The organism is Nonomuraea sp. NPDC048892, from assembly GCF_040649735.1.
Lineage (GTDB): Bacteria > Actinomycetota > Actinomycetes > Streptosporangiales > Streptosporangiaceae > Nonomuraea > Nonomuraea maheshkhaliensis.
This window is the reverse complement of the sequence record NZ_JBEZFZ010000007.1, coordinates 169,902-225,936: the sequence shown is the minus strand read 5'-3', so window position 1 is coordinate 225,936 and position 56,035 is coordinate 169,902. Positions and strand designations below refer to the sequence as shown.

The following is a 56,035-nucleotide window of genomic DNA, read 5'->3' as shown; positions in this document are numbered from 1 at the left end:
GACGTGCCCCGCCCGATCCGGTACGAGCGTCTCGGCCACTGGGGCGACCGCCTGGCCATCGATCTGACCATCGCCTCCCCCGACACGGCGCTGCTGCCGCCGCTGGAGGCCGCGCTGGCGGCGGCGGCCGGCGCGCAGGGCCTCAACGACTACGCCCGCGAGACGATCACGCCCCGCCTGCGCGCCGCCGTCGAGCCGGACTGGCCCTTCCCCGCGCGCGGCTGGCTGGCCGTCGGCGGCGGGTACGAGGGCGTCCAGCTGCTCTGCCAGACCACGGCCCTGCCGGGCGACCGGATCGCGATCGAGGAGCCCACCGGGGCCAGGCTCCTGGACATCCTGGAGCGGACCGGCGCGCAGATCATCCCGGTCGCCTGCGACGAGCACGGCCCGATCCCCGCCGCGCTGGCGCAGGCGCTGCGGGCCAGGCCGGTGGCGTTCGTCTACCAGCCGCGCGGCCAGTCGCCCTGCGGCCACGCGGTGACGCGGGAGCGCTCGGCGGAGCTGGCGGCGCTGCTGGAGCCGGCCAAGACGCTCATCGTCGAGGACGACGGGATGGGCGAGCTGTCGGTCTCGCCGATGGTGAGCCTGGGCGCCCGCTTCCCCGACCGTACGGTGCTGGTCCGCTCGTACTCCAAGTCGCACGGCCCCGACCTGCGCATCGCCGTCATCGGTGGGGCGGCGGACGCGGTGGAGCGGGTTCGCGTGCTGCGCAGCTTCGGCACCGGCTGGACCAGCAGGATCCTGCAGGACACGCTGGCCCACCTGCTCGGCGACGCGGACGTGCGCTCACGGGTGGCGCACGCCCGCGAGGTGTACGCGCGCCGCCGCGCCCGCCTGGCCGCCGAGCTGGCCGCACGCGGCGTCCGGACCGGCGGCGGGGACGGACTGGCGCTGTGGGTGCCGGTACGCGACGAACCGGCGGCCCTGGTCACGCTGGCCGCCCACGGGATCTCGGTCGCGCCGGGCAGCCGCTACGTGATCGGCCCCCCGCAACGCCACCACCTGCGGCTGGCCACGGCCCGGCTCACCGACGACCCGGACGATCTGTCCGCGCTGGCCGACGTGATCGCCCTGGCCGCCACGGGCGGCGACCGGGTCAGCCCGTCGCCATGAACGCCCGGCTCATGAGCGCTTGGTCTTGATCCCCGTGATGCGCCGGAACACATCCCACCAGAACGGCGCCCCGAACAGCAGCGCCACGTACGTCAGCAGGAACCCGGGCCAGTGGCTCGGCGTGCTGACCCGCTCCCACCAGACGGCGAAGTTCGCGTGCACGCTCGGGGCGCCCTCGGCCGGGATCGACACGCTGACCATCGCCTGCCCCACCAGCTTGACCAGGGCCGGCTCGCTGAGCACCTCGGTGACGCACGGCACCGGATCGCCCCCCTGACACTTCGCCTGCAACTGGTCGTACGCCTCAGGCCCGGCCACCGCCGTCACCGAGGCGCGGTAGGCGTTGTCGCGCAGCAGCGTCTTGGCGTACTCCAGCCCGTCCATGCTGAACAGCAGCGTCACCACGATGCCGAGCGCCGCCACCACCCACTTGACGTAGCGCTTGTACAGCATGGACAGCCGCTGCATCTCCCCGTCGAACCAGCTCTCCACGCCCTGCCTGAACCGGTCGAGGTCGCCCTGGGCACTCTCCCACACGCCCTTGAGGTGCCCGTACAGGGGGCTGTCGATCTTCCGCAGACCGTCCAGGAACTGCCGCATGTCGCCGTCTCCGGCGGCGGCCAGCTCCATGACGGCCATCGCGAAGCGCGCGGGCGGGATGTCGGCGATGCTGGTCTTGCCGCGCTTGGCGTGGTCGATCTCGCGGACCCGCTCGTAGAGCAGGTTCATCATGGCGCGTCCGGTTCCGGCCTCGGGCACCTCCCCGGCCTTGGCCGGTGACGGGTCGCTGCTGTGCGTGGGGCGCGGGTCGCGCAGGAACGGCAGCACGCTGAACACGCCGGCCGCACCGGCCGGCAGCCACGACCCGGTCTTCTTGTCGGCGCCGTCCATGGTGTCCCTGAGGTAGGCCCACAGGAACTTGCTGCGGATGGCGAACACCCGCACGAAAGCCTCGTTGAGCCCGCTCACCAGCAGTGACAGCAGCAGGAACGCCACCACCAGCCCGAGGGCAAGGTCCACATATACGGATAACACCGCGCATTCATACACCCACGCGGCGTGGTGCCGCAATGCTCAGGCGCCGTAGAACACCCTGTCCACGACCTTCCTGGCCCGCCGCGTCACCCGGCGGTAGTCGTCGAGGAAGTCCTCGGAGCCGTCGGGCGGGTAGCCGAGCGCCTGGGCGATGCGCCTGCGCTCTCCCGAGTCGGCCGGCACGCTGTCGCCGGGGCGCCCCTTGACCAGCATGATCGCGTCACGTACGCGGGAGGCGAAGGTCCAGGCCTCGGCCAGCACCGTCTCGTCGGCCGGGTCGAGCAGTTCCTCCGCCACCGCCGCGCGCAGCGCCTCCAGCGTACGGGTGGTGCGCAGGGACGGCCGCGCGCCGGCGTGACACAGTTGCAGCAGCTGGGCCACCCATTCCACGTCGGACAGCCCGCCGGGGCCGAGCTTGGTGTGCAGCGCGGGGTCGGCGCCGCGCGGCAGGCGCTCGGCCTCCATCCGGGCCTTCAGCCGCCTGATCTCCCTGATCGCGTCGCCGCGCAGCCCGTCGCGGGGGTAACGCAGCTCGTCGATCATGGACATGAACTCCGCCCCCAGCCGCGCGTCACCCGCCGAGAACCTGGCCCGCAGCAGCGCCTGCGCCTCCCACGGCGACGACCAGCGCGCGTAGTAGGCGCGGTAGGAGGCCAGCGTGCGCACCAGCGGGCCCTGCCGGCCCTCGGGTCGCAGGTCGGGGTCGATGATCAGGGGCGGGTCGGGCGCGGGCAGCGACAGCAGCCGGCGCACCTCGTTGGCCACGGCGTGGGCGGCGTCGGTGGCCTCGCGCTCGTCCACGCCGGGCAGCGGCGAGTGCACGAACATGACGTCGGCGTCGCTGGCGTAGGAGCTCTCCATGCCGCCGAGCCGGCCCATGGCGATGATCGCGAACGAGGTGAGACCGGCCGCCCGGCCGAGGGCGGCGTCCAGTGCGGCCTGCAGCGTCACGTCGGCGATCTCCGAGAGCGCGCAGCCGACCGTCTCGATGTCGATGAGGCCGGAGATGTCGGCCACCGCCGTGCGGAACAGCTCCCTGCGGCGCAGCGCCCGCACCGCGGCGACGGCGGTCTCCGGGGCGCCCTCGTGCCGGGAGACCGCGGCCGACGCCTCGCCGAGCAGCGCCTCCTTGCCGCGTACGGCCAGCTCCTCGTCGGAGCCCAGGATCGCGACCGCCTCGGGCGCGTGCATGAGCAGGCCGGTGGCGTAGCGGCTGGTGCCGAGCACGCGGGCCATCCTGGCGGCCACGGCCGTCTCGTCGCGCAGCAGCCGCAGATACCACGGAGTGGTGCCGAGCTTGTCGCTGACCTGCCGGAACCCCAGCAGCGCGGCGTCCGGGTCGGGCGTGTCGGCGAACCAGCCGAGCATGACGGGCAGCAGCGTGCGCTGGATCGCGGCCCGCCTGGAGACCCCGGAGGCGAGACCGGCGATGTGGCGCAGCGCGCCGTTGGGATCGACGTAGCCGAGCGCCTCCAGCCGGGCCGCCGCCGCCGTGGTGGACAGCCGCGCCTCCGACTCCGGCAGCCGCGCCACGGCCTGCAGCAGCGGCCGGTAGAACAGCTTCTCGTGCAGCCGCCGCGCCTCCATCGCGTGCCGCCGCCACCGGGCCGTGAACTCCCCCACCGGGTCGGCCTGCATGCCGAGCGCCCGGCCGAGCCGGCGCAGGTCGTCGGTGTCGGTGGGCACGATGTGGGTGCGCCGCAGCCGGTGCAGCTGGAGCAGGTGCTCGACCTGGCGCAGGAACGTGTAAGCCTCCGCCAGCCCCTTGGAGTCCTCGCGCCCCACATAGCCGCCCCGCGACAGCGCGGCCAGCGCGGGAAGCGTGGCCCTGCGGCGCAGCAGCGGATCGAGCCTGCCGTGCACGAGCTGCAGCAGCTGCACCGCGAACTCGATGTCACGCAGCCCGCCGGGGCCCAGCTTGAGCTGGCGTTCGCCCTCGGCGCGCACGTGGGCCTCGACCCGGCGGCGCATCGCCTGCACGTCCTCGACGAAGTGCTCGCGGGTGGCCGCCGTCCACACCATCTCGTTGACCGCCTCGACGTAGGCGGCGCCCAGCTCCAGATCGCCCGCCACCGGCCGGGCCTTGAGCAGCGCCTGGAACTCCCAGGTCTTGGCCCAGCGCCGGTAGTAGGCGAGATGGCTGGCCAGCGTGCGCACCAGCGGCCCCGCTCGGCCCTCGGGGCGCAGCCCGGCGTCCACCTCCCACAGCGAGCCCTCGGGGGTGGTCGCGGTGCAGGCCCGCATCATCGCCTGGGCCAGGCGGGTGGCGGCACGCAGCGCCTTGGCCTCGTCGGCGCCTTCCTTCGGCTCGGCCACGAAGATCACGTCGACGTCGCTGATGTAGTTGAGCTCCCTGGCGCCGCACTTGCCCATGCCGACGACGGCGAGGCGGACGTCGTCGGTCTCGACCTCGGCCCGCGCGATGGCCAGCGCGGCCTCCAGGGCGGCGCCGGCCAGGTCGGACAGCTCGGAGGTGACCTCCGCCAGCGTCGCCTCGCCGGTGAGGTCGCGGGCGGCCAGGTGCGCCAGCCTGCCCCGGTACGCCACCCGCAACGCCACCAGCGCGTCCGCCGCCGAGGCCCGCGGCTCGCCCGCATCTGCGGCAGCTCCTTGGGGGGCGGCCGCTTCCCGGGTGCCTCCGTCCGGTACGGCGCCGACGGCGCGGAGCAGCTCGGGGCCGGGGCCGCCGAGTCGCGGCTCGGTCAGGAGCGCGACCTGGGCGGGGTGGCGTACGAGATGCTCGCCGAGCGCGGCGCTGACACCGAGCACGGCCAGCAGCCTGCGCCTGAGCCCTTCGTCGGCGCGCAGGGCGTCGAGCACGCCGGGGTCGCGCTCGGCGAGCCGGGTCAGGGAGGCCAGCGCCAGATCGGGATCGGCGACGTCCACCAGCTGGTCGAGGACGTCGTCGAGATCGACCGCGGACTGGCGGACGAGCTGGGCGGCCCTGGCGCCGTCGGCGAAGCCGAGCTTGGCGAGCCGCGCGGCGGTGGATTCGATCCTGGGCACCTCTCCATCTTGACAGCTCTCTCCCGCGCGGCCGTAGCATGAGAACGCAACGTTGCGTTGCGTTTCGCGAAGGGCGGGATCGATGACGGAGCGGGAAACAGCCGGCCGGGTGCCGGCGGCAGGGCGGGAGGCGGGCGGCCGGGTGCCGGCGGCGGTCGCGTGGGGGCTGCTGGCCGCATGGACGGTGCACGACGCCGAGGAACTGGCCACGATGGCGCGCTGGACCCGCACGGCCCGGCCCCGCCTGGAGGAACGCCTCCCCGGCGTGCCGTGGGAACGGCTGGAGGTCTCGCAGCGGCACGTGAACGTGGCCATCGGGCTGATGGGTGGGGTGATGGCGGGGGCGGCGGCACTCGGGGCGCGCACGGGCGGACGCAGTGCGGTGTTCCAGGCGGCACTGGCCGGCTTCGGCGCGCACGGGGTGCTGCACCTGGCTCAGGCGGCACTGTTCCGCGGCTACACGCCCGGGGCGGCGACCGCGCCCGTCGTCGTGCTCCCGTACACGGTGTGGGCGTGGCGGCGACTGCGGGCGTCAGGGGTGCCGATGCGGCCGGGGTACGGCGGTGTGGTGGCGCTCCCGCTGATCATGGCCGGCGTGCACATCCTGGCCCACGCCCTCGCCGGCCGCCACCGGAAGAACGGCCACGAACGGGGGCGCGGGGCCTGGCTCCCGCGCGGACGCCGGACCGAAGCCGGGAGCGGGCTCCGGTGAGGCGTCAGGCGCGGGCGGAGGTTCTGACGACGTCGGCGAAGGCTCGTGCGACCGGCCGCCAGGTCGACACCAGCGCGCCCTCGGCGGCCTTGACCTCGGCGTTCAGCTCCTCGGCCGTGTCCAGGGGCGGCTCTGCCGTCCACGAGGCGAAGATCTCGGGCGTGGCCTCGGGGTGGAACTGCACCGCCCAGGCCGCAGGGCCGAGCCGATAAGCCTGGTTCCGGTACGGGTCGCCGGTCATCAGCGGCACCGCGCCTTCGGGCAGCCGGGTGATGGCGTCCTGGTGGTACTGGATCGCCACGGCCCGGCCGACGCCCGACAGCAGCCGGTCGGAGGCGGCGGCGGGCAGGGCGACGACCTCGCGCGCGCCCACCTCCACGCCGTGCGCCCCGCGCTCCACCGTGCCGCCGCAGGCCATGGTGAGCAGTTGCGCGCCCAGGCAGACGGCGAGCGTGGGCGTGGCGTCGTCCACGGCCCGGCGCAGCAGGTCGCGGGTGGCCGGCTGCCAGGGGCTGCGCTCGTCCTCCCAGGCCGCGGCGGCGCCCCCGAGCACGATCAGCCCGTCCGCCGCCCGTTCGGGCACCTCCTCCCCCAGGTACGGCCGCACGACCTCGCAGGCCAGTCCCAGCCAGCCGGCCAGGTACCCCAGCCCGGCCTCGGCCTCGTGTTCGATGACGGTGATCCGCATATCACCCATTATCCGGCTATTCGTCCCAGCTGAGCTGCGCCTAAGCTCCGACCATGAGCGTCGAATTCGATGAGGCCGGCGGCCTGCGGATCGCCACCTTCGGCACCGGGCCACGCAAGATCATCGCCGTGCACGGGATCACCGCCTCGCTGATGGCCTGGGGCGCGGTCGGCCGGCGGCTGCCCGACGGCTGGTCCCTGGTCGCGATGGACCTGCGCGGGCGCGGCCACAGCGCCTCCCTGCCCGGCCCGTACGGGCTCGACCGGCACGCCGAGGACGTGCTGCGGGTGGCCGAGCACGTCAAGGCGGGCCCCGACGCGGTGCTGACCGGGCACTCCATGGGGGCGTACGTGGCGGCGCTGGCCGGTGCACGGCGCGACTTCGCCCGGATCGTGCTGGTGGACGGCGGCCTGCCACTGCCGCCGTTGCCCGAGGGGATGGACGCCGACGCGGCCACGGAGGCCACGCTGGGCCCGGCGCTGGAGCGGCTGCGGCGGACGTATCCGTCGGCGGAGGCGTACGTGGACTTCTTCAAGGCGCATCCGGCCTTCGCCGGGAACTGGAACGCCGACGTGGAGGCGTACGTACGCTACGACCTGACCGGGCCGGACGGAGCCCTGCGCTCGCGCGCGGTCGGGGAGGCGGTGCTGGAGGACGGGCGCTGGCTGCGCCTGGAGCCGGACCGGATCGCCGCCGCGCTGGAGGCGATCACCTCGCCGCTGCGCCTGCTGCGGGCCCCGCGCGGGCTGCTCGACCAGGACACCGGCCTGCTGCCCGACGACCTGGCCCTGCCGTGGGCCGCCCGGCTGCCCGGGCTGCGCGACGAGCTGGTGCCGGACTGCAACCACTACACGATCCTGTTCGACGAACGCTGCGTCGCGACCGTCGTGAACCACCTCACCGCCCCCGAGTGACCCCCTCACGGAACGGCGAAGGCCCCGGACCAACGTTCGGTCGGGGGCCTTCGGAAGTCCGGGCTAGCGTGGAGCGATCCAGGTGGCGCGCGCGGCGGCGACCAGGGTGCCGTCAGCCTCGTAGATGGCGCTCTGGCCGAACATCTTGCGGCCGTCGCGGCCGGTCGGGCGGGCGACCACCGAGTAGCGCCCGCCGGGCAGGACCGTGCGGTGGATCTGCACGACCAGCCGGCCGAGCAGGGCGCTCTCGCCCGGGCCGAAGTGGGCCCAGCCGGAGATGCAGTCGAGCACCGCGCCGACGATCGAGGCGGGCACGCCGTCCTCGCCCGCCACCGTGTGCGGCACCACCCAGCCGGCCGCGACCAGGTCCGTGCCCTCCACGGGGCCGGGGAAGATGCGCAGGCCGTCGCCCGGCTCGCGCAGACCGCAGGCGAAGCACTCGGCGAACGGGTGGGCCTTCAGCCCCGCGAACCCGGCCTCGGCGCGGGCGGCGTCGTTGAACGGCACGAACGCCGGCCCCTCCAGGTCCTCGGCCACCGGGATGGCCTCGACCAGCAGCTTGTCGCCGTGGGACAGGGACACGGTGTTGGCCACGTGTTCCAGCCGCAGCTCGGTCTCCAGCGGCGTGGGGGCGTGGAGGGTGACCTCGACGGCTGATCGACCACCGTTCAGCGCCTCGGCCATGGTGCCCGCGATCCACCCGCCGTTGGCGAGACCCACGGGACCACGGTAGCGCTCGGGAACGGTCAACACGGTCTGCAGGGCAGCCGTCGTCATGCCACACCCTCCTATATCGCCACACACGGCGAAAAGTCCGGAAATATCATAAAGAGCAGACCGATTTTACTGGACGCCCGGTTTCCCGGAGGCGTGGGGGTCCGGCGGTTGCTCCGTACAGCTCCATAACGCCTCGAAGGGGCTCGGAACTTCCCTCACCCGGGCATCACGACGCTAGGCGTCCCACATCGCTGGGATGTGACTCGGGGGTCAGAAGCAACGAAAATCGGCCTCACTCCGAAGTGCTCGGGGAGTGAGGCCGATCAAGGCGTTGGCAGTACCTTAACGGGGTTTCCCACGTCTCGCGACCAATCCCCCGATACTCCCGTCCCGATCGCCACGGCACCCGGCGCAGGGAGGCCGTGACCGGAACGGAACGGTCGAATATCGGCTTCCGCGCGCGTTCGCGGCCCGCCTCGGGGAGGCTGGAACCGCACACGCCTTATGCTGACGCGGCTGGGCGGACGAGAAGGCGAGTTGCGGGGGTGAGTCTGTGCCGGGGGCGAGGTTGCGGTTCCCGCCCGGATCCCTGGTCATCCTGACCGGGCTGCCGGGCGCGGGGAAGACGACGCTGCTGCGCCGCCTGTACGGGCTGCACGGCGCCGAGAGCGTCCCCCTCATGGCCGGCGCGGTCGCGGTGATCGACTCCGCGCAGTCGAAGCACCACTGGCACGGCCGGCTCGTCTGGGCCCCCTATCCGCTGCGCCGCGCCGTGGTGTTCGTCACCCATGTCGGCCGCATCAGGCGGGCCCTGCTCGCGGGTCACTCGGTCGTCGCCCACAACCGGGGCTGCGGGGCGTACGTGCTGCGGGGCTTCGCCTGGCTGGCGCGCAGGCACGGCGCGGACTTCCACCTGCTGCTGCTGGACGCGCCGCCGGAGGCGGCGCTCGCGGGCCAGCGGGAGCGGGGCCGGGTGGTGGCGCCGCGCACGTTCGCACGCCACCGGCGCAGCTGGGAGCTGCTGATGACCCGGGTCAGAAGCGGCGACCCGGCGCCCGCGTCGGGGGCCCGTGTCGTCGACCGGGCGCAGGCCGCCCAGCTGCGGGCCATCGTCTTCGAGCCGGCCCCGGCCGAGCCCGCGCGGCCCCCGATCGCGCCCTCGGTCAGGCCCCCGATCAGACCTCAGAGCACCGGCAGGTAGCGGCCCAGCTCGAACTCGGTCACGTGGCGGCGGTATTCGCGCCACTCGCTGCGCTTGTTGCGCAGGAAGAAGTCGAAGACGTGCTCGCCCAGCGTCTCGGCCACGAGTTCGCTGCGCTCCATGACCTCGATCGCGTCGTTGAGCGAGCCGGGCAGCGGCTGGATGCCGAGCGCCCGGCGTTCGGCGCTGGTCAGGGTCCAGACGTTGTCCTCGGCGGCGGCGGGCAGCTCGTAGCTCTCCTCGATGCCCTTGAGCCCGGCCGCCAGGATCAGCGCGAAGGCCAGGTAGGGGTTGCAGGCCGAGTCGAGCGAGCGGAACTCGATGCGGGTCGAGCCACCCTTGTGCGGCTTGTACATCGGCACCCTGACCAGCGCGGAGCGGTTGTTGTGGCCCCAGCACACGTAGGAGGGGGCCTCGCCGCCCTGGCCCGCGATGGCCTCGGCGCCGCCCCAGAGCCGCTTGTAGGAGTTGACCCACTGGTTGGTGATGGCCGTGATCTCGGCGGCGTGCCTGAGCAGGCCGGCGATGAAGGAACGCCCGATCTTGGACAGCCGGTAGTCGGAGCCGGCCTCGTAGAAGGCGTTTCTGTCGCCCTCGAACAGCGACATGTGCGTGTGCATGCCGGAGCCGGGGTGCTCGGTGAACGGCTTGGGCATGAACGAGGCCCAGATGCCCTGCTCCAGCGCGACCTCCTTCATGACCAGGCGGAAGGTCATGATGTTGTCGGCCGTGGTGAGCGCGTCGGCGTAACGCAGGTCGATCTCCTGCTGGCCGGGCGCGCCCTCGTGGTGGCTGAACTCGACGGAGATGCCCATCGACTCCAGCATCATGATCGCCTGGCGGCGGAAGTCGTGGCCGGAGCTGTGGGGCGTGTGGTCGAAGTAGCCGCCGGAGTCGATCGGCTCGGGCCGCTCACCGGGCTCGGGCCGGTTCTTCAGCAGGAAGAACTCGATCTCGGGGTGGGTGTAGAAGGTGAAGCCCATGTCGGCGCACTTGGCGAGGGTGCGTTTGAGCACCCAGCGCGGGTCGGCGTGCGACGGTGAGCCGTCGGGCATGAGGATGTCGCAGAAGATGCGCGCCGCGCCCGGCGTCTCGCTGCGCCAGGGCAGGATCTGGAACGTGGCCGGATCGGGCTTGGCCAGCATGTCGGACTCGTAGACCCGGGCGAAGCCCTCGATCGCGGAGCCGTCGAACCCGATGCCCTCGGCGAAGGCCCCTTCGAGCTCGGCCGGCGCGATGGCCACGGACTTGAGGAAGCCGAGCACGTCTGTGAACCACAGCCGGATGAACCGGATGTCGCGTTCCTCGAGCGTGCGGAGCACGAACTCCTGCTGGCGGTCCACAGCATCCCCTCGTTTGAACTGACAGTACAGGCTATATACCAGCATGCCGTGCCCGTGTTTCGCACACGTTACGGGGGGTGCCGGTGCGAGCCTCGCTGACAAAGCCCCCCGCCCCGACTTACTGTGATCACGCAGTCAGTCTCGGGGGAGGCATTGGTGGCTATCGACCTGCTCAATCACAAGCTCGATCGGGCGTTCGACCACATCGACGCGACCGGAAACGGCGTCGTCGAGCGTGAGGACCTGCTGGGGCTGGGCGCGCGCATCCTGGTGGGCTTCGGGGAGTCCCCCACTTCGGTCACCGGGGCGAGCCTCGTGGACAGCTTCGACGGCATCTGGTCCACCCTGTCGGAGGAGCTGGAGCGCGACGGCGACTCCGGCATCACGCGCCCGGACTTCCTGCGGGGGATGACGGCGGCGTTCGTCACAGGCGACCGGTACGACCCGGTGTTCAAGCCGGCCACGCTGGCGGTGGCCGAGCTGTGCGACGCCGACGGCGACGGGCGGATCGGGCCGGCCGAGTTCCGGACGATGCTGTGCGCGTTCGGCGTGGCCTACGACGACGTGGACGAGGCGTTCGACCGGCTCGACCGGGAGGGCAGGGGCGCGCTCACCGTGGACGAGCTGGTCCTGGCCGCCGCCGACTACTACCGCAGCGACGACCCCAACGCCGCGGGCAACTGGCTCTACGGGCCCCTGTGAAGCACCCAGTGAAGAGCCGAGCGCAGAGCCCGGAGCAGAGCCGGGAGCACGACCGGGAGCAGGACCCGGCGAAGAGCCAGGGCGAGAGCCCGGGGACGAGTCCGGCGGAAAGTCCGGTGAAGGCGGCTGTGAACACGACGATGATCAGTACGACGAGCACCACTACTGGCACCACCACGGGCAGCACTACTGGCAGCACGACGGGCACGATGACCACCACCGTGCTGGCCACCGTGCGCACCGCCCTGCGCTCCGCCCTGGCGTCGATGCTGCCGCTGCCGCGCAGGGGCGGCCCGGCCGCGCAGGCGCTGCTGCCGCTCACCGAGCGGGTGCCCGCCATGGCGGCGCCGTGCCGGATGCATCCGGCCGTGTACGCGATCGAGGCCGCGGTGATCGACTGGGCCAGGCGGACCGGCCTGCGCGCCGACCCCGACGTGGGCTACCACCGCATGGCGGGCCGGGCGTTCGCCGAGTTCGACGCGGCCGCGGCGGCGCTGTTCGCGCAGTGGCTGACCTGGCTGTTCCACCTGGACGACGAGCTCGACGAACGCTCGGGCCCGCTCGAGGTCTTCCACGGCATGCTCAAGGGCGCCTCGCGCCATCCACTGGAGGCGGCCTTCGCCGACCTGTGGCGGGTGACGAGCGCGCGGATGAGCGACCGGTGGCGGGCCAGGTTCGCGGTGGGGCTGCAGCGCCAGTACGACGCCTGCCGAACGGAGGCCGAGAACCGCGCGGCCGGGCGGATGCCGACGCTGGAGGAGTACCCGGCGCTGCGCAGGGGCACGGTGGGCCCCTACCTGTACGACCTGGTGGAGCCGTGCCTGCGGGTGGAGGTGCCGGGCTGGCTGCACGAGTCGGAGCCGTGGCAGCGGCTGGTGAACGCCTGCAGCGACGTCACCGCGTGGTGCAACGACGTGGCCTCGCGGCCGAAGGAGCACGGCGACGTGCACAACTTCGTCGTGCTGGCGATGCGCCAGCTCGGGCTGGGCGAGCGGGCGGCGACGGCGTGGGTGCTCGACCGCATCGCGGCGCGCTGCCAGGACATGAGCGAGGCGGCCAGGCGGCTGCCGCTGGACGACCTGGAGCCGAAGGCGGCGAGAGACGTCAGCAAGGTGGCCTGCGCCTACCTGGCGGCGCCGCGCGCCCACCTCGACTGGCTGCTGGAGTCGAAGCGTTACGCCTGACCGGCGAGCGCGTCACCGGTGGGGGTGCGACGGTAGACGACCTGCTTGCCGAGCCGCATCCCCACCGCGAGCCCGCCTCCGCTCAGCACGCTGAGGTGCTGGCTGATCGCGCCCGGCGTGAGGGACATGCGCCCGGCGAGCGCGGTGGTGGTGGCGGGCTCGGCGAGTGCGAGCAGGATCTGGGCCCGGCTCTTGCCGATCAGCGCGGCCAGCGCGCCCGGCGCGGGCGGCGGGCCCTGCTCCCACAGCGTGCCGACGCCGTGCACCGGGTAGACGAGCATCGACTGGTACGGCGCCGTCATCACCGCCACGGCCGGCCAGTAGAAGGCGCTGGGCACCAGCACGAGCCCGTCGCCGTGCGTCTCGCCCGACTCGCACCAGGGCCGGTCGATGATCAGCCGCTCCCCCGTCCACGTCACGGCCGGGCCGAGCCCGGCGAACAGCTCGCGCGCCCCGCCCTGCGCCAGTTGCCGCGAGCGGCGCAGCACGTCGCGTTCGAGCAGGGCGTACACGCGGGGCCAGAACTCCGCGAAACATTCGTCCCAGTACGTCCGCAGCGTGTCGGCGACCCTGGCCACGCCCGCCTCGGGGTCGGCCGTGAACCGCGCGATGACGGCGGCGTCGGTGCCGCGCACCTTCGCGGCCTCCTCCGCGGCCCGTGCCGGGTCCGTCCTCCTGACCCGGTCGAGCTCGGCGGCGAAGTCGGGCATCGGCGTGTCGGGCGGCGGGGTGACGAAGTCGGCCAGGTATCCGGACGGCGGCACGAGCGCGAACAGCTCCGCCAGGTCGAGCGCGCGTGCCTTGGAGCGCACGGCCTTGAGCCAGGGCAGGTGGATGGACTGCCTGGCCGGCTGCTGGAGGGTGCGCAGGCTGGTCACGAGCTCCCACATCGGCGAGAAGGCGAACCTGATGCGCGCCACGTCCTCCGGCTTCATCACCCAGGTAACGGTCATCCTTTTAGTGTGCACTAAATCGTTCGCCCGCCGAATGCCGACATATCACGCTTGCTTCCGTGTCGAGAGCAACTGTGGAGCGGCCGTCTTTCCTGCGGTCGCAATTAGGCGGTCTGCCGCGTCCGTTCTGGGCCCTGTGGAGCGGCACCCTGGTGAACCGGCTGGGCACCATGGTCGTGCCGTTCACCGGCGTCTATTTGACGCAGAGCCGCGGCCTGTCCGTCGTCGCGGCGGGCCTGGTGATGGGCGTGTTCGGGGCGGGGTCGCTGCTGTCGCAGGTCGTCGCGGGCGTGCTCGCCGACCGGATCGGGCGGCGGGCCACGCTGTCCGGCGGCATGCTGGCCACGTCCGCGGCCATGCTGGCGCTGGGCTACAGCACGTCGCTGCCGGCGATCCTGGCCTCGATGTTCGCGCTCGGCCTGGTGATCGACGCCTACCGGCCCGCCTCGAACGCGCTGGTCGCCGACCTGGTCCCGCCCGAGGAGCGGCCCAAGGCGTACGGGCTGCTGTTCTGGGGCGTCAACCTCGGCTACTCGGTCGGCATGACGACCGGCGGCTGGCTGGCCGGGATCGGGTTCATCTGGCTGTTCTGGATCGACGCACTGTCGGGCGTGGTCTTCGCCGTGCTGGTGTGGCGGGCGGTGCCCGAGACCAGGCCCGAGGGCGGCCACTCGGCGGGCGGGTTCCTGGTGGTGCTGCGCGACCGGGTCATGGTCGGGTTCACGCTGGTGGTGCTGGGCAACGCGCTGGTCTACGCGCAGACGATGTCCATGCTGCCGGTGGCGATGACCGGCGTGGTGAAGCTGACGCCCGGCCAGTTCGGCACGGCCATGGCGCTCAACGGGGTGCTCATCGTGATCGTGCAGCCGCTGGTGTCGGGGTGGCTCGGGCGCATGGACCCGGCCAGGACGCTCGCGCTGGGGCTGGCGGTGATGGGGGCCGGGTTCGCGATGACCGCGTACGTGACCACCACGCTGGGCCTGGTGGTGACGATCGCGGTGTGGACGGCCGGCGAGATCATGACGGCGGGCATCGCCGGCGCCGTGGTGGCCCGGCTGGCGCCGCCCGAGTTGCGGGGGCGGTACGCGGGGCTGTTCGGGTTCGCCTGGTCGCTGGCGGGGATGCTGGCGCCGCTGCTCGGCGCGCCGCTGCTGGAGCTGGGGTCGCGGGCGCTGTGGTTCACGATCGGCGGGGTCGGCTTCGCTTCGGCGATCGGCATGCTCCTGCTCGGCCCGGCCATCAGACGCCGCTGACCGACCCCGGCGGGGCGGCGTCCGGCGCCCCGCCGGGCCGGGACCGGCGCTCGGCGGCGCTCGGCGGCGGCCGGGGGGCGCCCGGCGGGCGCCCGGCGGGCCCGGGCACGGTTGCGGCGCGGGACCGATGGCGAAATTTCGCCATGTACCCGGACCCGCCGCCCCCTCTACAGTTACGCCTGACATGCTGACCTTCACCGCTCTCGGACCGTTCCAGGCCTGGGCCGACGGAACCCCCCTCGACCTCGGCGGCCAGCGGCAGCGGGCGGTGCTCGCGCGCCTGCTCGTGGCCGGTGGCCGCGCCGTCCCCGTCAACACCCTCATCGACGAGCTCTGGCCGGGCAGCCCGCCGGCGCAGGCGCTCTCCACGATCCAGGGGTACGTCTCCCGCCTGCGCCGCGCGCTCGAACCCGGCCGCGCGCCCCGCGAGGAGGCCGGCGTGCTGGTCTCCGCCTCTCCCGGGTACGCCCTACGTGCCCGTACCGAGGAGGTGGACGCCTGGCACTTCGAGGCGCTGATGCGGACCGACGGCACGCCCGCGCAGGTGTGGGCCGCCATGGAGAGCGCGCTGGGACTGTGGCGCGGGCCGGCGCTGGCCGAGTTCGGGGAGCTGAGCTGGGCCGCGACCGAGGCGAGCCGGCTGGAGGAGCTGCGGCTGATCGCCGTCGAGCGGCGGGCGGGCGCCGGGCTCACGCTGGGGCGGGCGACGTCGCTGGTCGCGGACCTGGAGGCGCACGCGTCGGCGTACCCGCTGCGTGAGGAGGCCTGGCGGCTGCTGTCCGTGGCGCTCTACCGGATGGGCCGCCAGGGCGACGCGCTGGCGGCGCTGCGCAGGGCGCGCGCCGTGTGGCGGGACGAGCTGGGTCTCGACCTGTCGGCCGGGCTCAAGAGCCTGGAGGCCGACATGCTGGCGCAGCGCCTGGACGAGCCCCAGGCGGCGGCCCCGGCGGCCGTTCGCGAGCCCGGCGTGCTGCGCGTGCTCGTGGCCGACGACCAGGCGCTGGTACGGGCCGGGCTGCGGGCCATGCTGGAGAGCGAGGCCGGGGTGGAGCCGGCCGGCGAGGCGGCCGACGGCGAGGAGGCCATCGCGGCCGCCCGCGCGGAGCGGCCCGACGTGGTGCTGCTCGACATCCAGATGCCGCGCCTCGACGGCCTGGCCGCGGCGCGCAGGATCCTGGCCGGCGAACGGCCGCCGAAGGTCGTGATGATGACCACGTTCGGCAGCGACGAGAACCTGTACGCGGCGCTGCGGGCCGGGGTGAGCGGGTTCGTGCTGAAGACGTCGGCGCCCGAGCAGTTCCTGGCCGCGATCAGGGCCGCGGCGGCGGGCGACGCGCTCATCGACCCCGCGGTCACCACGCGGCTGATCGCGGCGTTCGCCGGGCGCACCGACCCGGCCTCTCCCCCGGCGCTGGCCGGACTCTCCGACGACCGGCTCGACGTGCTCAAACTCGTGGCCAGGGGGCTGACCGACCGGCAGATCGGGCAGACGCTCGCGCTGGCGGAGGAGGAGGTGGGCCTGGTGGTCAAGGGGCTGCTGGAGCATCTCGGGCTGTTCGACCGGGCGCAACTGGTGATGGCGGCGTACGAGTCGGGGCTGGTCACACCGGGGGCGAAATGAGCGCCTTTTCGTCGCTTTGACGATAAAAAAGTCGGCATACTAGGCTGTTCGCGTGGCACAACTGCGCATTGCCCTGGCACAGACGAACCCGACCGTAGGCGACCTGAGCGCCAACGCGGACCGGCTGGTCGCGTGGACCCGCGACGCCGCCGAGCGCGGAGCTCACCTCGTCGTCTTCACCGAGATGTTCCTCACCGGCTACCCGGTCGAGGACCTCGTGCTGCGCACGTCCTTCGTGGACGCCAGTATCGACACGCTGGAGGAGGTGGCCCGCCGCCTGGAGCGGGAGGGCCTGGGCGAATTGCCCGTGGTCGTCGGCTACGTCGACCGGGCCGGCCTGGCGCCCAGGGTCGGGCAGCCCAAGGGCGCCCCGCTCGACGCCGCCGCCCTCCTCCACCGAGGGGAGGTGGTGACCCGCACGGCCAAGCATCACCTGCCCAACTACGGGGTGTTCGACGAATACCGCTACTTCGTGCGCGGTGATCGGCTGCCGATCTTCCGGCTGCACGGGGTCGACGTCGCGATCGCGGTGTGCGAGGACCTCTGGCAGGAGGGAGGTCCCGTGTCCGTCGTCGGGCAGGCCGGGGCCGGGCTGCTGGTGGCGCCGAACGCCTCGCCGTACGAGAAGGAGAAGGACGACGTACGGCTGGAGCTGTGCGCGCGGCGGGCCCGCGAGGCGGGGTGCGCCCTCGCCTACGTCAACCAGATCGGCGGGCAGGACGAGCTCGTCTTCGACGGCGACTCGATCGTGGTCGACGCCGCCGGGGAGCCGGTGGCGCGGGCCGGCCAGTTCAAGGAGGAGCTGCTGGTCGTCGACCTCGACGGCCTGCCGGTGGCCGACGCCGAGCCCGGGTCCTACCCGTACGACGCGGGCGACGGCTCCACCATCACGGTCGAGCGGCTGATCCTCTCCTCCGAGCCCGTCGCGCCTTACGAGCCCGAGCCCGGCCGCGTCGCCGAACGGCTCGACCCGCACGCGGAGGTCTACTCCGCGCTCGTCCTCGCGGTACGCGACTACGTGGCCAAGAACGGCTTCGAGTCGGTCATCCTCGGCCTGTCGGGCGGCATCGACTCCGCCCTGACCGCCACCATCGCCGCCGACGCCATCGGCCCCTCGCGGGTCAACGTGGTGCTCATGCCCTCGCGCTACTCCTCCGACCACTCGCTGGCCGACGCCGAGGAGCTGGTGCGCAGGCAGGGCATCACGGCGCAGGTGGTGCCGATCGCCGACATCGTCAGCGCGTTCGAGAAGGAGATCGAGCTGTCGGGCCTGGCCGCCGAGAACCTCCAGGCCAGGGTACGCGGCATGATCCTCATGGGCCTGTCGAACGAGCACGGCCACCTGGTGCTCACGACCGGCAACAAGAGCGAGCTGGCCACCGGCTACTCCACCCTCTACGGCGACTCGGCCGGCGGCTTTGCCCCGATCAAGGACGTGCCGAAGACCATGGTGTGGGAGCTGTCGAAGTGGCGCAACGCCCACTCCGGCGAGGGCTTCCTGCTGCCGGCCGAGCGGCCTATCCCGGAGAACTCGATCACCAAGGAGCCCAGCGCCGAGCTGCGGCCTGACCAGCGTGACACCGACTCGCTGCCGCCGTACGAGGTGCTGGACCGGCTCCTCGACGACTACGTCGAGAAGGACATGGGCTCCCGGGAGCTCATCGCGGCCGGCCACGATCCCGACCTGGTCACGCGGGTGATCCGGCTGGTGGACGTGGCTGAATACAAGCGCCGGCAGTATCCGCCCGGGCCGAAGATCACCCCGAAGAACTTCGGCCGCGACCGTCGTCTGCCCATCACCAACCGCTGGCGGGAGACCACCGGCTGACGGCCTGTCCACCGCGCGGCGGCGAGGGCCGGCGCGGCGACCGGATCGGCAGACAACGACACGGGACCGGCGACGGTTGCTGAACCGTCGCCGGTGCCGAACCGACGCCGGTGCCGAACCGGGAACGGTGCTGAGCCGACGCCGGTGCCGAACCGGCGATGGCACGGGAACCGTCGCCGGTGCGGCACACGCGGGCGCGGACGTCCCCTCAGACAACCGCGCCCACCTCGCACTGCGGCATGCCGCGACTGGATGCACGACTGCGGGCAGCCCTCTGGCGAAACGCGTAACCAGTAAGTTACGCTTTCCGGGTGGACGAGGTGGCAGGGGCGATCGCGGATCCGGTGCGGCGGCGGATCCTCGTACTGCTCAGAGACGGACGGCTGACAGCAGGCGAGCTCGCCGGGCAGTTCGCGATCAGCAGACCCGCCGTGAGCCGCCACCTGCGGGTGCTGCGGGAGAGCGGCCTGGTACGCGACGAGCTCGTCGGCAGGCAGCGCTTCTACACGCTCGACCCGGAGCAGTTCACCGAGCTCATCGCCTGGCTGGCGGCGTTCGTGCGCCCGTCCGGCTGGGAGCACCGCTTCGACGCGCTGGAGACCGAGGTCTACAGGACGCGCCGCGAACGCCGCGACACCACCCAAACCAGCAGTCCAAGCAGCAGAGAGGAACATTCGGCATGAGCCCGAGCCCCATCCCCACAGGCAGGCTGTTCCGCACGGAGGAAGGCAGCGACCTCGTCCTCACCCGGACCTTCCGCGCGCCCGCAGAAGACGTGTGGGCCAGCATCACCGAGTCCGACCGCACGGCCCGCTGGTTCGGCCCCTGGGAGGGCGACGCGGCGCCCGGCAACACGATCAAGGTGCAGCTGCGTTTCGAGGAGCAGACGCCCTGGTACGACATGCGCATCGACGCGTGCGAGCCGCCGCGCCGGCTGGCGATCTCCTCGCTCGACGAGTCCGGCGCCTGGCACCTCGAACTGCTGCTGACCGAGACGGACGGCGTGACCGAGCTGCGTTTCGTCCAGCACCTGGAGTCGGAGGACGGGATCGGCGACATCGGCCCCGGCTGGGAGTACTACCTGGACCTGCTCGTCGCCTCCCGCGACGGCTCCCCCACTCCCGGCTTCGACGCCTACTACCCGTCCATGCAGGACTACTTCACCCGCCTGCGCGACGACGCGTGACCGACTCCCGGCGAACGAGGCCCAGCGAACGACGGCGATGAAGCGATGCCGACGAAGCAGCACCTGACGATCACCGGCGACAAGACGGCGGCAGTTTGCCGGTCACGGTGGGAGCCATGAACGAATTGGTGGCGCCATGAATTGTCGGTGGGGCCTGGCACAGTAGCCGCGTGGCTCAACCTCTGAAGGAAATGATCAACCTCCAGTCCGTGTCGGTGCTGGCCGACGGGCTGACCGCGGCCTGGGGCCGCTTCCCCCGTGACCGGTTCGTCGAGCAGTCCCTGGCCGGCCTCGACGGGCTGGAGCTCAAGGCACGCGTCGCCCACGTCGCCGCCGAGCTCCACGACGCGCTGCCGCTCCCCTATCCGCAGGCCGCCGAGCTGATCCGCGAGTGCGTCCGGTCGGGGCTGACGCTGGACATGTGGAGCGGCTGGCCGGTCACCGAGCACACGGCGGGCAGGGGCCTCGACCACCTGCACGAGGCGATGGACACGCTGTCCGTGCTGACCCCTTACGCCACGGGCGAGTTCGCCGTACGCCCCTATCTGGAGCGCTACCGCGACGACGCGTTGAAGATCATGTACCACTGGGCGGAGTCACCGGACGAGCACCTGAGACGCCTGGCCTCCGAGGGCTCACGTCCGAGGCTGCCCTGGGCCGGGCGGGTCGGCTGGCTGATGACGCCGGGCCCGACCCTGCCCCTGCTCGACCGATTGCGCGACGACCCGAGCGAATACGTGCGCCGCTCGGTCGCCAACCACGTCAACGACCTGGCCAAAGACCATCCGGAGGCGGCGATCCGGCTGCTGGCCCGCTGGCGTTCCGACGGCGGCTCCCACGTGGAGAAGGTCCTCCGCCACGCCGTACGCGGGCTACTGCGCTCCGGCCACCCCGAGGCACTGACCCTGGTGGGCGCCACACCGGGCAGCGGCGCGGTCGAGGGACTGGCCCTGGAGACCGACACCGTACCCGTCGGCGGAAAACTGGCCTTCACCGTCACGGTCACAGCGGGCGCGGCCGGCCCGGTCCTGCTGAAATACGCCGTCAGACGGACGGGCTCCCGCCGCGTCTTCCACCTGGGCCAGCGAGAGGCGACCGGCCCCGGCGAGACGTTCACCGTACGCAAGAGCCACTCCTTCCGCCCGGTCACCACCCGCGACGAGCCACCCGGCGCCCGAGAGCTCGACGTGATCGTCAACGGCAGAGTGGCCGCCACCATCCCCTTCACCCTGATCGCCGCCCCAGGTTCCCTGAGCTGACCAGATGACCGGCGTACCAACGACTCCAACAACCGTCGACCCGTCAGGCACCGCCCTGCTCCAGATCGAGCTGGGCGTCATCTGGCGACTCGACGAGCAGGGCCGTCTCCCCGGCCCGGAGTCCATGGTGATCGGCATGACAGCCGACGGCCTGATCGCCGCCGTCTCCCACACGCTCCCCACCCCTCTCGCCCAGGCCCTCCTCACCCTCGCCACCACGCCGACACCCCAGCCGCCCGGCAAGGCGGCGTCCGAAACAGCCCTGGCAACACCACCCGAGACAGTCACCGAGACAACATCCAAGACAACCTCCGGGGCTGCCTTCGGAGCGGTGCCTGACGTGCTGGAGGCTTGCCGGGCCTTGCTGGGCGGCGACAGTGTGACCGTGTCCGGCGGGCCGAGCTACCTGGTGACGCCACCCATCCGCTACGACGTCCCCGTCGACGTGCTCAGATCGGACGAGCCCGCGCACGCCGCCCTCGTACGCCCGCTACGGGCCGAGGGCTGGGACCCCGACGAGTGGGACGAACTCGCCGGCGGCGGCGAGGGCGCACCCTGGGCGATGATCGTCGAGAACGGCGAGGTGGCGGCCCTCTGCCACACCGCCCGCCTGACCCCGGCCGGAGCCGAAGCCGGCACCTGGACCGCACCCGCGTACCGAGGCCGAGGCTACGCCGCCGCCACCACCGCAGTATGGGCGGGGATGCTGCCCGGCATCCGGTTGTTCTACAGCACGAGCGCGGACAACCACTCCTCACAACGGGTGGCACAACGCCTGGCCCTGCGTCCCCTCGGCTGGTTCTGGAAACTCACCGCCTGACACCACCACCGGCCGCAGAAGCCGCTCGAATGATCCTCCGAACTACTTACAACGACTCACCCAGAACCCCTCGGACCGACTCACCCCAGACCCTCGGCTCAACTCCCCCAGGTACCGGACCAACTCCCTCGGACCGCCACCCTGCCAGACCGACTCCGACCCCCCGTAGGAAACCAATCGTTCAGTGGGCGAACCGGCGAATCGCCCGAAACCATCCCCCACACGAGCTACCGAACGTCCCCCGAGTGAGGCGTTCCGTTCCTATGCGGTGCCGGCGTGGAGGGCCTCTCGTTCCCACCGTTCCCGCGGCTGGGTGTGCAGGCGCCAATAGTGCTCGGCGATGTCGTCAGGGTCGAAGTCCGTGCCGGGGGCGACAGGGCCGGCGACGGTGACGCTGGCCGCGTGGACGCCGGCGGGCCCGTACTCCTCGTCCAGCAGCGCCACCAGTGTCCGCACGCCGGCCTTGCCGAGGGACAGGCTGACGTACCCCGCCTTGGGTTCGGGCATGCCGCCCGTCACGATGAACGTGCCGCTGCCCCGTGCGGCCATCGCGGGGGCCACGTGCGCGGCCGTGACGAGCGCGCCGACCACGTTGACCGCCCAGGCGTCGAGCTGCACGCGGGCGCTCACCTCCCCGGGCGAGTCGCGGCGGATGATCGCGGCGTTGTAGACCACGACGTCCGGCGTCCCGAGCTCCTGTGCCGCCGCGTCGAGTGCGGCGCGCAGTTCGTCCTCGTTCGTGCTGTCGGCCCGGTACGCGAGCGCCCCCTCCAGGTCGAGGGTGCTGCCGGTACGCGAGACGAGGGCCACCCGCAGTCCCTCCTTCGCGAACCGGCGGGCGACGGACCGCCCGATCCCTGGACCCGCCCCGATGATGACCGCTCCCGGCATCGATCTCCTCCTTGACGTTGTTGCGACTGACAGTCGGGACGGTAAGGCGTCACATCGATGTGAAGGTCAAGGCGAACGCATGAAGATCGGCGACCTGGCGCGCGAGACCGGGGTGAGCAGGCGGCTGTTGCGCTACTACGAGGAGCAGGGGCTGCTGCGGCCCCGGCGGCTGCCCAACGGCTACCGCGAGTACGCGGAGACGGACGTGGCCGGCGTGCGCCACATCCGCGCGATGCTCGCCGCCGGCCTGCCGACCGCCGTCATCGCCCGCCTGCTGGACTGCGTGCACGACGACGACAGCGAACGGATGGTCCCGACCGGCTGTCCCGGGATGGTCACCGACCTACGGCATGAGCAGCAGCGCATCGCCGCCGAGATCGACCGGCTGCGGACGTCCCAGGAGGCGCTCGACAGCATGATCACCTCCGCCTTGCGCGACAACGCCGATCCCCGCTCCGAGCCGGCGTCGAACCGGCTCCGCGGCGAAAACAGCCTGCGGTCGTGATCGTCCGGCCGGTAGCCTGGCTCACATGTGCACCTACGCGGAGGTCCACTACAAGGTCCACTATGTGTGCGTCCCCTGCCGCCGAAGCTGCAAGCAGCCGTGGCGTGCGGAGGCGAGCCGTTGTGTCCGCTGCCGCAAGCCGATGCTGTTCGCCGGTCATGACTTCGCCGCGCCGCGCCGGGGCGACGGGCGCGGGTGGCGGGCCGTGGCCGCCGTGCTGGGGGCCGGGCTGCGGTACGAGGGGTTCGAGCCGTGCGGGTGCGGGCAGCAGCCCAAGTTCCGTCCTCGTACGAGTGCGCAGGTACGGGCGCGCCGGCGAGTGGCCGCGCGCAAGGGGCTGACCGACGCCGAGGCCCTCGCCCTGCGCGACCCGTCCGACGCCTGACCTGCACGATCGCGGCAAAGGCAGCCGGCCCCGAACTGCTCAACCTTGCCGGGGTCTTCGGGACGAAGGTCACAACAGTCGCGTCTCAGACCTGGGGTCCTCAGGGGCCGGCATCTCAGGCCCGGGGTCCTCAAGGGCCGGCGTCTCAGGGGCCGGCGTCTCAGGTCGTAGCCGGGCGGCGATGCCGTCCAGGATGATGTCGAGGCCGAGCGCGAACTGCCGGTCGAAGTCCGCGTTCTCCGCCTCGTCCACCCGCGTCTGCCCGGCGTACTCGGACATCCGCCCCCGAAGGAGCCCGGCCACCCTGGCCCGCAGCTCGGCGTCGGCCGCGGGCGTTCGGACCGTGGCCCACCAGGTGTTCTCCGCGGCGACGAACCCGTTCACGTACGACGTCAGCGTCCCCACGGCGGCGGTGAGCTCGGGCCCGGCCACCCCGGCGCCGGCCAGCGCGCCGTAGAACAGGCGGGAGCGGGCCAGCGCGTTCGGGCCCAGCAGCGGGCGGGTGGCGGTGAGGGCGGGTACCCAGGGGTGGCGGCGCATGACGGCGCGGCTCTGGGTGAGCTGCCGGGTCAGCAGGTCCCGCCACGGGAGCGGCCCGACCGGTTCGGCGATCTCGCCGATCACCTCGTCGAGGGCCAGGTCCAGCACGTCCTCCTTGCTCTGGACGTACTCGTACAGCGACATCGTCCCCGCTTTGAGGCGCGCCGCGAGGCCGCGCATGGAGAACCCGCCGACGCCCTCGGCGTCGAGGTGCGCGACGGCGGCCGCGACGATGCGCTCGCGCGACAACCGGGGCCGGCGCGGCGGCCCCTCGTCGCGGAACCAGATGGTCTCCGGCACCGATCCCTCCCCAAAACACAAGCCGTGCACTGTACGGAAAACCGTACGGCTAGCTTGCCCCATCAAGGCGGAAGGAGAACTCATGAACTGGGACCAGGACCACGCGATGCTGGCCTTGCGCGTCGATCGCCTGATGAGCGGCGGTTCCGGCGGCACGATGCTCATCTACCGCGGCCCCGCCGAGTGGAGCGAGCAGGCGTCCGCCGAGCCGCCCCCCGCGCCGGGCGCGCTGGCGGAGGAGGCGGAACGGCTGCTGGAGAGCGCCCCGACGCCCTTTCTGGCCGCCCAGGTACGCGCCCTGCGCGCCGTGGCCCGCTACCTGGACGGCGACCGGCCGCCACTCGCCGAGTACGGGCGGGAGTGCCTGGGCCTGACGCCCCGGTGGGTGCCGGAGGAGCTGTTCGAGCAGGCGCACGCCGAGCTGGACCGGGCCCTGCCGAAGGGCTCCGGTTCGCTGGCCGGGCGGCTGCGGGCCTGGCGGCAAGCCCACACGCTGGAGCCGATCGAACGGCTGCCGGAGCTGGTGGCCCTGGCGGTGGACGAGACCCGGGCCAGGACGAACGCGATCATCCCCCTGCCGCCGGGCGAGGTGGTGGAGTGCCGGCTGGTGGGGGGCGTGGCCTTCCACGGGGCGGGCGAGTACGAGGGCGGCCTGAAGTCCACGATCCACGTCAACAGGGCGATCCCCTTCAATCTGGCCGACCTGCTCTATCTCGTGGCCCATGAGGGCCATCCCGGGCACATCGCCGAGTCGATGCTGAAGGAGCGGCACATGCCGGTGCGGTTCATGCTCTCGCCGGCGTTCGTGCTCAGCGAGGGGCTCGGGCTGCTCGCCGAGGAGCTGCTGTTCCCCGGGGACGAGGCCCAGGAGTGGCTGAACGCGAACATCCTGCCCAGGGCTGGGATCCGGCCGGACGGAAGCGACTTCGCCGCCGTCCACCACGCCAGGAACGTGCTGTGGGGCGTGTGGGGCAACGCGGCGTTCCTGGCGGCCGAAGGGCGGGGCATGCCGGAGTTGTCGGCGTACCTGAAAAAATGGGCGATCTACGACGACAACGAGGCGGCGCTGGCGGCCAAGCTGCTGACGCCGTCCCCGGCGAGTCCGTATATTTTCGGGTATTTCCACGGATGGGAGCTGCTGCGGCCCTGGACGGCCGGCCCCGAGCGGGTCCGCCGCCTGCTCACCGAGCAGTTGCTCCCCTCCGACATCGCTCTGTCCGGTTGATCGAGCCCGCAGGAAGATACCGACCATGCTGCTCACCCACCTGACCGCCCGTCAGCTTCCTGAGGACTGGCCCGCTGCCCTGCCTCCTGTTCGCCGGCTGGCGGAGCGAGGTCTTGAGCTGACCGCCCGGGTCACCTTCTTCGTCGGAGAGAACGGCTCGGGCAAGTCCACCATCATGGAAGCGATCGCCGACGTGGCCGGCATCAATTCCGCCGGCGGTAAGGCCGGTACCAAGTACGCCAGCACCGGGCCGATGACCCCGCTGGGCGAGGTTCTCGACGCCGATCTCACCGCTTCGGGAACATGGCTGCTGCATGGTCCCCGGCTCAAGCGGCGCGCATTCTTCTTCCGCGCAGAAACGCTGTTCAACCTCGGGCAGAACGTCTCCGGCAGGCCCGGCTTCTGGGATGAGGATCTGACGGAGCAGTCCCACGGCGAAGGGTTCTTCACCGTTCTCGAACGCATGGTGTCGGGGCCGGGGCTTTATCTGATGGACGAGCCGGAAGCCGCACTGTCATTTCTGTCCTGCGTACGCCTGGCCGGCCTGATGCAGCGGGTCGCGGACGAGGGCGGGCAGATCATCTGTGCCACCCATTCACCGATCCTGACCGGTCTGCCGGGCGCGCAGATCATCGAACTCGGCGAGCACGGCATGCGTACGACCGCCTGGGAAGACCTCCAGCTGGTCGATCACTGGAGGCGCTTCCTCGCCAAGCCGGACTTCTACCTGCGACAGGAGGAGTGACGCCTCAGGGCGCCATTCCGGCCAGAGCCGCGTCCACGACGCGCTGGGGCAGGTCGGGCGGGAGGTCGCCGGCCGGGCCCCACTTGGTGTGCCACAGCATGGCGCCGGAGATGAGCGCCATGCCCATGTCGACGTCGAGCTCCGGCTTGAGCTCGCCGGTGGTGACGCCGCGCTCGATCACGGCGCGCATCGCCTGCCGGCGCGGCTCGACGGCACGCTTGAGGAAGCGTTCCATCAGCCGGGGATAGCGGTCGGCGTCGCTCATCGCGATGTTCATCACGCACCGGCCGCGCGTGTCGCCCGACTCCTTGCGCATCGCTTCGAGCAGGCTGATCAGGTCGTCGCGTACGGATTCGCCGGGCAGCTCCGGTATCGGCGCCCTGAGCGTGGCCAGGGCGTCCACGATCAGGTCCTCCTTGTTGGACCAGCGCCGGTAGATCGTGGTCTTGCCGACGCCCGCCTTCGACGCGATCGCCTCGATGGTCAGCTCGGACACGCCCATGCCCTCGGCGATCAGGTCGAGGGTCGCCTCGATGATCGCCTTCTCGGCCTTCTCGCTGCGCGGACGGCCCGCCGGGCGGGCACTCGCGGATTCCTGGATCGACATCGCGGCCTCACCATACATCTACAGCGCGCGAGCGCTGTGGTCCGACATGGGGAGGCGGCGCGCCTCCCGCGCGTCCGCCTCCCTCGTGAGCGACTGATCGCCGCATCGGCCCGTGCGTCCCCTCACCCGGAGGAGGACGACAGCGCCGGTTCCCGCCGCTCGGCGTGCTTGGCGGCGCGTGGCTTGCCGGGCATCCACCGCACGACCACGGCGAGCCCGATCAGCGCGATCACCGCCGAGACCGCCGCCGTGATGTGCATGCCTTCGATGAAGGCGTGGAACGCGGGCTGGACCAGCGCCTGGCCCCGCTCGCCGAGCTGATCCACGACGCCCATCGTCGCCATGATCGACTCGCCGGCCGCGTGCTGGACGCCCGCGGGCAGCCCGTCCAGCGCGGGCGCGATGCCGCCCCGGTAGCTGGACGACAGCACCGAGCCGAGCACGGCCACGCCGAGCGCCCCGGACACCTGGCGGACGGTGTTGCTCATCGCCGAGCCGACGCCGGCCTTCTCCCTGGGCAGCGACTCCATGATGGCGGTGGTGGCGGGCGGCATGATGTTGGCCATCGCGGCGCCCTGGACGAAGAAGATGACCTCGATCAGCAGGACGGGCGTGTTCTGGTCCAGGAACGCGTAGCTGGCCAGCACCAGTGTCACCACGCCCATGCTGACGCCGGCCGACAGCTTGGCGCCGAAGCGCTCGTTCACCCGCTGGCTGAGCGGGGCGAAGATCAGCTGAGCCGCGGCGAACGGGATCATCAGCGCGCCCGCCTGGATCGGCGTGAACCCCAGCACGATCTGCAGGTAGAACGTGAGGAAGAACATCCCGCCCATCATCGCGAAGAACATGATGCCCATGAGGCCGATGGCCGTGCTGAACCGGGCGTCGACGAAGCTGCGCACGTCGAAGACCGGGTGGTCGATGCGCCGCTCCCACCAGACGAACACGCCCAGCACCGCCAGCCCGAACAGCGTGGGCACCAGCACCTCGGCGCTGGCCACGGTGGCCAGCTCGCCGCCGCGGATGATGCCGTACACGACGGCCACCAGACCGATGATCGACAGCACCACGCCGACCGGGTCGAGCCTGGACGGCTTCGGGTCGCGGGATTCGGGCACGATGGTCGCGATGAGGATCATGCTGATCACCACGATCGGCACGTTCACCAGGAAGACCGAGCCCCACCAGAAGTGCTCGATCAGCAGCCCGCCGGTGATCGGCCCGATGGCCACCGCGATCCCGACGCCACCGGCCCACACCCCGATCGCCTTGCCCCGCTCGGCGGGCGGGAAGACGTTCGAGATGATCGCCAGCGTGGCCGGCATGATCGCCGCGCCGCCGATGCCCATCGCCGCCCTGGCCAGGATCAGCTGCATCGGATCCTGGGAGTAGGCACTGGCCAGTGAGGCCAGCCCGAACAGCGCCATGCCGATGAACAACATGCGCTTGCGTCCGGTCCTGTCACCGATCACCCCGAACGTGAACAACAATCCGGCGAACACCAGTGTGTAGGAGTTGATCGCCCATTCCAGCTCGCTCTGCGTGGCGCCCAGACCGACCGTCTTGTCGGCGATGGTCTTCATCGCGACGTTGAGGATCGTGTTGTCCAGGACGACCGCCAGCAGGCTGAACACCAGCACGCCGAGGATCCCCCATCGGCGTGGATGCCCCGTGTTCACTTCCATGGAGAGTCCTTAATTTCGATACGTCTAAGTTTCGCAACGTCACCGTATCGCAAGCTATTCCGATACGCAACGGTCCCGTTTCGTAAACCCTGGGTAAACTCTCGCCGTCCAGGGCCCGACGCCTGAGGTGAGCCTGTGTCCGCCCAGGTCAGGGGCACTTCTCTTGGTCCTGCGGGTCGGCGTACGGCCGACTCCCACGAGGGATGGAACGCCCCCTGAACGGCGCCTGCCACGTCTGAGGCCCACCCGCGGGTCTTCAGCGTGACCGGCCTCGGCGCAGCTCAGACAGGGTCACGCCGCGCCACACTGTGCTGCAACACCAACAGCCCCGAAAGCCGTCTCAACTCTCGGGTGACGTTGACCACACCTTCATCACTCGACGCACGAGCACCCCGGGACAGGCCCGGCGACGGTCAGTCGCGCGGCGACGGCACCGGTGCGCTCGCCGCGACCGCTTCAGCGGCCGGGACCGCCGACGTTGGCTCAGCCGCTTCCGCCACATCAACCGCGTCGGCGGCCGCAGCCGGCGGGGCCATGACGGTGGCCGGCGCCGGGCGGCGGCGCCAGAACGGGAGCGCGGCCAGCACCATGGCCACGCCCGCCAGCCCGGCCACCACGAACGCCCACTGCGGCCCCATCCCGTCGATGACGACGCCCGCGATGGGCGCCGAGGCCGCACCGCCGATCAGCAGGGCGGTGCCGTGGAAGCCCATCGCCTCGCCCCTCGCCTCGCTGGGCACCCATCGGGTGAGCACGTCGACCGTGGCGGACAGGGACGGCGCGCAGAGCAGCCCGGCGGGCAGCAGCGCCAGGATCAGCCAGTGCCATCCGCCCCCGACCAGCGCCACGGGAACGGTCGCCAGGCCCATCGCGGCGATCAGGGTCAGGGGTGACAGTCCTCTGGACAGGCCGCCGTACACGAAACCACCGATGAGCGAGAAGACGCACCAGATGGCCACGGCCAGCCCCACCCACGCGGTCTGGCTCGCCTGGTTCATGGTGGCGACCAGGGACAGCTCGGTCGCGGTGAGCACGAACGTGGCCGCGGCCGCCGTGCCGAGCAGCGCCACGAAGGCCGGGGTGAGCCACTGGCGGCGCGACACCCGCGCCCTGCCGCCCTCGGCCTCCGCCACCAGCTCCTCGGCCGAGCGGATGGGCGGGTTGAGCACGATCAGCCCCAGGCCGGCCACGGACATGCCGGCGCCGATGACCGTCATCGTCACGCCGCTGCCGAGCGTCGTGATGCCCGCGACGGCGAGCGCGGGCCCGGCCATGTAGGACAGCTCGACCATGATCGAGTCGAGCGCGAACCCGGTGCGCCGCTGCTCGACCGGCACGATGGCGGCCAGGCACTGCCTGGTCACGCTGAACACCGGCAGCCCCAGCAGCCCGGCCAGCGCCGCCGCCACCACCAGGGCGGGGAACGGCAGCGCCCACGCGCACGACCAGAAGGCCGCCTGCGCCACCGTGGTGACCGCCAGGACGGGACGAAGGCCGTGTCTGTCGACGAATCTGCCCGCCAGCGGCGAGCCGATGGCCATGCCGATCGTGCTGGCCATGGCGACCACCCCCGCCGGGCCGTAGCGAAGACCCATCACCTCGGCCACGTGCAGGGTCAGCGCCATGCCCGTGGCCGTGGCCGGCACGCGGGCAAGCAGCCCCACCAGGAGCAACGTGGGGACGCCGGGGATCTTGAACAGGCGCCGGTAAGGGGCGAGAGCCATGGTGTTTGTTACCTCCGCACCAATTCTGGCAAGAGGCACCGACAGTTTCGCCACCGGTTTTCGGCCGGGAGCCCGCGTGACATCATCGGAATGAGTCCGGGGACGCCGCTGGGGCGCCTCGAGACGGTTCTGGAGGGTTACTCATGTCCTCTTCAACTTCAACGACTTCTTCGACGACGTCGACGCTGTACGGCGGCGCGGCCGGACGCCGCGTCACCGTCCGCGACCTCGCCGCCGCCAAGGAGCGCGGAGAGCGGTGGCCGATGCTCACCGCCTACGACGCGATGACGGCGAGGGTGTTCGACGCGGCGGGCATCCCGGTGCTGCTGGTGGGCGACTCCGCGGCGATGGTCGTCTACGGCTACGACTCCACGCTGCCGGTCACGGTCGACGACCTGCTGCCCCTGACGGCGGCGGTCGTACGCGGCTCGTCGCGCGCCCTCGTGGTCGCCGACCTGCCGTTCGGCTCCTACCAGGCCTCGCCGGCGCAGGCGCTGGAGTCGGCGGCCCGCTTCATGAAGGAGGCGGGCGCCCACGCGGTCAAGCTGGAGGGCGGCCGCCGGGTCCTGCCGCAGGTGGAGGCGCTGGTGTCGGCCGGCGTGCCGGTGATGGCGCACCTCGGGCTGACCCCGCAGTCGGTCAACGTCATGGGCGGCTACCGCGTTCAGGGGCGCGGGCAGTCCGGCGACGAGCTCATGTCGGACGCCAAGGACCTGGAGCGGGCCGGGGCGTTCAGCGTGGTGCTGGAGTGCGTGCCGGCCGACCTGGCCCAGCGGGTGACGACGTCCCTGGCGATCCCGACGATCGGCATCGGGGCAGGGGCCGCTACGGACGCGCAGGTGCTGGTGTGGCAGGACCTGATGGGGCTCACGCCGCGGCCGGCCAGGTTCGTCAAGCGGTACTCGGGGCTGGCGGAGGAGATGGACCGCGCGGTACGCGCCTTCGCCGACGACGTGACGTGCGGGGCGTTCCCCGCACCCGAACACACCTACAGCTGACCGCACGTGGTGGCCGGCCTCCCACCGGCCACCACCCACCGGTCTCCCTGCGCGCACCCCCGGCCTGTCTCCGCGCGCACGACCGGCCCCGCCCCGCACCCGACCCGTCCCGCACACGGCCGGCCCGCTCCCGCGCCGGCCGACCGGCGGGGGCCGTCCGTGGCGAGGGTGGCGGGGTTGGTCCGTGGCGAGGATGGCGGAGGATCAGTCCGCGGTGAGGGTGGAGGGTCGGTCCGTGGCGAGGGTGGGAGGGTCAATCCGTGACGAGGGTGGCGGGGTCGGTGTTGGAGCCGCACACCACCACGGCCACCCGTTCTCCGGGCGCCGGGGTGTAGACGCCCGACAGCAGGGCCGCGTAGGCGGCGGCACCTGAGTGCTCGGCCACCACCCGGTGCCGCTCCCAGAGGGTACGCCGGGCCCCAACGATCGCCTCGTCCGTCACGAGGACGCTCTCCACCCGGTCGCCGGACAGGATCTCGAACGCCAGCCCGCCGATCCTGGAGGCGCCCAGCGCGTCGGCCGCCACGCCGCTGACCTCCACCGGCACCGGCTCGCCCGCCCGGCGCGCCGCGTGCAGGGTCGGGATCCGCTCGGGCTCGACCGCCACGATCCGCGGCCCGCCGCCGTCTCCCCTGCCCTCCGCGCCGCCGGACGCCGCACCGTCCGCGCCGCCGGACGCCGCACCGATCGCGGCCCCGGACGCTCCGCCGATCCCGGCCCCGGCCGACGTGCCGACCGTGATGCCGGCCGCGAAGCCGCCGCCTCCGACCGCCGCCAGCACCGTGTCCACGCCGCCGGTCTGCTCCATGAGCTCCAGCCCGGTGGTGCCCTGCCCGGCCACCACCTCGGGCTGGTCGTAGGCGTGCACCATGAGGGCGCCGCTCTCGGCGGCCCGCTTGGCGGCGGCCTCGGCGGCCTCCGCGTAGATGGCGCCGGTCTGGGTGATGTGCGCCCCCAGCGCCGCCAGGCCCGCCACCTTCACCGGGCTGGTCACCTCGGGCACGAAGATCTCGGCCCGCGCCCCGAGCGCCCGCGCCGCGAAGGCCACCGCCAGCCCGTGGTTGCCGCCGCTGGCGGCGATCACCCCGCTCTCCGGCAGCTCGCCGGCGGACAGCATGCGGTTGAACGCCCCGCGCACCTTGAACGAGCCCGAGTGCTGGAGCAGCTCCAGCTTCAGCCACAACCCGTCGGCGATCTCGATGACCGGCGTGCGGAGCACGTGACCGCCGATCCTGGCGGCCGCCGCCAGAACGTCCTCATGAGTAACAGCGCACATGGTGCGAGGCTATGCCAGAGCCTGGGCCACGTCGGCCCACAGGTCCTCGGGATGCTCGATGCCGACGGAGATGCGTACCGTGCCCTCCCCGATGCCGCTGCGCCGCAGCTCGTCGGGGCTCAGCGAGCGGTGCGAGGTGGTCGCGGGGTGCAGGATGAGCGTCTCGACGCCGCCGAGCGAGGGCGCGAGCAGCGCCAGCCGTACGGAGCTCATGAACTTCTCCCCCGCCGCCCGCCCGCCGGCCAGGTCGAACGAGAACACCCCGCCGAAGCCGGGCAGCAGCTTGCCCGCCAGCTCGTACGACGGATGGGACTCCAGCCCCGGCCAGTGCACGGCGGCCACGGCGGGGTGCTCGGCCAGGCGGGTGGCCAGGAGTTCGGCGTTGGAGCAGTGGCGGTCCATGCGCAGCGCGAGCGTCTGCAGCCCGCGCAGCGTCAGCCAGGCCGCGAACGGGTCGGCCGAAGCGCCGAGCTCGATCGCGAAGCGCCACGACTGCTCGTAGAGCTCCTGGTCGGCGAAGACCGCGATGCCGCCCACCACGTCGGTGTGGCCGGACAGGTATTTGGTGGTGGAGTGCACGACGATGTCCGCGCCGTGCTCGAACGGCCGGCACAGCAGCGGCGTGGCGAACGTGTTGTCCACCACGGACAGAATGCCGAGCTCGCGGGCGGCCTCGCACATCGCGGGCAGGTCGGCGACCAGCGTCATCGGGTTGCTGATCGTCTCCAGGTAGACGAGCTTCGTCTCCGGGCGGACGGCGGCGCGCAGGGCGGCGGGGTCGTTCTCCGGCACGTAGGAGACGGCGATCCCGAACCGCTCGGCCAGCTCGTTGATCATCGTGGCCGTGCCGCCGTACAGGGAGCGCTGGGCCACCAGGTGGTCGCCCGGCCGCAGCAGCCCGAGCAGGACGACGTTGATCGCCCCCATGCCCGATCCGGTGGCGATGGCGCTGGTCCCGCCCTCCAGCCCGGCCACGGCCAGCTCCAGCGAGCGCACGGTCGGGTTGCTGTAGCGCCCGTACACGTACGATCCGTCGGGGCGTCCCATCGACGCGGCCATCACGGCGGGGTCGTCGAAGACGAACCCGGAGGTCTGGTAGATGGGCATGGTGATCGGACGGCTGCCGTCGATGGGCGGCGTCGGGACGTGCACGGCCTTCGTGTCGGGGCGGAGTTCGCTCATGTCACCAGGATTCCTTGCCGGAGTATGTCGCGTCAGAGCCAATACGGCAGAATTGGTCCATGAATGGGGCCAATCTCGATGATCTGGTCGATGCGCTGGGCCGATGGGCGTCGGGGCGCGGCCCACTGTACCTGCTGCTCGCAGCCGGTCTGCGGGCGCTGATCGACGACGGCGTACTGCATCCGGGCCAGCCGCTGCCGCCGGACCGGGTGCTGGCCAGGCGGCTGGCGGTGGGCCGGGGGACGGTGGTGGCCGCGTACGACCTGCTGCAGCAGGAGAGCCGCGTCGTGCGCCGCCAGGGCAGCGGCACCAGGGTGGCCGCGCTCGACCTGCCCGCCACGAGGACGGCCGACGGGGTGGCGGCCAATCCGCTGCTGCAGCACATCCTGCACCCGCCTGACGGCGTACAGCTGCTGACGTGCGCCGCCCCGCAGGATCCGCCGCCGGCGCTGTCCGAGGCGTACGCCGAGGCCGCGGAGCGCCTGGCCGGGCTGCGCGACATGGGCTACCAGCCGGCCGGCGACCCGGCGCTGCGCGCGGCGCTGGCCGCGTACTACACCGGCAGGGGCGTACCGACCTCGCCCGAGGAGATCATCGTGACGACGGGGGCGCAGCAGGCGCTCACGCTGCTCGCCTCACTGCTGCTGGCGCCGGGTGACACGGTGCTGGCCGAGACACCGACCTACCCGGGGGCGCTGGAGGTGTTCCGGCACGCGGCGGCGGCCGTCCGGCCCGCGGCGGGCATCGAGGACGTACGCGAGCGTCCCGCTCTGGCCTACTTCGTCCCCACGGCCCGCAATCCGGACGGCGCCGTCATGGACACCCCGTCCCGCAGGCGGCTGGCCGACCTGGCCGCCGCGCACGACGTGCCGCTGATCGAGGACGAGGTCTGCGCCGAGCTGTGCTTCGCCGAGGAGACACCCGCGCCGGTGGCGTCGTTCGGCCGGGGCGAGCAGGTGATCACGGTCGGCTCGCTGAGCAAGCTGGTGTGGGGCGGGCTGCGGGTCGGGTGGATCCGCGCAGCGGCGCCCCTGGTCTCGCGGCTGGCCAGGCTGCGCGCGGTGCACGACCTCGGGGGCGAGGTCGTCAGCCAGTTCGCCGCCGCCGTGCTGCTGCTCCGGCTGGACGAGGTGCGCTCCGCGCGGATCCGCACGCTGCGCGCGCGGCACGAGCACCTGTGCGCCGAGCTGCGGACTCGCCTGCCGTCCTGGACGTTCGAGCCCGCGCTCGGCGGCCAGACCCTCTGGGTACGCCTCCCGCGCGGCGACGCCGACTCCTTCGCCCAGGTCGCGCTGCGGCACGGGGTCGCCGTCGCGGCCGGCCGGTCGTTCGACCCGCTGGGCGGGCACACCGACCGCCTCCGGCTGCACTACCTGTTCCCCGAGGAGGAGCTTTCGCGAGCGGTGAACAACCTGGCCCTGGCCTGGGCCTCGTACGACGGGGCGGGGCACACCCCATCTCGGTGTGCCCTCATCGTCTGACAGGGTGGGATGATGCAGACGACGTTCGTACTCGTGCACAGCCCCTCCGTCGGGCCCTCGACGTGGGCTCCCGTGGCCGAGTCGCTGGAGCGCCGCGGGCACGCGGCCGTGGTGCCCGACCTGACCGGAGTCTCGGCGGGAGGCGCACCCTACTGGCCCAGGGTGGTGGAGACCGTGCGTGCCGCCACCCCCGACACCCCCGTGGTGCTGGCCGTGCACAGCAACGCCGGGTTCTTCCTGCCCGCGATCAAGGAGGGGCTGGGCGATCGGGTGGTGGCCTGCGTGTTCGCCGACGCGCACGTCCCGCCCAGGCAGGGGCTGGTCAGGACGGCCGAGGAGGAGTTCCTGCCGTTCCTGCGCGACCTGGCCGGTCCCGACGGCGTGCTGCCCCGCTGGACCGACTGGTGGGACGAGGAGGACGTGGTGGCCATGCTGCCCGACCCCGCCGTCCGCATCCGGGTCGCGGCGGAGCAGCCCAGGCTGCCGCTCGACTACTACATGCAGGCGATCCCGGTGCCGGCCGGCTGGGACGAGGTCAGGTGTTCGTTCCTGTGGTTCGGGCCCCCTTACGACGCGGCGGCGGAGGAGGCGGCCCGGCGGGGCTGGCCGGTGACCCGCCTGCCCGGGCTGCACCTGCACCAGATCGTCGATCCCGAGGGCGTGACGGACGCGCTGCTCAAGCTGTCCAGGAAGTCGTGAATTCTTCACTGTCGCGGGCGACGGGGCCCGGCGACAGTGGTGCGCATGACAGCCATCGAAGTGAACGGGCTCCGTAAGAGCCATCAGGGATTCGAGGTGGTGCGGGGCGTCTCGTTCGAGGTGGGCGAGGGCGAGGTCTTCGCCCTGCTCGGGCGGAACGGCGCGGGCAAGACCACCACGATCGAGGTGCTGGCGGGCTTCCAGCGGGCCGGGGGCGGGAGCGTGCGGGTGCTGGGTCACGACCCGTACGCCGAGCGGGCCGCCGTACGCCCGCGTACCGGCATCATGCTGCAGGAGGCCGGCTTCTTCCCCGAGCTGACCGTCGCGCAGACCGTCGACGCCTGGCGCGGCTTCACCGACGCGCCCCGGCCCCGGGACGAGGCGCTGGAGCTGGCGGGCCTGACGGCGCGGGCGCGCACCCGGGTGCGGCAGCTGTCCGGCGGCGAGAAGCGCCGGCTCGACCTGGCGCTGGCCCTGCTGGGCCGCCCCGACGTCCTGTTCCTGGACGAGCCGACCACCGGCATGGACCCGCAGGCCCGCGCCGCCACCTGGACCGTCATCCGCGACCTGGCCGCGAACGGCACCACGATCCTGCTCACCACGCACTACCTGGAGGAGGCGCAGCGCCTGGCGTCCGCCATGGCGATCATGGACGAGGGCCGGATCGTGGCCTCCGGCGGTATGGCCGAGACGCTCGCGGCCAGGGGTGGGCGGGTGGCCTTCCGGCTGCCGGCGCACGTCGGGACGGATGAGCTGCCGCTGCCGGCCACCGTGGCGGACGGGCTGGCCGTGTGCCGGGCCGCCGACCCCGACCTGGCCGCGCAGACGCTGCTCACCTGGGCGGCCGAGCGCGGGCTGCGGCTGGAGGGCCTGGAGGTCCGCGCCGCCACCCTGGAGGACCTCTTCCTGGAGCACGCGCCGACCGCACGATCCACGGAGGCGCGCTTTGCGGAGGACGCACGAGCCGGCGAGAACGCACGATCCGGTGAGAACTCGCGATTCGCGGAGGACGCACGATGAGCCTGGCCGCCACCTACCGTCTCGGCACGCGCCTGTTCTGGCGGGACAAGTCCATGTTGTTCGGCTCGGTCATCACGCCGGTCGGCCTGGCCGTGGGCATGCCCGTGCTCATGCGCCACGTCACCCGTGACGGCGCCGCCAACGCCACGGCGATCTTCCAGAGCACGATCGCGATCCTGCTGGCGATCACCGCGTTCATGAACATCGTGGTGGCCCTGACCAGCCGCCGCGACCAGCTCGTGCTCAAGCGGCTGCGCTCGACCCGGCTGACGGACGGCCAGATCCTGGCGGGCCAGATCGCCGGCACCGCCACCCAGACGGTGGCGCTGATCCTGCTGTGCGCGGTCACGGTGCGGTTCGCGGCCGACGTGCCGTTCCCGCCGGACCCGCTCGCCTTCGCCGCCGTCGTGGTCGCGGGCTCGGCCGTGCTGTCGCTGCTCGGCGCCGCGTACACGGCCGTGGTCCCGCGCGCTGAGCTGGCCGCCGCCTTCACCATGCCCGTCTTCCTGGTGGCCGGAGTGTCGGCGGGCGCGATGGGCCCCATCCCGCTGCCCTCCTGGCTGCGGCCGGTGCTGGACCTGCTGCCCACCACCGCCGTGGTGGACGCCATCAGGACCGGCGACCTGCTCGTGCCGCTCCTCGTCCTGGCCGGGTGGGCGCTCGCCGGCCTGACCGCCGTCCGGCTGTGGTTCCGCTGGGAACCCCGCCGATCGTAGGGGGCAGATCGTAGGGGGTCATAATCGACGTCGTGGTCTCCTCGTCCGCCCGGCGGCTATCGAGCGCGCTCATCACGGCCGTCTCGTGCGCGTACACGATCATCGCCCTGGTCTACTTCCTCCAGGGCGCGCTCTACGGCGTGCTGGCCGTCGTGGTCTTCCTCGTCGTGGTGGCCACCCACTACGTCAACATGCGGGCGGGCCTGCGCGGCGAGCGCCCGCCGGGCTTCCCCTTGACGGTGGTGCTGCAGGCGGTGGCCACGTACCTGCCCGACTTCCTGCTGCCGGGCGGCATGTCGGCGCTGACCACTCCGCTGCTGGCCGGCACGCTGCTGGTCTACCTGCCGCTGCGCTGGGGCGGCGCCGCGGTCGGGCTGATCATGCTGTACGAGGGCACGCTGCTCTGGTGGGGCCCGCAGGCCGCCCACGTGACCCTGTTCTACGTGGTCACCGTGCCCACGACCGGCGCCATGATCTACGCGCTGGTCCGGTTCACCCGGGTGACCGCCGAGCTCGAACAGGCCAGGGCCGAGCTGGCGGACGCCGCCGTACTGAAGGAACGGCTGCGCATCTCCCGCGACCTGCACGACGGCCTGGGCCGCAGCCTCACCGCGATCGCGCTCAAGGGAGACCTGGCCGGCCGCCTCATCGACCGCGACCCAGGCACCGCCCGCGCCGAGGTGGGCGAGCTGGTGCAGGTGGCCAGAGAGGCGGCCCAGGACGTGCGTCAGGTGGTCAGGGGCTACCGGGCCATGTCGCTGACGGGCGAGGTCGACCGGGCGGTGGCGCTGCTGGAGTCGTCCGGGGTGAGCGTCCAGGCGCACCTCGCCGACGTGACGCTGCCGAGGCGGTCGGAGGAGGCGCTGGCGTGGGCCGTACGCGAGGGCGTGACCAACGTCCTGCGCCACAGCCGGGCCACGACCTGCACGATCACGACGTCGCTACAGGAGGACACGGTACGCCTCGAACTCGCCAACGACGGCGCCCCACCCGACCCCGGCACCGGGACCGCATCCGGCGGCAAACCTGGCTCCGGGTCCGCGTCCGCCCCCGGAACTGAGTCCGGCGCCGAGCCTGGCACTGGCACCGCGTCCGACGCCGGCGGGGCGTCCGTCTCCAGTGGCGGGTCCGGAGCATGGGGCACCGGCATCATCAGCCTGGCCGAGCGGGCCGCCCAGGCGGGCGGTATGGCGGCCGCCGCGCGGACTGGCCAGGGCGGGTTCGTGCTGGCCATGGAGGTGGCCGTCCGGGCGGAGGCCGCCTCATGATCAGGGTGCTGCTCGCCGAGGACATGCACATGATCCGCGCCGCCCTCACCGCCCTGCTCCGGCTGGAGTCCGACATCGAGGTGGTCGCGGAGGTGACCCGAGGCGACGAGATCGTCCCCGAGGCGATGCGCGTGCGGCCCGACGTGGCCGTTCTCGACATCGATCTGCCCGTGGTGGACGGCATCACCGCCGCCGCCGTGCTCCGCGAGCGTCTGCCGTCGTGCCGGGTGCTGGTGCTCACCGCCATGGGCCAGCCCGGCCACGTCCGCAGGGCGCTGGCGGCCGGCATCCAGGCGTTCCTGGTCAAGGACGCCCCCGGCGACCGGCTGGCGGAGTCGATCCGGCGCTCCGCCGCCGGGCTGCGCGTCCTGGACGCCGAGCTGGTCTCCTCGGCCATGGAGTACGGCGAGAGCCCGCTCACGCCCAGGGAGACCACCGTGCTCAGGGAGGCGGCCAGAGGCGCCTCGGCCGAGGAGATCGCCACCCGCCTCCACCTGTCCCCCGGCACGGTACGCAACTACCTGACCGGGGCGATCACCAAGACGGGAGCCCGCAACAAGATCGACGCCATCCGGATCGCCGAGGACGGCGGCTGGCTGTAACACCCACCGAACGCCCGCCGAACCCGTGCTCGATCACCTGTGTCCGGTGGCCGCCCATGCCTGGTGAGCCGATCACTGGTGGCGGCGCATTCTCGTGAGCCCGCCCACGCCGGAGACAGTCTCGTCGACGGTCAGATGTCGGTGACGCGCAGGCCGGCGTGGGCCTTGTAGCGGCGGTTGATCGAGATGATGTTGGCGGTCAGCGCCTCGATCTGGTGGGCGTTGCGCAACCGCCCGCCGTACACCCCGCGCACCCCCGGAATGGCCTCGGCCAGCGCTCGCACCAGGTCGGTGGCCTCGCGGTCGTCGCCCAGCACCAGTACGTCGAGATCGACCTTCTCCACCGCCGGGTCCATCAGCAGCACGGCCGACACGTGGTGGAAGGCCGCCACCACCCGGCTGTCGGGCAGCACGGCCGCCGCCTGCTGGGCGGCGCTGCCCTCCTCGACCGGAAGCGCGTAGGCGCCCTGCTTGTCGAACCCGAGAGGGTTGACGCAATCAACGACGATCTTGCCGGCCAGCTCGCCCCGGAGGGACTCCAGCAGCGCCTTGTGCCCCTCGTACGGCACCGCCACGATCACGATGTCGGCACGGGCGGCGACGGCGGCGTTCTCGTCACCGGTCGCGCCGGCGCCGATGGAGTCGGCCGCCTCCTGAGCGCGCTGCGCGCTGCGCGAGCCGATCAGCACCGGGTGCCCCGCCAGCGCGAAGCGCCGCGCCAGCCCTTTCCCCTGGTCACCGGTGCCGCCGAGGATGGCGATGGAAAGCCCGTTCACGTCTGTCATAGCCAGATCATGTCAGGCCCGCCGGGCCCACGATCCGGGTGGGCCCTTTTTGCGGCGGCGACGCCCGGCGGAGCACACCTCGTGCCCGCGCATCGGCACTGAATCGGTCACCACGTCCCCGCCCGTCAGGCACCATGGGGTGATGGACTCAGGATCGGTGGCACTCCTGCGCGAACTGCTCTCCGAGACCGGCTGGCTCGACCGCGCCCGCGAGCTGGGCGTGGCGCTTCGTGCCACGCGTTCGCCGGGTGGGCTGCTGGTGGTGGGCACCCCCGACGAGGAGCCCTGGCATGTGACCGCCCACCTCGCCGACGAGGCCCGCCTGTCCGGTCTGCCGCAGCTCGCCCCCACTCTGGTGCGCTGGTCGCCGCCGGTGGACGCTCCCCCGCACCTGCGCGTCGGCCTCGACCGGCTGGAGCAGGCAACTCGCGGGGAGACGTTGTTCGTGCTGTCCGAACGGCAGGCGCCGGTCCCGCTGCTCGAACGGGTGGACGACGCGCGGCGCGTCGGGGCCACCGTCCTGGCGATCGAGGGCGGCGACCCCGAGCTGACCGGGCTGGCGCACGACGCGATCACGGTGCCGCGCGACGGGCCGGTGACGTTCGACGGGGCGCAGCACCTGGTCAGCGCGGCGGCCGGCGAGCTCGAACGGCGCCCCGGCCTGCGCGCCCGCCTGGCGAGCCTCCTGGACAAGGTCAGCGGCCCCCGCCTGACCGACTAACCCGCTTCGCCGGGCTCGGCCGTCTGCTCTCCCAGTCGCCCCCGCAGCGACGCGGCCAGGTCCGCGGTGGCTTCCTCGATCGCGCCGATCACCACGGCCTGCACCGGGTCGGGCTCCCCCGACCGCGTACGGCTCACGCGGGTGACGGCGTCCAGCCGGCGGGCCCCCACGTCGCGCACCTCGCTCACCCGCACCTCTCCCTCCGGCACGTCGAGCAGCGCCAGCGTGGGCACGATCGCCACCCCGTGCCCGGCCGCCACCAGCGCCAGCGTCGGCCCGAACTCGGTGATCACGTGCACCTTGCGCGGCTCGAACCCGTGCAGCCCGGCCAGCCGCTCCAGCGCCTGCCCGCACGCCTGGTTCGGCTCGCCCGCCACCCAGGGCAGCCGGATGAGGTCGGCGACGGTGGCCGGCGGCTCCGTCCAGTCCGGCGGGACCACGATGCGGTATTCGTCCACGTACAGCAGCCGCGTGCTCAGCGACGGCTGCGACAGGGCGGGCAGGCTCATGTCCTGCTCGGTGATGAGCAGGTCGACCGCCCCGAGCCGCAGCTCCTGCAGCGCCGGCTGCCCGTAGATCTCGTGGATGATGAGCGAGATCTTCGGATGGCGTACGGCCAGCTCACGCATGGCGGGCACCAGCACGTGCTTGATCACCGTGGGGAAGGCGGCGATGCGCACCGGCCCGGCCAGGCGCTCGGTGAAGCGGGTGAGCTCCCGCTTGGCCTCGTCCAGCTCCTCCTCGACCCGTTCGGCGTAGCCGGCCAGCACCCGCCCCGCCGGGGTGAGCGACACGCTGCGCTGGGAGCGGTCGATGAGCGCGAGCCCGACCTCGCGCTCCAGCTGGGCGAGCTGCTGGGAGACGGCGGAGGGCGTCAGGTAGAGCGCCTCGGCGGCCCGCATCACGCCGCCGCGCCGCGCGACCTCGCGTAAGACGCGCAGCCGCCGGGGGTCGATGTCCATGCAGGTCAGCTTACGCGCGCAGTGAAGGAGCCTTCATTTGTGCTACAGGGCCCGCGATCCCGACAATGACGCCATGGATCTCCTGCTCGCCGTCGTCGGCTGGCTCGGCGCCGCCCTGCTGCTGGCCGGCTACGCGCTCGTCTCGTCCTCCCGCCTGTCGGGCGACGGGACCGCGTACCAGCTCATCAACCTCGCCGGCTCGCTCGGGCTGATGATCAACAGCGCCTACAACGCCGCCTGGCCGTCGGCCGGGCTCAACCTCGTGTGGGCCGCCATCGGCGTCGTGGCCCTGGTCAAGCTGGCCCGGATCGGGACGGTGCGCAAATGATCGTCGAGCTCAGCCACCGCATCACCGACGGCATGCGCACCTATCCCGGCATTCCGGCCCCGCGCCTGGGTGTGCACCTGAGCAGGGAGGACTCGCGGAAGGTGTACGCGCCGGGCACGGAGTTCCACATCGGCACCATCACGCTGGCCGCCAACACCGGCACCTACCTCGACACCCCCTTCCACCGCTACGCCGACGGCCCCGACCTGTCACAGGTGCCGCTCACCAAACTGGCCGACCTCCCCGGCCTGGTCGTCCGCGCGCCCGGCCGCACGTCCGGCCATGCGGGGCACACCGGCACGGAGCCGGACGTGCGCGGCACCGGGCGCACGACGGACGCCGGCGAGGAGCCCGCCGTCAGCGACGCCGGCCGCGCGGTGCGGGTCAGCGAGGAGCTGGACGTACGGGGCCGGGCCGTGCTCATCCACACCGGCTGGGACCGGCACTTCGGCACCGACGCCTACCTGCACGGCCACCCCTACCTCGCCCCCGAGTCGGCGGCATGGCTGGCCGAGCAGGGCGCGGCCCTGGTCGGGATCGACTCCCTGAACATCGACGACACCCCGGCGCACGGTGAACGCCCCGCGCACTCGATCCTGCTGGCGGCGGGGATCCCCCTGGTGGAACACATGACCGGCCTGGCAGCGCTGCCCACCGAGGGCTTCCGCTTTCACGCCGCGCCACCGATGATCACCGGCATGGGCACGTTCCCGGTCAGGGCATACGCGATCCTCCCCTTGTAGTTTCTGGCCCCGGCGTGCCGTCAGTCATCGTCCTGGTCGGCTTCGTCCCACGCCTTGTTGCGGTCGGCGGCGCGCTGGAGTGCTCCCGCCGCCTCCTGCTCCGAGGCGTAGGGACCCATCCGGTCCTTGTTGGGGCAGCCCTCGTCGGGCTCGACCCGCATGTGCTTGAGACAGAACCACCACTGGCCTTCGCTCACAAGGTCAATTCTGCCCCGTAGACTCAGGTTTCATGACGACACTGCTCCAGCCAGGGCGAGTCTCGCCCCTGCGAAAGGTCCCCGCGCACATCGAGCGGCCGGAGTACGTCGGCAAGAAGCGCCCCAAGACCGGCGAGTCCGACGTGAAGAGCCCCGAGACCATCGAGCGGATGAGGGTGGCCGGCCGGATCGCCGCCCAGGCTCTCGAAGAGGTCGGCAGACACGTCCGGCCCGGCGTCACGACCGACGAGCTCGACCGGATCGGCCACGAGTTCCTGCTCGACCACAACGCCTACCCGAGCACGCTCGGCTACAAGGGCTACCCGAAGTCGCTGTGCACCTCCATCAACGAGGTCATCTGCCACGGCATCCCCGACGACACCGTGCTGCGCGACGGCGACATCGTCAACGTCGACATCACCGCCTACATCGGCGGCGTCCACGGCGACACCGACGCGACCTACCTGGTGGGCGAGGTGGACGAGGAGTCGCGGCTGCTGGTGGAGCGCACGCGTGAGGCGACGATGCGGGCCATCAAGGCGGTCGCGCCCGGCCGCCAGCTCAACGTGGTCGGCCGGGTCATCGAGGCGTACGCCAAGCGGTTCGGCTACGGCGTGGTGCGCGACTTCACCGGCCACGGCATCGGCACCAGCTTCCACTCCGGCCTCATGGTGCCCCACTACGACGATCCGTCGCTGCGGGTGGAGCTGGTGCCCGGGATGACGTTCACCATCGAGCCGATGCTGACGCTCGGCACGATCGAATACGAGATCTGGCCGGACAAGTGGACGGCCGTGACGAAGGACCGCAAGCGCACGGCCCAGTTCGAGCACACGATCGTCGTCACGGACACGGGCAGCGAGATCCTCACCCTCCCCTGACCCGGCCGCCCGAGCCCACCAGCCCGAGCCCACCGGCCTGAGCCCACCGGCCCGAGGCCCCGGACCTCGGGCCCTGAGGCCCCGGAAGCAGGCGCCCCGGGCCGGAGCGAGCCGGCGGGCGAACGCGTCAGCGGTGGCGGGGGACCACCCCCGTCACCGTCGTGCCCTCGCCCAGCACGCTGTTCACCGACAGGGTGCCGCCGATCTCCGCGAAGGCCGCCCGCATCCTGGCGATCCCCCGCCCGTTCCCGCTCAGCGGGAAGCCCTGGCCGTTGTCACTGATCGTCATGCGCAGCCCGCTCTTGCCGGCCGTCACGGCGATGGACACGGTCCTGGCCCTGCTGTGCAGCTCCACGTTGGACAGGGCCTCGCGCATGGTGGCCATGACGCCGCTCGAGACGCGGGAGGGCACGTCGGTCGAGGGCAGTGCCCAGGTCTCGACCGCGATGCCCGTCCGTTCCGACCATTCGGCCAGGTAGCTTTCGAGCGCCTCGGCCAGGCTCTGCCCCCCGCGCATCCGTGTCTCTTCCGACAATGGTTTCGCCTTCCTTGGCACCCGGGCCCAGCGCCGGTCCCCACTCCAGCGCTCCCCGACCGGCGCTGCGCGCCCCCCTCAAGGCCTGCGCACGCTAGTCAGTGGGGTTATGCCCGTCTCCCCTGTAAGAAAGGCTACCTGTCGGTCCAGAGACTTGTAGTCGGAAGGTAGAAGGCCATGACCGAACCGCTACTCGCCCTTGTCAGCGCGGTTGAGACGGGCGAGATAGTCGTTGTAGGAGTCGAGTTCCGGGTCTCCTGCGCCGGTCCGGTCGGCCCGGCGGTCGGCCCGGCGGGCCTGCCTGTCGTCGTCCTTGTACCACTGGACGGCGATGGCGAGCAGGACGAGCAGCGTCGGGATCTCGCCGAACCCCCAGGCGATGGCGCCGCCGTCGCGCTGGGTCTGCAGCAGGGTGTCGCCCCAGGTGCGGCCGAGCTGTTCGTACCAGCCTGAGGCGATCACGGAGCCCATCATCATGAGCGCGATCCCGAAGAAGGCGTGAAACGGCATGGTCACGAAGAGCATGAGCAGCCGCCACACGTACGGGAGCCGGTGCGGCCCAGGATCGACCCCGATGATCACCCAGAAGAACAGGCTGCCGCTGATCAGGAAGTGCAGGGTCATCCAGATGTGGCCGAGGTGCTCGTTCATCGCCGACTCGAACAGCGGCGTGAAGTAGAGCGCGTAGGTGGAGGTGATGAAGATGGCGGTGGCGACGAGGGGGTGAGTGACGACCTTGGTGAAGCGGCTGTGCAGGATCGTGGTGATCCACTCGCGCGGCCCTCGGTCGCCTCTCCTGGCCGCGGGCTTGAGCGCGCGCAGGGCCAGCGTGATGGGCCCGCCGAGGACGAGGAAGATCGGCACCACCATGGACAGCGTCATGTGCTCGATCATGTGGATGTCGAACATGACCTTGGCGTAGCGGGCCAGGCCGCTCTGGGTGGAGAAGACCAGCAGGGCCACGCCGATGTACCAGGCCGCGGTGCGTCCCCACGACCAGCGGTCGCCGCGCCGCAGCAGCCGGATCACGCCGACCGCGTAGAGGCCGGCCAGAGCGGCCGCCACGACGGCGAAGAACAGGTCGAACCACCACATCGTGAAGATGCCGGACAGCGTGAGCGGCGGCGGGAGCGGGAAGCCGAGCAGTTCGAAGGCCCGGTCGGCGGGGACGGCGTATTCGGGCGGCGGCGTGCGCGACAGCGCCACGGCCACGCCGACGGTGGCGAACATGAGCAGCGTCTCGCCGCCGGCCAGCCGGGTGAACGCCCGCGGCTTGCCGGCCCGCAGGTCGGTCAGCGTGCGCTGGCGGTGCCAGTAGCCGACGTAGCCGAGCAGCACGAAGGCCACGATCTTGGCCAGCGCGAGCAGGCCGTACTCGGAGACCCACAGGTCGGAGAGCGCGCCCAGCCGCGCGACGAGCGCGAACAGCCCGGACAGCCCCACTCCGGCGTAGCACCACAGCGCCATCCGGGAGAACCGGGTGGCGACCACGTCGAGCTGGGGCTGCTTGCGCAGCGCGTGCAGGGCCAGCACGCCGAGCCCGCCCACCCACAGGGCGAGCGAGAGCAGGTGCAGCGAGACCGAGGAGGTGGCCAGGTCGTGGTTGGGCGAGGAGGAGGTGTGTCCGGTGAGCGGCGCGGGCAGCAGCGTGACGAGCGCGAACACCAGCAGCCCGGCGGCGGCGCCGGCCGTGATGGCGCCGCGCGAGAACAGCGCGATGGCCACCCCGAACAGCACCACGAGCGTCAGCGCGACGCCCTGCGTGGTCTGGGTGGCGTAGCTGGTCAGGATGGTGCGTTCGAGGATCTGGGGCACGGTCCTGCCGATGGACTCGGCGACGCCGAAGACGATGGCGAGGAAGGCCGATCCGGCCCACACCAGCGCCGCCCACGAGGCGGCCTTGACGTAGTCGAGGGCGCTTTTGCCGAGCACGCCCTTGTCGTTGGGCAGCAGCAGGGCGGCCATCAGGAGCAGGCCGACGGTGACCACGCCGGCGGAGTCCATCAGCAGCTTCGACACCGGCAGGCCCCACCGCACGACCGCGCCGGAGTCGGGCAGGCCGGGGATGATCCTGGGGAACGCCCTGCCTCCGGCGATCATGCCGATGACCAGGGCGGCGATCGCGGCCGCTGAGGCCGCGAGAGTGAGGCGCACGGCCCTGCTCATGGCTGCTTTTTCCGCGCGCTGAGCAGGAAGCCGATGCCGATGCCGACGAGGGCGCCGATGACGACGATCAGCCAGACGGGGAAGGAGGCGTCCTGCCCGGCCGAGGCGCGGTCGGCGACGGCCTGGCTCTCGGGCGCGCTCGCGGCGGGTGACGGCGGGCTCGCGCTCTGCTCCGCCGACGGCGCGGCGCTGCCCGTCTCAGCGGGCGTCCCAGTGGGCGTCTCAGCGGGCGCGGCGCCGGTGGCGGTGGCTTCGGCAGAGGCCGAGGGGCTGGGGGACGGCGTCGCGCCCTCCACCCGGAACGGGATCTCGCCCTCGATCGGGTGCCCGTCGGACGACACGACCCGGTAGGCGATCGTGTATTTCCCGTCGGGCAGCGGCCCGTCGACCGCCTGCGTCACCTCGGCGCCGTCGATCTCGGGCTTGCCGCTCTGGTATTGAGCGTCTCCGGCGCCGCGCACGATGACGAACGGCATCCGCATCTTGGCGCTGAACTCGAGCCTGACCTCGTCGAGCAAGGTGACCTTGGCGCCCTTGGCCGGGGAGCTGCTCTTGAGGACGTCGTGCGCCAGCGCGGGGGCCGCGGCGCCGAACACGAGCAGGGCGGCGGCGAGCATCGCGGTGAGGGCCGCGATCGGGGTTCTCTTCATGACACCCCCAAGGCTACCGACGCCACTGCCCGGTCCGGACTCCGCTCTACAATCCCGCGCAGGCGAGCGCGCGCTGGTAGGCGTCGACCGCGCCGTCGGCGTCGCCGAGCTGCTCCATCGTCTCGGCCGTGGCGTACCAGTGGGAGGCCGAGCGGCGGGAGTCGGGCAGCGGCGAGAGCCAGCCCTCGACGGCGGCGGCGTGCCTGCGCCCCTCCTCCATCCGGCCGACCTCGCCGTAGATGCGGCCGAGCAGCAGGTTGGCCTCGGCGCCCATGACGTGGCCGTATTCGGGGAGCAGGTTTCTGCTGGCCACGGCGTGCTCGGCGGCGCTGTCGAGGTCGTGGGTCATGTATTCGGCGCAGGCCAGCTCCAGGAAGAGGACGGCCTGGTCGATCGTGCTGGTGGAGGTCTGCTCGAACTCGGTGATGGCCGCGCGCAGCACGTTGCGCACGCTCATCGGGTCCTGAGCGCCGGTGCGCAGCCGGGTGCGCGCGGACTGGACCCGCATCCTGGCGGTGTTGCGCGGCTGGCCGTGTTCGAGCTGGACGGCCAGGGCCCGCTCGATGAAGGTCACGGCCTCGTCGTTGTGGCCGGTGGCGCGGGCGACGAGGGAGGCGTTCCAGTTGGCCGCCACGATGGAGCGCGGCGTGCCCAGGGTGTCGGCCGCGTTGAGCAGCTCGGCCGCGAACTGCCTGGCGCGCAGCATGTCGCCGCGCTCGTAGTAGGCCATCAGCAGCGTGGCGGCCAGCTCGACGAGCAGATCGTTCCAAGGCTGGCGGGCGTTGCCGCTGAGCAGCTGCTCGCCGACCTCGACGGCCTCGCTGAGCCGCTCGCTCTCGCGGTAGGCGCGGCACAGCGCCACGGCCACCTCGATGGCGCGCTCGGGGGAAAGCTCCTCCTCGCGCAGCTTGAGCATGATGGAGATCGCCTGGTCAAGGTCTCCCCCGGCCTCCGTGGCCAGGGCCAGCCCGAATTCGGCGTCTTGACGCAGCGCGGTCAGACCTGCCAAGTTACTGTTTCCCAGGAGCTCCGCGAAACGCGTGCGGGCCTCGGCGACCTCGCCGTTCTCGAGCGCGAGCCGCGCATAGCCGAGGGCGAGCTCGATGTCCTCCATCTGTTCGGCGGTGACGCCGTTGATCAGATAGGACAGCGAGCAGTCCAGCTTGTTGGCGAGCAGCTCCAAAACCGCAGGGGTGGGAGTACGCTTACCGCTCTCGATCAGTGAGACGTAACTGTCGGACAACTCGGGATGGGCCAGCTGCGCCTGTGACAAGCCGCGTTGCCGCCGAACCGTCTTGATACGGAGTCCGACTAGGTCAGATGTGGTCACAGCAGCCGCTCCCTGAGAAGATAAGTCCGAGCAACTCACATAGGCGAGGGAGAAACCCCCATGCGCATGCGCATTGCCCTGTCAATCCTGGCTGTCGCGATCGGCGCCGCGGTAGCCCTTGGAGGTAATGTTACGGCCGCAGGTGCCGCGACGTCTTCCCTCTCCAGCGCGGCCACCGACATCGGTTGCTGCTGAACCGGCCGATGCCGGGAAAGGACAAGGCGACACCCCGGACACGTACCGCACTTCGTGTCCGTCTCACGCGATGGCTCGGCCGGTGAAAGGACCCGCTGGTCCCGCCACCTGCCGTCCACGCAGCCCATACTGAGCGGCCGGTCAGACAGGGCCCCTGTGACCTAATACACACCCAGCACGGTCGAATGACAAGGTATCGACCGCATCTACATTTCTTCTACATGCGTCACGGGGCCCTTGCCGCCTCCACGAGCGTCTAAGCTCCCTACGTGGATCCGACAGTCGATCACGGGAGTCCGAGGGCGGCCGGTCTGACCATAGGTCTGCTGGGACCGGTGACCGGCGCCCTCGACGGCGCGGGCATCGATGCGGGCCCTCCGCTGCAGCAGGCGATCATGGCGATGCTGGCGGTCCGGGCCGGCCGGGTGGTCACCCTGGCCCAGCTGATCGAGGGCGTGTGGGGAGACTCTCCCCCGCCCAGCGCCGCGCAGAGCGTCTACACCTACATCGCCGGGTTACGCCGGGCCTTCGAGCCCGGCCGGGGTCGGCGCGAGCCCCCCGGGGTGCTGGCCCGCACCGCTGGCGGCTACCGGCTCAACCTCGATCCCGAGCAGGTCGACACCCACGTCTTCGCCGGGCGGGTGGCCGCGGCGGCGCGGGCGAGCAGGGCCGGCGACCTCGAAGCGGCGGTGCGCGAGCTCGACGAGGCCCTCCCCCTCTGGCGCGGCCGGCCGCTGAGCGGCGTGCCGGGCCCCTTCTGCGACGACGAGCGCGCCCGCCTGGAAGAGCTGCGGCTGACCGCCGTCGAGGCGCGGGCCGAGGCGCTGCTGCGGCTGGGCCGCCCGCGAGACTGCCTCGCCCAGCTGCAGGACCTGTCCCGCGGCCATCCGCTCCGCGAACGCCCCCGCGAGCTGCTCATGCTGGCCCTGCACGGGTGCGGGCGCCAGGCCGAGGCGCTCACGCTCTACGAGCAGACCCGGCGCGTGCTGTCGGAGGAGCTCGGCGTCGATCCCGGTGCGGGCCTGCGCCAGGCACACCGCGTCGTCCTGTCCGGCACCGGCGGGCCGGCCGTGCCCGATCCCCTCATCCCCCGACAGCTGCCCCGCGACCTGCTCGCGTTCGTCGGCCGCTCGCGGGAGATCGTCCGGCTGCGGACGCTGCTCGACCCCTGGGACGAGGATCCGCCGCATCCGTTCGTGGTGATCTGCGGCCCGCCGGGCGTCGGCAAGTCGGCGCTGGCCGTCCACGTCGCGCACGCGGTGCGCGACCGGTTCCCCGAGGGGCAGCTGTACGTCGACCTGCGCGGCGGCACCCCCAACGTGGCCCGGCTGTCCTCGCACGAGATCTTCAGCCGGCTGCTGCGCGGCATCGGCACGCCCGACGACGCCGTGCCGGTGGACGAGGACGAGGCCGCCGCCCTGTGGCGGAGCAAGCTGCAGGGCAGGCGGCTCCTCGTTCTCCTCGACAACGCGGCCGACCTGGGCCAGGTCAGGCCGTTCGTCTCGGCGCCGCTCGGCACGGCGGTCCTGGTGACGAGCCGGGAGTCGCTCGTGGCCGGCGACGACTGCGTTCAACTGCGGCTGGGCCCGCTGTCCGACGCCGAGGCGACCGCCATGCTGTCCAAGCTCGTCGGCGCCGACCGCGTCTCGGCCGACCTCGGCCAGACCACGCGGCTGGCGCGCCTCTGCGACGGCTTCCCCCTGGCCCTGCGCATCGCCGGCGCGCGGCTGGCCGACCGCCCCGACTGGGCCGTGGGGGCGCTGACGGCGCGGCTCACCGACGAACGGCAGCGGCTGCGGGAGCTGGAGGCGGGCGAGCTGGCCGTACGGTCGAGCCTGGCGGCCAGCTGGGGCGCGCTCAACGGCAGCAGCCGCGAGATCGACGGCGACGCGGCGCGGCTGCTGGGCCTGCTCGGCCTGCTTCACGTGCCCGACATCACCGTGGAGGCGGCGACGGCGCTGTCCGGTTCGCCGCCGTACCAGGTCGAGCGGGCGCTCGAACGCCTGTGTGACGCCCACCTGCTGGAGGCGACCGAGCCGGGGCGCTACCGCATCCACGACCTGGTGCGGCTGTTCGCCGGCGCGCTGATGGAGGCCGGGGAGCGCGTGCCGCCGCTGCGGCGGGCCATCGGCTACTACGCCGCGTCCGCGCGGGCCGCGGCCGTCACCAGCCAGCCGCACCGGGTCCACTGCGCGTATCCGGAGGTCAGGGAGCGGGGCCGCAGGTTCGGCGGCGCGGACGAGGCGCACGACTGGCTCAGGAAGGAGGAGCCCATCCTGCTCGCCGCCGCCTTCCAGGCGATGGCCGACCAGGACGACGACATCGCGCGGGCGGGCACGGCGATCGGTTTCGCGCTGTGGTGGTACCAGCAGCGGGCCTACCGGGTGGCCGACCTGGTCTCGCTCGGCGAACGGCTGCTTGCGACGGGGCGCCGCCTCGACGACCCGATGATCACGATGGAGGGGCACGCCCACCTCGCGACGGGCCTGTACCTGAGGGGCGACCGCTCCGTCTTCCAGCACGGCGAGCAGCACCTGCGCCTGGCCCGGCAGCTCGGTGACCGGTTCAACGAGCAGCGCGCGCACGGCAACCTGGCCTCCACGCACGTCAAGTGGGAGCAGTTCGACGACGCGCTTGAGCACGCGCGGGCTCAGCGGGAGATCGCGTCCGGCATGGGGTCGCGGGTCGGGGAGCTCTACGCGCTGCTGACGATCGGGCGCGTCTGCATCGAGCTGGGCCGGTTCGACGAGGCGCTGGGGGCGCTGGACGAGGGGGCGGAGATGGCCCGCCGCGCGGGCGACGGGCTGCGGCTGGTGGAGTTCGCGCTGGCCAGGGGCAGGGCGCTGATCGAGCTGGGCGAGCTCGCCACGGCGCTCTCCGTGCTCACCGACGCCTCGGGGCCCGCCCGGTTCAGCAAGATGACGGAAGTGGGCTGCCTGGTCTACCTGGCGCGGGCCCACCGCCTGCTCGGCCAGGGCCGGGAGGCGATGCGGCGCGGCGCGGAGGCGGTCGCGCTGGCCGAGAGCATGGGCAGCGCGTACTGGCTGGAACGGGCGGTCAAGGAGCGCGAGGCCGCGGGACCGGCCAGAGACTCGGTCACCACCTGAGCGGCCCGGTCACCGGGGCGGCGCGGTCATCGGGGCGGCACGGTGTCCCTGAGCGCGAGGAAGAAGTCGACCCGGTCGGCCATCGTGGACAGGTCTCTGCCGGTCAGCTCCTCGATCCGGCGGATGCGGTACCGCACGGTGTTGACGTGCACGTGGAGCAGCTCGGCGCAGGCGTTCCACGAGCCGGCCCGGTCGAGGAAGATCCCGAGCGTGCGCACGAGGTCGGACTGGTGCCTGCGGTCGTAGTCGAGCAGCGGCGACAGCAGCCGGGAGGAGAAGGAGCGGCGCACGTCTCCCGGCACGGTGGCCAGCAGCAGCGCGTGGGTGTAGATCTCGTCGCTGGTCACCACGCCGCCGTCGCGGGCCTCGGCCAGGCGGCGGGCGTGCCCGGCCTCTTCGACGCCGCCCTTGAGCGCGGCGGCGCCGGTGAGCGCGCCGCTGAGGCCGGCGCACACGCGGGTGCCCGGCAGCGCGGAGAGCACGGCCACGCCGGCGCGCAGCCGGGCGGCCAGCCCGTCGGCGGTGCTCTCGCGCAGCGGCACGACGGCGACCGCCCCACCGGCTCCGGCGGCGGCCACGACCTCGCGGCCGAGCAGCTCCTCAACGATCTGACCGCCGAGCGTGGCCGGGTCGGGGCCGCGGGTGGCGCCCTGTGTGGGCCCCTGGGTGGACGCTGCGACGTCCACCACCGCGTACGGCTCCGCCGCGTCGATCCCGCACATGCGCAGCCTGGCGTTGAGCTCGGACACGTCGGCCTCGGTCAGCGCGGCGGCGACGAGCTGACCGGCCAGGCGGCGCTCGACCCTGCGGCCCTCCTCGATCCGGCCGCGTTCGAGGCCCACGCAGGCGGCCAGCTCGTAGCCCAGGTCGGCCCGGCCGAGCAGGTCGCCGTCGCAGGCCAGCGCCCAGCCGGCGGCGCGGTGGCCGCGCCCGACGGCGAAGATCGTGTGCTCGCCGGCGACGGCGGGCAGCCGGGGCGCGGCCAGGTACGCCTTCGCCAGCCCCACGGGATCGCCGGCCGAGCCCACGATCACCTCGCCGGAGGCGGACAGGACGGCGCCGGTGACGCCCAGCTCGGCGGCGGTCACCCGGAACAGCTCGGTCAGGTCGGCCCCTTCGGCGAGGGCGGCGACCAGCCGGCGGTGGCGGCCCAGCGCGTCGCGCACGTCACCGGCCAGCCGGGGCGCGACCAGCTCGGCCAGCGTACGGAAGGAGACCTCGACCGGCACGTCCACCAGCGGCAGCCCGGCCTCCGCGCAGGCCGCCACCAGGTCGTCGGGCACGTGGCCCAGCCAGGCCCGGCCGGCGCCCAGCGCGGCCACCCCGGCCCGCGTCAGCGCGGCCACGAACCGGGCGGAGTCGGCCGGGGCGTGCCACCACATCAGCCCGGTCAGCACCAGCTCACCGCCGCCGAGGTAGCGGCCGGGCTCGGGCAGGTCGGTGATGTGCACGGTGCCGAACTCGCGGCCGGGGTCGCCGGTGAGCAGGGTCAGGCGCAGGTCGTCGATGGCCAGCAGGTCGGAGATGCGCACTTGGAGGAATATACAAGCCCGATATGACAAGCGATGACCGCGATTTCACGTCGGGCGCATAGGTCTGCCCGCCGGGCGGTGCTCTACTCGGAGGATGACCCAGACCTCAGACACGGGGACCACAGACACGGGGACCACAAGCACGGGGACCACAAGCACGGGGACCACGTACACGGGCACCCCGGTCACCGGCGTCGGGGAGAGCGCGCGGCGGCCGGACGCCACGCTCAAGGTGACCGGCGAATTCGCGTACGCCTCCGATCTGTGGCTGGACGGCATGGTCTGGGGGGCGACGCTGCGCAGCCCGCACCCGTCGGCGTGGATCCGCTCCATCGACGTGGGCCCGGCGCTGCGCATCCCGGGCGTGTTCGCCGTGCTGACGCACGAGGACGTGCCGGGCGAGAAGTTCTACGGCCTTGAGCACAAGGACCAGCCCGTGCTGGCCATCGACCAGGTCCGCTACCAAGGCGAGCCGGTGGCGCTGGTGGGGGCCGACCATCCGGAGACGGCCCGCAGGGCGGCGGCGGCCATCGTGGTCGAGTACGAGCCGCGCGAGGCCATCACCGACCCCCGGCGCTCCCAGCACTTCGTGCGCCACCAGCCGGTACGGCGCGGCGACACGTTCGAGGCCGAGGTGGTCGTCACCGGCGAGTACGAGGTCGGCATGCAGGATCAGGCGTTCCTCGGCCCCGAGTCCGGCCTGGCCGTGCCCGCCGAGGACGGCGGCGTGGACCTCTACATCGCCACCCAGTGGCTGCACGTGGACCGCGACCAGCTCGCGCCCTGCCTGGGCCTGCCCCAGGACAAGGTGCGCCTGACGCTGTCGGGCGTGGGCGGCGCGTTCGGGGCCCGCGAGGACCTGTCGATGCAGGTGCACGCGTGCATGCTGGCGCTGCGGCTGAACCGCCCCGTCAAGATCGTCTACGGCCGGGAGGAGTCGTTCTTCGGTCACGTGCACCGCCATCCCGCGCGGATGCGGTACGAGCACGGCGCCACCCGTGACGGCCGGCTGGTCTACGTCAAGGCGGACATCCTGCTGGACGGCGGCGCGTACTGCTCCTCCTCCCCCGCCGTCGTCGGCAACGCCGCCTCGCTGGGGGTGGGTCCGTACGAGGTGCCGAACGTGCGCGTGGACGCGACCGGCGTCTACACCAACAACCCGCCGTGCGGCGCGATGCGCGGGTTCGGCGCGGTGCAGGCGTGTTACGCCTACGAGTCGCAGATGGATCGCCTGGCCGAGGCGTGCGGCCTGTCGCCGATCGAGATCCGGGTGCGCAACGCCGTCTCCCAGGGCTCCCGGCTGATCACCGGCCAGCTGATCGACGCGCCCGCCCCGCTGGCGGAGATGCTGCGCGACCTGGAGGCGATGCCGCTGCCGCCCGGTGAGCCGACACGAGACCTGCGGGGGCTGCCGGGCGGCGTCTCGCAGACCACGCACGGCGAGTCCGTCCGCAGGGGCGTCGGCTACGGCGTGGGGATCAAGAACATCTGCTTCTCCGAGGGCTTCGACGACTACTCCACGGCCCGGGTGCGGGCCGAGCTGATCGGCGGCGAGCCGCACGTCACCGTGCACACGGCGGCGGCCGAGGTGGGCCAGGGGCTGGTGACGGTGCAGGCCCAGATCGCCCGCACCGAGCTGGGCGTCGAGAACGTGACCGTGGCCGCCGCCGACACCTCGGTCGGCTCGGCGGGCTCCTCCTCGGCCTCGCGGCAGTCGTACGTGACGGGAGGCGCGGTCAAGGCGGCCTGCGAGGCCGTGCGCAAGCGGTTCGAGGGGCTGCCGGCCGCCGAGGCGCTGGCGCGGTTCGGGCCGATCGAGGAGACGCGCGAGTACCGGCACCGGCCCACGTACCCGATGGACCCGCTGACCGGGCAGGGCGACTCGCACACGCAGCTGGCGTTGTGCGTGCACCGGGCGGTCGTGGACGTGGACGTGGAGCTGGGCCTGGTGAAGGTGGTCGAGCTGGCGGCCGTTCAAGACGTGGGGCGGATCCTGAACCCGCAGGCGCTGGAGGGTCAGATCCACGGCGGCTCGGCGCAGGGGCTCGGCCTGGCGCTGATGGAGGAGATCCAGGTCCGCGACGGCCAGGTACTGAACCCGTCGTTCACCGACTACCTCATCCCCACCATCCTCGACATGCCGCCCATAACGATGAAAATCCTGGAAAATCCGGACCCGTCGGCCCCGTACGGGCTGCGCGGCGCCGGAGAGCCCCCCACTCTGTCCTCCACCCCTGCCATCGCCGCCGCCGTCAGAGCGGCTACGGGACTCCGGTTGACTCGTGTTCCGATCAGGCCGGAAGATATCGCCTTGTTCGACAGCGGTACGTTCCATGAAAGCTCGACAAAGGGGGCATCCGATGACAAGCGCGCATGAGGCGGCCGAGGCGGAGTTCAGACGGTTCGACTCCGACGGCGACGGGCTGCTGACCGCCGACGAGATCAGGCAGGCCAACGAGGCGCTGGGCGGGCAGGGCGCGTCGGAGAGCGAGATCGAGGCGTTCATCCGCTCGGCCGAC

At 72.3% G+C, this 56,035-nt stretch carries 52 protein-coding genes (2 of these 52 only partly in view); 31 read left to right on the top strand and 21 right to left on the bottom strand.

The features are described from left to right. Positions 1-1,113: the 3' portion of a PLP-dependent aminotransferase family protein gene (locus AB0C28_RS25070; protein WP_357851737.1), read on the top strand. Its footprint begins 243 nt before the window's first position; the window shows 1,113 of its 1,356 coding nt (coding positions 244-1,356); the start codon falls outside the window, past its left edge; the stop codon is at positions 1,111-1,113. A gap of 9 nt (positions 1,114-1,122) precedes the next feature. On the opposite strand, the gene AB0C28_RS25065 is transcribed toward AB0C28_RS25070, so the two are convergent. Both AB0C28_RS25065 and AB0C28_RS25060 read right to left on the bottom strand, forming a co-directional pair. Next, positions 1,123-2,148 carry a hypothetical protein gene (locus AB0C28_RS25065; protein ID WP_358077841.1) on the bottom strand — a complete coding sequence of 342 codons (1,026 nt, stop codon included), beginning with the start codon at positions 2,146-2,148 and terminating at the stop codon, positions 1,123-1,125. Between the two features lie 39 nt (positions 2,149-2,187). Further along, positions 2,188-5,154: a bifunctional [glutamine synthetase] adenylyltransferase/[glutamine synthetase]-adenylyl-L-tyrosine phosphorylase gene (locus tag AB0C28_RS25060; RefSeq protein WP_358077839.1), complete on the bottom strand. Its 2,967-nt coding sequence runs from the start codon at positions 5,152-5,154 to the stop codon at positions 2,188-2,190. A gap of 82 nt (positions 5,155-5,236) precedes the next feature. Here AB0C28_RS25060 and AB0C28_RS25055 point away from each other — a divergent pair, with 82 nt between their 5' ends. Next, positions 5,237-5,866 (top strand): HXXEE domain-containing protein, encoded by a 630-nt coding sequence (locus AB0C28_RS25055; RefSeq protein ID WP_358077836.1) that lies wholly within the window; start codon positions 5,237-5,239, stop codon positions 5,864-5,866. A 4-nt stretch (positions 5,867-5,870) separates the two neighbouring features. Here the strand turns inward: AB0C28_RS25055 and AB0C28_RS25050 are convergent, their stop codons facing one another. Next, positions 5,871-6,554, bottom strand: coding sequence for a type 1 glutamine amidotransferase (locus AB0C28_RS25050; protein ID WP_357851725.1), 684 nt, complete (start codon positions 6,552-6,554; stop codon positions 5,871-5,873). A gap of 53 nt (positions 6,555-6,607) precedes the next feature. On the opposite strand from AB0C28_RS25050, the gene AB0C28_RS25045 reads away from it, so the two are divergent. After that, entirely contained in the window at positions 6,608-7,468 is an 861-nt protein-coding gene (locus AB0C28_RS25045; RefSeq protein ID WP_357851722.1) for an alpha/beta hydrolase, read from the top strand. Between the two features lie 63 nt (positions 7,469-7,531). Here the strand turns inward: AB0C28_RS25045 and AB0C28_RS25040 are convergent, their stop codons facing one another. Next, on the bottom strand, positions 7,532-8,245 hold the full coding sequence (locus AB0C28_RS25040; RefSeq protein WP_357851719.1) for a hypothetical protein: 714 nt from the start codon (positions 8,243-8,245) through the stop codon (positions 7,532-7,534). A 493-nt stretch (positions 8,246-8,738) separates the two neighbouring features. Between AB0C28_RS25040 and AB0C28_RS25035 the strand changes: the two genes are divergently transcribed. Continuing rightward, positions 8,739-9,386, top strand: a complete 648-nt coding sequence (locus AB0C28_RS25035; protein WP_358077833.1) for an AAA family ATPase — start codon at positions 8,739-8,741, stop codon at positions 9,384-9,386. Here AB0C28_RS25035 and AB0C28_RS25030 read toward each other — a convergent pair. Beyond that, positions 9,368-10,729 carry a glutamine synthetase family protein gene (locus tag AB0C28_RS25030; RefSeq protein ID WP_357851714.1) on the bottom strand — a complete coding sequence of 454 codons (1,362 nt, stop codon included), beginning with the start codon at positions 10,727-10,729 and terminating at the stop codon, positions 9,368-9,370. The two genes, AB0C28_RS25035 and AB0C28_RS25030, sit on opposite strands and share 19 nt — an antisense overlap. 156 nt (positions 10,730-10,885) lie before the next feature. Between AB0C28_RS25030 and AB0C28_RS25025 the strand changes: the two genes are divergently transcribed. Then, a complete protein-coding gene (locus AB0C28_RS25025; protein WP_358077830.1) occupies positions 10,886-11,431 on the top strand; it encodes a hypothetical protein in 546 nt (181 codons plus the stop codon). Between the two features lie 8 nt (positions 11,432-11,439). After that, positions 11,440-12,615: a terpene synthase family protein gene (locus AB0C28_RS25020; protein WP_358077827.1), complete on the top strand. Its 1,176-nt coding sequence runs from the start codon at positions 11,440-11,442 to the stop codon at positions 12,613-12,615. Here AB0C28_RS25020 and AB0C28_RS25015 read toward each other — a convergent pair. Then, positions 12,606-13,568 carry a DUF5937 family protein gene (locus AB0C28_RS25015; RefSeq protein ID WP_358077824.1) on the bottom strand — a complete coding sequence of 321 codons (963 nt, stop codon included), beginning with the start codon at positions 13,566-13,568 and terminating at the stop codon, positions 12,606-12,608. The genes AB0C28_RS25020 and AB0C28_RS25015 overlap by 10 nt on opposite strands. A 59-nt stretch (positions 13,569-13,627) precedes the next feature. Here AB0C28_RS25015 and AB0C28_RS25010 point away from each other — a divergent pair, with 59 nt between their 5' ends. The 7 genes from AB0C28_RS25010 (at position 13,628) to AB0C28_RS24980 (ending at position 21,535) form a co-directional block, all read left to right on the top strand. Next, entirely contained in the window at positions 13,628-14,821 is a 1,194-nt protein-coding gene (locus AB0C28_RS25010) for an MFS transporter (RefSeq protein WP_357851704.1), read from the top strand. 184 nt (positions 14,822-15,005) lie between these two features. Beyond that, positions 15,006-16,442: a BTAD domain-containing putative transcriptional regulator gene (locus AB0C28_RS25005; protein WP_358077821.1), complete on the top strand. Its 1,437-nt coding sequence runs from the start codon at positions 15,006-15,008 to the stop codon at positions 16,440-16,442. A 52-nt stretch (positions 16,443-16,494) separates the two neighbouring features. Next, on the top strand, positions 16,495-18,270 hold the full coding sequence (locus AB0C28_RS25000; RefSeq protein WP_357851698.1) for an NAD+ synthase: 1,776 nt from the start codon (positions 16,495-16,497) through the stop codon (positions 18,268-18,270). Between the two features lie 311 nt (positions 18,271-18,581). Beyond that, on the top strand, positions 18,582-18,953 hold the full coding sequence (locus AB0C28_RS24995; RefSeq protein ID WP_357851695.1) for a metalloregulator ArsR/SmtB family transcription factor: 372 nt from the start codon (positions 18,582-18,584) through the stop codon (positions 18,951-18,953). Continuing rightward, entirely contained in the window at positions 18,950-19,456 is a 507-nt protein-coding gene (locus tag AB0C28_RS24990; RefSeq protein ID WP_357851692.1) for an SRPBCC family protein, read from the top strand. The genes AB0C28_RS24995 and AB0C28_RS24990 overlap by 4 nt, the downstream gene beginning before the upstream one ends. Before the next feature lie 170 nt (positions 19,457-19,626). Beyond that, a complete protein-coding gene (locus AB0C28_RS24985) occupies positions 19,627-20,715 on the top strand; it encodes a DNA alkylation repair protein (protein WP_358077819.1) in 1,089 nt (362 codons plus the stop codon). Positions 20,716-20,719: 4 nt separating this feature from the next. Continuing rightward, the gene (locus tag AB0C28_RS24980; RefSeq protein WP_358077817.1) at positions 20,720-21,535 is read left to right on the top strand and encodes a GNAT family N-acetyltransferase; all 816 of its coding nucleotides are present in this window, start codon (positions 20,720-20,722) and stop codon (positions 21,533-21,535) included. A 261-nt stretch (positions 21,536-21,796) separates the two neighbouring features. On the opposite strand, the gene AB0C28_RS24975 is transcribed toward AB0C28_RS24980, so the two are convergent. Then, a complete protein-coding gene (locus tag AB0C28_RS24975; protein WP_357851684.1) occupies positions 21,797-22,426 on the bottom strand; it encodes an SDR family NAD(P)-dependent oxidoreductase in 630 nt (209 codons plus the stop codon). Positions 22,427-22,505: 79 nt separating this feature from the next. Between AB0C28_RS24975 and AB0C28_RS24970 the strand changes: the two genes are divergently transcribed. Continuing rightward, on the top strand, positions 22,506-22,931 hold the full coding sequence (locus AB0C28_RS24970) for a MerR family transcriptional regulator (RefSeq protein WP_358077814.1): 426 nt from the start codon (positions 22,506-22,508) through the stop codon (positions 22,929-22,931). A 25-nt stretch (positions 22,932-22,956) separates the two neighbouring features. After that, positions 22,957-23,316 carry a hypothetical protein gene (locus AB0C28_RS24965; protein WP_358077811.1) on the top strand — a complete coding sequence of 120 codons (360 nt, stop codon included), beginning with the start codon at positions 22,957-22,959 and terminating at the stop codon, positions 23,314-23,316. A 69-nt stretch (positions 23,317-23,385) separates the two neighbouring features. Here AB0C28_RS24965 and AB0C28_RS24960 read toward each other — a convergent pair whose 3' ends face one another. Beyond that, a complete protein-coding gene (locus AB0C28_RS24960; RefSeq protein ID WP_358077808.1) occupies positions 23,386-24,156 on the bottom strand; it encodes a TetR/AcrR family transcriptional regulator C-terminal domain-containing protein in 771 nt (256 codons plus the stop codon). An 82-nt stretch (positions 24,157-24,238) separates the two neighbouring features. On the opposite strand from AB0C28_RS24960, the gene AB0C28_RS24955 reads away from it, so the two are divergent. Together AB0C28_RS24955 and AB0C28_RS24950 are read left to right on the top strand one after the other, a co-directional pair. Beyond that, entirely contained in the window at positions 24,239-25,381 is a 1,143-nt protein-coding gene (locus tag AB0C28_RS24955) for a hypothetical protein (protein WP_358077805.1), read from the top strand. Positions 25,382-25,406: 25 nt separating this feature from the next. After that, entirely contained in the window at positions 25,407-26,126 is a 720-nt protein-coding gene (locus tag AB0C28_RS24950; RefSeq protein ID WP_358077802.1) for an AAA family ATPase, read from the top strand. A gap of 4 nt (positions 26,127-26,130) precedes the next feature. On the opposite strand, the gene AB0C28_RS24945 is transcribed toward AB0C28_RS24950, so the two are convergent. The 3 genes from AB0C28_RS24945 to AB0C28_RS24935 all read right to left on the bottom strand — a co-directional run bounded on the left by AB0C28_RS24945 (position 26,131) and on the right by AB0C28_RS24935 (position 30,142). Next, complete coding sequence (locus tag AB0C28_RS24945; RefSeq protein WP_357851666.1) at positions 26,131-26,733, bottom strand: TetR/AcrR family transcriptional regulator; 603 nt, start codon at positions 26,731-26,733, stop codon at positions 26,131-26,133. Between the two features lie 122 nt (positions 26,734-26,855). Next, complete coding sequence (locus AB0C28_RS24940; RefSeq protein WP_357851663.1) at positions 26,856-28,418, bottom strand: MFS transporter; 1,563 nt, start codon at positions 28,416-28,418, stop codon at positions 26,856-26,858. 413 nt (positions 28,419-28,831) lie between these two features. Next, the gene (locus AB0C28_RS24935; protein ID WP_357851660.1) at positions 28,832-30,142 is read right to left on the bottom strand and encodes an MFS transporter; all 1,311 of its coding nucleotides are present in this window, start codon (positions 30,140-30,142) and stop codon (positions 28,832-28,834) included. A gap of 143 nt (positions 30,143-30,285) precedes the next feature. Between AB0C28_RS24935 and panB the strand changes: the two genes are divergently transcribed. After that, entirely contained in the window at positions 30,286-31,140 is an 855-nt protein-coding gene (panB, locus tag AB0C28_RS24930) for a 3-methyl-2-oxobutanoate hydroxymethyltransferase (RefSeq protein WP_358077799.1), read from the top strand. A 253-nt stretch (positions 31,141-31,393) separates the two neighbouring features. On the opposite strand, the gene AB0C28_RS24925 is transcribed toward panB, so the two are convergent. Both AB0C28_RS24925 and AB0C28_RS24920 read right to left on the bottom strand, forming a co-directional pair. Continuing rightward, on the bottom strand, positions 31,394-32,416 hold the full coding sequence (locus AB0C28_RS24925) for a threonine/serine dehydratase (RefSeq protein ID WP_358077797.1): 1,023 nt from the start codon (positions 32,414-32,416) through the stop codon (positions 31,394-31,396). A 9-nt stretch (positions 32,417-32,425) separates the two neighbouring features. Continuing rightward, complete coding sequence (locus tag AB0C28_RS24920) at positions 32,426-33,598, bottom strand: aminotransferase class I/II-fold pyridoxal phosphate-dependent enzyme (RefSeq protein ID WP_358077793.1); 1,173 nt, start codon at positions 33,596-33,598, stop codon at positions 32,426-32,428. 59 nt (positions 33,599-33,657) lie between these two features. Between AB0C28_RS24920 and AB0C28_RS24915 the strand changes: the two genes are divergently transcribed. From AB0C28_RS24915 to AB0C28_RS24890, 6 genes are read left to right on the top strand one after another with little or no spacing between them, the layout of a single operon-like run. Beyond that, positions 33,658-35,079, top strand: a complete 1,422-nt coding sequence (locus tag AB0C28_RS24915; protein WP_358077791.1) for a PLP-dependent aminotransferase family protein — start codon at positions 33,658-33,660, stop codon at positions 35,077-35,079. A gap of 9 nt (positions 35,080-35,088) precedes the next feature. Next, positions 35,089-35,778 carry an alpha/beta hydrolase gene (locus AB0C28_RS24910; protein WP_358077788.1) on the top strand — a complete coding sequence of 230 codons (690 nt, stop codon included), beginning with the start codon at positions 35,089-35,091 and terminating at the stop codon, positions 35,776-35,778. Between the two features lie 45 nt (positions 35,779-35,823). Beyond that, complete coding sequence (locus AB0C28_RS24905) at positions 35,824-36,798, top strand: ABC transporter ATP-binding protein (protein WP_358077786.1); 975 nt, start codon at positions 35,824-35,826, stop codon at positions 36,796-36,798. After that, positions 36,795-37,514 (top strand): ABC transporter permease, encoded by a 720-nt coding sequence (locus tag AB0C28_RS24900; RefSeq protein ID WP_358077783.1) that lies wholly within the window; start codon positions 36,795-36,797, stop codon positions 37,512-37,514. Before AB0C28_RS24905 ends, AB0C28_RS24900 begins: the two co-directional genes overlap by 4 nt. Before the next feature lie 32 nt (positions 37,515-37,546). After that, complete coding sequence (locus AB0C28_RS24895) at positions 37,547-38,782, top strand: histidine kinase (RefSeq protein WP_358077780.1); 1,236 nt, start codon at positions 37,547-37,549, stop codon at positions 38,780-38,782. Then, positions 38,779-39,384, top strand: a complete 606-nt coding sequence (locus AB0C28_RS24890; protein ID WP_358077778.1) for a response regulator transcription factor — start codon at positions 38,779-38,781, stop codon at positions 39,382-39,384. Before AB0C28_RS24895 ends, AB0C28_RS24890 begins: the two co-directional genes overlap by 4 nt. 131 nt (positions 39,385-39,515) lie before the next feature. On the opposite strand, the gene npdG is transcribed toward AB0C28_RS24890, so the two are convergent. Then, entirely contained in the window at positions 39,516-40,169 is a 654-nt protein-coding gene (npdG, locus tag AB0C28_RS24885) for an NADPH-dependent F420 reductase (protein WP_358077776.1), read from the bottom strand. 142 nt (positions 40,170-40,311) lie between these two features. On the opposite strand from npdG, the gene AB0C28_RS24880 reads away from it, so the two are divergent. Further along, positions 40,312-40,890, top strand: coding sequence for a hypothetical protein (locus AB0C28_RS24880; protein WP_357851628.1), 579 nt, complete (start codon positions 40,312-40,314; stop codon positions 40,888-40,890). On the opposite strand, the gene AB0C28_RS24875 is transcribed toward AB0C28_RS24880, so the two are convergent. Beyond that, a complete protein-coding gene (locus AB0C28_RS24875) occupies positions 40,887-41,852 on the bottom strand; it encodes a LysR family transcriptional regulator (RefSeq protein ID WP_358077773.1) in 966 nt (321 codons plus the stop codon). The two genes, AB0C28_RS24880 and AB0C28_RS24875, sit on opposite strands and share 4 nt — an antisense overlap. Positions 41,853-41,925: 73 nt before the next feature. Between AB0C28_RS24875 and AB0C28_RS24870 the strand changes: the two genes are divergently transcribed. Next, positions 41,926-42,180: a hypothetical protein gene (locus tag AB0C28_RS24870; RefSeq protein WP_357851622.1), complete on the top strand. Its 255-nt coding sequence runs from the start codon at positions 41,926-41,928 to the stop codon at positions 42,178-42,180. After that, positions 42,177-42,923 (top strand): cyclase family protein, encoded by a 747-nt coding sequence (locus AB0C28_RS24865; protein ID WP_358077770.1) that lies wholly within the window; start codon positions 42,177-42,179, stop codon positions 42,921-42,923. The genes AB0C28_RS24870 and AB0C28_RS24865 overlap by 4 nt, the downstream gene beginning before the upstream one ends. 20 nt (positions 42,924-42,943) lie before the next feature. Here AB0C28_RS24865 and AB0C28_RS24860 read toward each other — a convergent pair whose 3' ends face one another. Then, positions 42,944-43,120: a hypothetical protein gene (locus AB0C28_RS24860; protein WP_326626525.1), complete on the bottom strand. Its 177-nt coding sequence runs from the start codon at positions 43,118-43,120 to the stop codon at positions 42,944-42,946. A 32-nt stretch (positions 43,121-43,152) separates the two neighbouring features. On the opposite strand from AB0C28_RS24860, the gene map reads away from it, so the two are divergent. Beyond that, positions 43,153-44,001: a type I methionyl aminopeptidase gene (gene map, locus AB0C28_RS24855; protein ID WP_346109735.1), complete on the top strand. Its 849-nt coding sequence runs from the start codon at positions 43,153-43,155 to the stop codon at positions 43,999-44,001. 127 nt (positions 44,002-44,128) lie between these two features. Here the strand turns inward: map and AB0C28_RS24850 are convergent, their stop codons facing one another. The 4 genes from AB0C28_RS24850 to AB0C28_RS24835 form a co-directional block, all read right to left on the bottom strand. Further along, positions 44,129-44,518, bottom strand: a complete 390-nt coding sequence (locus tag AB0C28_RS24850) for an ATP-binding protein (protein WP_357851615.1) — start codon at positions 44,516-44,518, stop codon at positions 44,129-44,131. A gap of 207 nt (positions 44,519-44,725) precedes the next feature. Further along, positions 44,726-46,702: a cytochrome c oxidase assembly protein gene (locus AB0C28_RS24845; RefSeq protein ID WP_358077767.1), complete on the bottom strand. Its 1,977-nt coding sequence runs from the start codon at positions 46,700-46,702 to the stop codon at positions 44,726-44,728. Further along, the gene (locus AB0C28_RS24840; protein WP_358077764.1) at positions 46,699-47,352 is read right to left on the bottom strand and encodes a copper resistance CopC family protein; all 654 of its coding nucleotides are present in this window, start codon (positions 47,350-47,352) and stop codon (positions 46,699-46,701) included. The genes AB0C28_RS24845 and AB0C28_RS24840 overlap by 4 nt, the downstream gene beginning before the upstream one ends. Before the next feature lie 46 nt (positions 47,353-47,398). Continuing rightward, on the bottom strand, positions 47,399-48,682 hold the full coding sequence (locus AB0C28_RS24835) for a helix-turn-helix transcriptional regulator (RefSeq protein WP_358077761.1): 1,284 nt from the start codon (positions 48,680-48,682) through the stop codon (positions 47,399-47,401). 530 nt (positions 48,683-49,212) lie between these two features. Between AB0C28_RS24835 and AB0C28_RS24830 the strand changes: the two genes are divergently transcribed. Beyond that, entirely contained in the window at positions 49,213-51,984 is a 2,772-nt protein-coding gene (locus tag AB0C28_RS24830) for a BTAD domain-containing putative transcriptional regulator (RefSeq protein WP_358077758.1), read from the top strand. A 26-nt stretch (positions 51,985-52,010) separates the two neighbouring features. Here AB0C28_RS24830 and AB0C28_RS24825 read toward each other — a convergent pair whose 3' ends face one another. Continuing rightward, a complete protein-coding gene (locus AB0C28_RS24825; protein WP_358077755.1) occupies positions 52,011-53,516 on the bottom strand; it encodes a helix-turn-helix domain-containing protein in 1,506 nt (501 codons plus the stop codon). Between the two features lie 94 nt (positions 53,517-53,610). Between AB0C28_RS24825 and AB0C28_RS24820 the strand changes: the two genes are divergently transcribed. Next, on the top strand, positions 53,611-55,893 hold the full coding sequence (locus tag AB0C28_RS24820; RefSeq protein ID WP_358077752.1) for a molybdopterin cofactor-binding domain-containing protein: 2,283 nt from the start codon (positions 53,611-53,613) through the stop codon (positions 55,891-55,893). Continuing rightward, a protein-coding gene (locus AB0C28_RS24815; RefSeq protein ID WP_357851596.1) for an EF-hand domain-containing protein crosses the window boundary here: on the top strand, positions 55,877-56,035 show its 5' portion. It continues 75 nt past the right edge of the window; 159 of the gene's 234 nt are visible here — the first part of the coding sequence; it begins with the start codon at positions 55,877-55,879; its stop codon lies beyond the right edge, outside the window. The genes AB0C28_RS24820 and AB0C28_RS24815 overlap by 17 nt, the downstream gene beginning before the upstream one ends.

Excerpts from the sequence above, each read along its gene's own strand:
- AB0C28_RS25055 (WP_358077836.1), top strand. The coding sequence starts at position 5,237 with ATGACGGAGCGGGAAACAGCCGGCCGGGTGCCGGCGGCAGGGCGGGAG.
- AB0C28_RS25050 (WP_357851725.1), bottom strand. The coding sequence starts at position 6,554 with ATGCGGATCACCGTCATCGAACACGAGGCCGAGGCCGGGCTGGGGTAC.
- AB0C28_RS25045 (WP_357851722.1), top strand. The coding sequence starts at position 6,608 with ATGAGCGTCGAATTCGATGAGGCCGGCGGCCTGCGGATCGCCACCTTC.
- AB0C28_RS25040 (WP_357851719.1), bottom strand. The coding sequence starts at position 8,245 with ATGACGACGGCTGCCCTGCAGACCGTGTTGACCGTTCCCGAGCGCTAC.
- AB0C28_RS25015 (WP_358077824.1), bottom strand. The coding sequence starts at position 13,568 with ATGACCGTTACCTGGGTGATGAAGCCGGAGGACGTGGCGCGCATCAGG.
- AB0C28_RS25005 (WP_358077821.1), top strand. The coding sequence starts at position 15,006 with ATGCTGACCTTCACCGCTCTCGGACCGTTCCAGGCCTGGGCCGACGGA.
- AB0C28_RS24990 (WP_357851692.1), top strand. The coding sequence starts at position 18,950 with ATGAGCCCGAGCCCCATCCCCACAGGCAGGCTGTTCCGCACGGAGGAA.
- AB0C28_RS24980 (WP_358077817.1), top strand. The coding sequence starts at position 20,720 with ATGACCGGCGTACCAACGACTCCAACAACCGTCGACCCGTCAGGCACC.
- AB0C28_RS24975 (WP_357851684.1), bottom strand. The coding sequence starts at position 22,426 with ATGCCGGGAGCGGTCATCATCGGGGCGGGTCCAGGGATCGGGCGGTCC.
- AB0C28_RS24970 (WP_358077814.1), top strand. The coding sequence starts at position 22,506 with ATGAAGATCGGCGACCTGGCGCGCGAGACCGGGGTGAGCAGGCGGCTG.
- AB0C28_RS24965 (WP_358077811.1), top strand. The coding sequence starts at position 22,957 with ATGTGCACCTACGCGGAGGTCCACTACAAGGTCCACTATGTGTGCGTC.
- AB0C28_RS24955 (WP_358077805.1), top strand. The coding sequence starts at position 24,239 with ATGAACTGGGACCAGGACCACGCGATGCTGGCCTTGCGCGTCGATCGC.
- AB0C28_RS24950 (WP_358077802.1), top strand. The coding sequence starts at position 25,407 with ATGCTGCTCACCCACCTGACCGCCCGTCAGCTTCCTGAGGACTGGCCC.
- AB0C28_RS24945 (WP_357851666.1), bottom strand. The coding sequence starts at position 26,733 with ATGTCGATCCAGGAATCCGCGAGTGCCCGCCCGGCGGGCCGTCCGCGC.
- AB0C28_RS24940 (WP_357851663.1), bottom strand. The coding sequence starts at position 28,418 with ATGGAAGTGAACACGGGGCATCCACGCCGATGGGGGATCCTCGGCGTG.
- AB0C28_RS24935 (WP_357851660.1), bottom strand. The coding sequence starts at position 30,142 with ATGGCTCTCGCCCCTTACCGGCGCCTGTTCAAGATCCCCGGCGTCCCC.
- panB (WP_358077799.1), top strand. The coding sequence starts at position 30,286 with ATGTCCTCTTCAACTTCAACGACTTCTTCGACGACGTCGACGCTGTAC.
- AB0C28_RS24925 (WP_358077797.1), bottom strand. The coding sequence starts at position 32,416 with ATGTGCGCTGTTACTCATGAGGACGTTCTGGCGGCGGCCGCCAGGATC.
- AB0C28_RS24920 (WP_358077793.1), bottom strand. The coding sequence starts at position 33,598 with ATGAGCGAACTCCGCCCCGACACGAAGGCCGTGCACGTCCCGACGCCG.
- AB0C28_RS24915 (WP_358077791.1), top strand. The coding sequence starts at position 33,658 with ATGAATGGGGCCAATCTCGATGATCTGGTCGATGCGCTGGGCCGATGG.
- AB0C28_RS24910 (WP_358077788.1), top strand. The coding sequence starts at position 35,089 with ATGATGCAGACGACGTTCGTACTCGTGCACAGCCCCTCCGTCGGGCCC.
- AB0C28_RS24905 (WP_358077786.1), top strand. The coding sequence starts at position 35,824 with ATGACAGCCATCGAAGTGAACGGGCTCCGTAAGAGCCATCAGGGATTC.
- AB0C28_RS24900 (WP_358077783.1), top strand. The coding sequence starts at position 36,795 with ATGAGCCTGGCCGCCACCTACCGTCTCGGCACGCGCCTGTTCTGGCGG.
- AB0C28_RS24890 (WP_358077778.1), top strand. The coding sequence starts at position 38,779 with ATGATCAGGGTGCTGCTCGCCGAGGACATGCACATGATCCGCGCCGCC.
- npdG (WP_358077776.1), bottom strand. The coding sequence starts at position 40,169 with ATGACAGACGTGAACGGGCTTTCCATCGCCATCCTCGGCGGCACCGGT.
- AB0C28_RS24880 (WP_357851628.1), top strand. The coding sequence starts at position 40,312 with ATGGACTCAGGATCGGTGGCACTCCTGCGCGAACTGCTCTCCGAGACC.
- AB0C28_RS24875 (WP_358077773.1), bottom strand. The coding sequence starts at position 41,852 with ATGGACATCGACCCCCGGCGGCTGCGCGTCTTACGCGAGGTCGCGCGG.
- AB0C28_RS24870 (WP_357851622.1), top strand. The coding sequence starts at position 41,926 with ATGGATCTCCTGCTCGCCGTCGTCGGCTGGCTCGGCGCCGCCCTGCTG.
- AB0C28_RS24865 (WP_358077770.1), top strand. The coding sequence starts at position 42,177 with ATGATCGTCGAGCTCAGCCACCGCATCACCGACGGCATGCGCACCTAT.
- map (WP_346109735.1), top strand. The coding sequence starts at position 43,153 with ATGACGACACTGCTCCAGCCAGGGCGAGTCTCGCCCCTGCGAAAGGTC.
- AB0C28_RS24850 (WP_357851615.1), bottom strand. The coding sequence starts at position 44,518 with ATGCGCGGGGGGCAGAGCCTGGCCGAGGCGCTCGAAAGCTACCTGGCC.
- AB0C28_RS24845 (WP_358077767.1), bottom strand. The coding sequence starts at position 46,702 with ATGAGCAGGGCCGTGCGCCTCACTCTCGCGGCCTCAGCGGCCGCGATC.
- AB0C28_RS24840 (WP_358077764.1), bottom strand. The coding sequence starts at position 47,352 with ATGAAGAGAACCCCGATCGCGGCCCTCACCGCGATGCTCGCCGCCGCC.
- AB0C28_RS24820 (WP_358077752.1), top strand. The coding sequence starts at position 53,611 with ATGACCCAGACCTCAGACACGGGGACCACAGACACGGGGACCACAAGC.